The sequence below is a fragment of the Kitasatospora sp. NPDC089509 genome (assembly GCF_044749365.1).
In the GTDB taxonomy this organism is placed as follows: Bacteria; Actinomycetota; Actinomycetes; order Streptomycetales; family Streptomycetaceae; genus Kitasatospora.
Genome location: NZ_JBIVHS010000002.1, coordinates 390,187 through 444,519 on the forward strand (window position 1 = coordinate 390,187; position 54,333 = coordinate 444,519).

Consider the following 54,333-nt stretch of genomic DNA (forward strand, 5'->3'; position numbering starts at 1 on the left):
TCGCCGCCAGGCCCAGCCGCCCGGAGAGGTGGCCGACCAGGGCGGGGAACGCGGCGCTGACCACCCGGCCGAGGTTGTAGCAGAAGCCCTGCCCGCTGCCCCGGACCCGGGTCGGGTACAGCTCGGCGAACAGCGCGCCCAGCCCGCCGGGGATGCCGGCCGAGAAGAACCCGAGCGGCGCGCCCGCGACCAGGGTGCCCAGGTCGCCGAGCGGCAGCAGCAGGTAGGGCAGCAGGGTCACCAGGCAGCCCACCGCGAAGACCAGCACGTTGCGGCGGCGGCCGATCCGGTCGGAGAGCCGGCCCGAGGCGAGGTAGCCGAGGAACGAGCCGGCGATGAAGACCGTGAGGTGCCCGCCGCTGCTCATCACCGACAGGTGCCGGGTGGTGTGGAGGTAGGTCGGCAGGAAGGTGGTCAGGGCGTAGTAGCCGCCGTGGCTGCCGAGCCCCAGCAGGGCGCCGAGCACGGTGACCCGCAGCAGACCGGGGCGGAAGATCGCGGTCGGCGAGGCCGGCTCCCGGCGCCGCTGCTCGGCGGTGGGGTCGGGGATCCCGCGGCGCAGGGCGAGCACCAGCAGCGCGGGCAGCACGCCGAGCCAGAACATCGCCCGCCACGCCCAGGCTTCCGGCAGGACGGCGACCAGCACCGAGTAGGCGGCCAGGGTGAAGGCCCAGCCGACCGCCCACCCGCTCTGCACCGCCCCGAGTACCCGGCCCCGGTGCCGGGAGGTCACGTACTCGCTGATCAGTACCGTGCCCGCGGCCCACTCACCGCCGAAGCCGAGGCCCTGGAGGCAGCGCAGCGTGAGCAGGGACGGGAAGTCGTCGGCGAAGCCGACCAGCGCGGTCGCCACCGCGTACCAGGCGATGGTGAAGCGCAGCACGGTCACCCGGTCCCAGCGGTCGGAGGCCGCCCCGGCCAGCCAGCCGCCGAGCGCGGTGCTGATCAGGGTGGCCGAGGACGCCAACCCGCCCTGGCCGCCGGTGAGATGCCACAGTGAGGTGAGGGTCGGCAGCACCAGGCCGTAGATCTGGGCGTCGGCGCCCTCCAGCGCCCAGCCGCCGAAGGTGGTCCAGAACGCCCGCCGGCCGGCGGGGGAGGTCTCGCGGTACCACTCGCGCATGTCCGCTCCTCACCTGGCGCCGATGGGGCGGCGGACGGCGGGAGTTGGCAGATATGATCGTGAGCACGTCAGTATGTTGGCGAACATGTGGCCAATATGACACTTCGTCAGGTGTGGGTCCAGGCGGGCCTTAGCATCGCCAAGTGACCTGCGAAACGGCCGAGTCGGTGGACTTCCACGCCCATGTGTTCCACCGCGGCCTGCCGAGCGTCGACCGCCCCCGCTACCTCCCGGACCGCGACGCCCTCCCGGCGGCCTACCTGGCCCTGCTCGACCGGCACGGCATCGGCGGCGCGGTCCTCGTCCAGCCCAGCTTCCTGGGGGCGCGCAACGACTTCCTGCTCGACTGCCTGGCCCGGCACCCCACCCGGTTCCGCGCCGTCGTCGTACTGGACCAGGACCGGTTGCACCGCCCGGAGGCCCTCGCCCCGCTCGCCGTCGACGGCGTCGCGGGCGTCCGGCTCAACCTGATCGGCCGTCCGGTCCCCGACCTCACCGCCCCGCACTGGCGGCAGTTGGGCGCACTGTTGGCCGACCGCGGCCGACACCTGGAGGTGCACGCGGCGGACGGCCAGTGGACGATCCTCGCACCCGCCCTGCGCACCTGGCCGTCCGCCGTGGTGATCGACCACCTCGGCCTGCCCGGCGCGTCCGGGGCCTCCGAGGAGGCCGACCGCACGGTTCTGGACCTGACCGGGCGTGACCACGTGTGGCTCAAGGTCTCCGCGCCCTACCGCTGCGCCCCCGGCCGGGCCGGCCGGATGCTGCGCCGGGTCCTGGCGGAGGCCGGCCAGCGACGCCTGCTGTGGGGCAGCGACTGGCCCTGGACCCGGCACGAGGACGGCCGGACCTACGCCGACTGCCTCGCCTGGCCGGCCGCCCACCTGGACCCGCCGGCCCTGCGCGCCGCCACCGTCGACAACCCGGCCCGACTGCTGAACTGGTCGCCGTCGCCCGGACGTTGAGGAGCGGCCGGAAACCCGGGTGACGGCGGCGCCGGGGCAGGCGATCATGACCGGATGACCGCTACCGATCAGCCGTGGTGGAACCTCCACGAGGCCGTCGCCCTCTGGGGCGCGCGGCTGGCCCCGGCCGCCGCCGTGGTCGACGCCGCCGTCGAGGCGCTGGCCGCCGGCCGCGACGGCCCGGCGCTGGGCGAACTGGCCGCGCTGGAACGGGGCGAGGCCGATGACCGGCTGCCGGAGCTGCTGGACGCCGCCTGCGCCGAGCTCGGCCTGCCCCGGCCGGTACGGGACGATCGGGCGACGGAGGAGGCGGGCGTCCGGGCGCTGGCCCGGCGGGTGATGTCCGGGCAACTGGCCCCCCGCCGCTTCACCGCGCTGCTGCACGAGGCCTTCGGGCACCGGCTGGAGCTGGTCGAACCCTTCGACGGTCTCCACGACGACTACCAGAACGAGTTCGGCGAACTCACCGTGGCCCAGCTCGACGCCGAGGTGCTGGAGGAGGCCTGGCGGCTCGGCGCCGATCCGGCGCTCGCCGCCCGGCGCCGCCCGGTGACCACGGCCCGCGGACTGGTCCTGGGCTACCTCGCGGACCTCGACCGGATCCTCACCGATCTGGGCCGGCACCGGCCGCCGGCCGCCTCCCTGGTCGACTGGCTCTACCTCGCCCGGAGCCGCCGGATCCCGCAGACCGGCGTGGTCGGCGGCCGGCTGTACCAGGTGCACGGCGCGGGCTGCCGGTTCACCGGCCCGGACGGGGTCGAGGTCGACGTGGACACCGCCGGGCCGGACGGGGTGACCTTCGACGCCTGGCGGCTGCAGTGCCACGGCGCCGGCCTGCCGGAGCCGTTCGCCGCGTCGCAGGACGAGCTGCGGGCCGCCGCGTCGGCGCTGCCGCAGCTCGCCGAAGGGGCCTGGCCCGGCCGGTTCGTCCTGGCGACTACCGGTGGTACTGGGCGAGTTGGATGAGGTTGCCGCAGGTGTCGTCCAGTACCGCGACGGTGACCGGGCCCATGGCCGTCGGCTCCTGGGCGAAGCGGACGCCGAGCCGGTGCAGCCGGTCGTACTCGGCGTGCACGTCGTCCACCGCGAACTGGGCGGCCGGGATGCCGTCCTCGACCAGGGCCGTCTTGTACGGGCCGACGGCGCGGTGCTGGTCGGGCTCCAGCAACAGCTCGGTGCCGTCGGGCTGTTCGGGGGAGACCACGGTGAGCCAGCGGTACTCGCCGACCGGGACCTCCTCCTTCTTCACGAAGCCGAGCACCTCGGTGTAGAAGCGCAGCGCCTTGTCCTGGTCGTCGACGAACACGGTGGTCAGGTTGATCCTCATCGGGTGTCCTCCGGGGTGCCCTGGTGATCGCGGTTGCCGAGGCGATCGTAGATCGCCCGCAGCCAGGGCCGCCGGACGGCGGGGAGCCGGGCGAGGCGGTGGAGCAGCAGGTCGGGGGCGGGCTCGAACAGCCGGTACGGGTGCGGCGGCAGCGGGTCGTCGCGTTCCTCCCCGGCGGGCAGCCGGGTCGTCAGGCGGGGCGGCGGGAAGGCCAGGTACGCCCACACCCCGGCGTCCAGCGGCACGGTGACGGGCCCGGCGGGCGGCTGCCAGGCGGCGCCCGTCCACGGGTGGCGGGGGACCAGGGCGAGGTCCGTGGGCGGGACGGGGGCGAGGCCGGGCCCGGCCAGGCGCAGGGTCCGGGCCGGGGGACCGGCCGGGAGCAGCCGGTGCAGGGTGCGGCCGAAGGTCTCGGTGAGCAGGCCGGGGGCCACGGCCACCGGCTCCCCGCCGGAGGCCGCCAGCACCTCGGCCAGGGCCGTCCCGACCGCGGCGCGCCAGCGGTCGCTCCACCAGCCGCCCGGCTTGACCGGCGGCAGCGGCGGAACCGCCCAGCCGTCCCCGGCCGGCCGGGCCGGGCCCTCGACCGGGAGACGCCGTACGGCTCCTGGGTGGAGCCACACCTTCTGCCAGTGGTAGCAGTCGTCGATCCGGGAGCCCACCGTGCGCCCGCACCGTTCGCAGGCCAGGTTCGGGCCGCCGGCCGCGGCGCAGCAGCCCTCGCACTCCCCGGGCAGCAGCACGGTGCCGCGGGTGTCGCCCGGGGCCAGCAGCACCGCGCCGCCGGGGCCGCTCCACAGGCCGTCGACGGGTGCGTACACGCCCTGGGCGGCGGCCTCGGCGGCCGTGACCGCCGCCCAGGGCCGCCAGGGGCGCTCGGACGGCTCGGGGTCGACGGCGAAGGTCCCCGGTTCCAGCAGGGGCGGCAGGTAGCGGTCCCCGCCGTGCCGGTGGGCGTGCGGCGGCAGGGCCACCTCCGTCACCGGCGCCGTCAGCTCCGCGCCGCACCCGGCGCACGCGAACACCGCCACGCGTCCTCCCCCCTGCGACGACCTCGACCCGCTGGCGACCCCCGCCCGCGGACCACCGGAGTATTCCGGCCCGGGCACCGTCCGCCAAGCGGTTTTCGCCCGGTCGCGCGGCCGTCCCCGGCAGGCAGCGCGTCCGGCCGGGCGGCGACCTAACCTGGAAGGGCGCATCCGGTGCGCGGCCCGCGGAGGGCGGCGCACCGGCCCGAGTACGGAAGCGGGAGCGGTAGCCATGACGGTGATCTCGGCGGCTCTCTTCGGTACCGACTGGTGGCCCCGGCCGCCCGGCGGCGCCGAGCTGCTGCGCGAGTGCGCCGCGCGGGGCTGGACGGTCGTGCTGACCGGTCCCGGCCCGGCCGGGGCGCCCGCGCTGACCGTGACCGCCCCCGGCGACGACCCGGTACGGGCCGCGCTGGCGCTGGTGGACGGCGCGGCCTCGCACGCCGTGGCCGTCGCCGGAAGCGTGCGCGAGGTGCGGGCGGCGCGCCGGGCCGGGGTGCCCTGCGTCGCCCTGGAGGCCGGCGGGGACGCCGGTCCGGAGCTGCGGGCGGCCGGCGCGGCGGAGGTCCACCGCGACGCCGCCGCCCTGCTGCGTGTCCTGGACGACAGCCTGCTCGCCCGTCCCCGGGCCTTCGGGCGCGTGGCCGCCGCAACCGGCGGCCCCCGGAACGGTTAACGCCGGCCCGTACCGGGCAACCGCCCGGGTGCGAGCACGTCACCCGAAGTGTCGGAGGTGACCGAGATGGACGGACCCGCGTTGAGCGGACGGGAGCGGCGGCTCCTTGAGGAGATCGAGTCCGATCTGCGCCAGGACACGCGTCTCGACCGGAAGTTGAGCACGATGGGGGCGAACCCGCCGAACCGGTTCCGGGCCGCGCTGCGCGGCGTCGGGCGCCGGGTCTCGGCGGGGGTGCTGCTGACCGCGCTGGTGATGACGTCGCTGTGCGTGGCCATCGGCGTGCGCACCCCGACCACCGCCGTGCTGACCGCCCTCGGGGTGGTCTGGGCGGCCACGGTGGCGGCGTCGGTGGCGGCCGCGGTGCTGTTGCGGCGGCGGCGGGAGCGCGGCGCCGGCGGCATCGATCCGGAGCCGGGTGGGCCGGGCGGGCGGACCGGACGCCGTGAGCGCCGGGACCGTGGCGACGGCCGCGAGGACCGGGGCGAAGGCCGCGAACGTCGGCCCTGGGACCGCCCGGAGGCGTGAGGTGACCCGATGAGCACTGACCTGTGGGAGTACCGTCCGGGCTCCCATCCCGCCGCCGACCTCAGCCTGGTCGGGTACGAGGTGCACGGCACCGACGGCCCGCTCGGCCGGGTCGAACAGGATGCCGGCGACCACCTGCGGGTCGACGCCGCCCCCTGGGTGCCGGGCGCCCGGGTACTCGTCCCGGTCGGCGTGGTCGCCCGGATCGACCACCTGGACCGCAGCGTCCACCTGGACTGCCCGCGGGCCCGGCTGGGCACCGCCCCGCCGCCGGCCGAGAACCTCACCGTCCCCCGCCGGCACTGAGCCATGGGCTGGCCGTCCACCACCCTGACCGGCCGGACGATCGCCTTCCTGGTCGCCCCCTACGGCGCCGAGCAGCGCCAACTGGCGTCGGCCTGGCAGGCGGTGGCCGAGTCCGGCGGCACCCCGCGGCTGCTCTCCACCGCCCCGGGGCGGGTCCAGGCCGTCCGGCAGCACGCCCTCGGGGACACCTTCGCGGTGGACGGCCTGGTCGCCGAGGCGGATCCGGCCGGGTACGACGGGCTGGTGCTGCCCGGCGGCGTGGCCAATCCGGACCTGCTGCGGCTGGACGGGGCGGCCGTCGCCTTCGTCCGGGACTGCTGCGCCGCCGCCCGCCCGGTCGCGGCGATCTGCCACGCGCCCTGGACGCTGATCGAGGCCGGGGCCGTGCGCGGCCGCACCCTCACCTCCTGGCCGAGCCTGCGCACCGACCTGCTCAACGCGGGCGCCCGGTGGGTCGACGCGGAGGTGCACGTCTGCCGGGACGGGCCGGGCCCGCTGGTGACCGGTCGCGGGCCGGCCGACCTGCCGGTGTTCGAGGACACCCTGGTCACCGAGTTCGCCCACGCGGCGGCGAAGCGGCGGCGGTGACACGGCCGTTCGGGCCGGACGGATTCCGCGGACCCGGCAGGTCCCGCAGTCCCGGACCGGCGGCTCAGTCCCCGCGCAGGCGGACGAAGGTGGCCGTGGGCGGGCGGCCGGTGAGGGTCAGCTCGGCGCGCAGCGGGCCGGTGAGCGGGTGCACCTCGCCGTGGTCGGGGTCGACCGCGGGCGGGCCCAGCAGCGGTCCGGCGGCCCGGGCGACCTCGCGGGCCTGGACCGGGGTGAGCCGCGGCGTGGTGAGCAGCACCCGGCCGTCGTCCAGGCCGAGCACCAGGGCGTGCGGCCGGGCGGCCGGGCCGGTGAGCGCGCGGACGGTGGCGTCCACGGTGTCGCTGCGCCGGTACTTGACCCAGACCCGGCCCGCGCCCTGCGCCCGGTAGGGGGAGGCCGCGGCCTTGCAGACCAGTCCCTCCACGCCGGTGTCGGCCAGGCCCGTCATCCACTCCAGCGCCTCCGCCCGATCGGTGGTGGCCAGGACCGGCTGGATCGGCGGTGGGACGTCGGCCAGGGCGGCGAGCAGCAGGCGGCGCCGGTCGGTGAGCGGCAGTCGCCGGACGTCCCGGCCGGGCAGTGCGAGCAGGTCGAAGGCGATCAGCCCGAGTGCGACGTCCGGGGCGGCGGCCCGGGCCCGGCGGGTGTGCAGCAGTTCCTCGAAGGCGAACCGGCCGGACCGCCAGGCGACCAGCTCGGCGTCCAGCACCAGCCCCTCGGGCAGCCGGGCGACGGCGGCGGCGATCGGCGGGAACTCGGGCGCGAGGTCGCGGCCGCTGCGGGCCTGCAGGAACGCCGGGCGCTCGCCGCGGGCGAAGGCGAGGCAGCGGAAGCCGTCCAGCTTGAGCTCGTACTGCACACCGCCGCCGCCCAGCCCGTCGGCGGGCGGGACGGCGTGCACGGCGGCGGGGCGCATCACCTCGACGGGTGGCTGCAGCACCTGCGCCTGCTGGGTGCGGAGCGGCGGCGGCGCGGAGGGCAGAGCCGGCAGCGGCCGGGCCTCGGCCGGGTCCAGCAGCGGTGCGAACAGGTCGCCGTGCGCCGCCAGCCGGCCGGGCAACTCGGCGAGCGTGAAGACCAGTTCCGCCTCCCCGCGGGCCCGTTCCAGCTCCGCCCAGGACAGCGGGGTGGAGACCGTCGGCAGCGGGCGGGCGCGCAGCGTGTAGGGGGCGGCGGTGGTCTTCCTGGCGTTGTTCTGCGACCAGTCGACCAGCACCCGGCCCCGGCGCCGGGCCTTGGCCATGGTGTGCACCACCAGCTCAGGGTGTGCCGTCTCCAGGGCGGCGGCCAGCGCCTTGGCGTACCCGGAGACCTCGGCGCTGGGTGTGGGCTCGATCGGCACCAGCAGGTGCAGGCCCTTGGAACCGGAGGTCTTCACCCAGGCCGACAGTCCGTCCGCGGCCAGCCGCTCGCGCAGCAGCAGCGCCACCGCCCGGCAGGTCAGGACGGTGGCGCCGTCGCCCGGGTCGAGGTCCAGCACCAGCCGGTCGGCCAGGCCGGGCGCGGCGGCGTGCCACTGCGGGACGTGCAGTTCCAGGCAGCCCAGGTTGGCGAGCGCGAGCAGCGCCGCGCCGTCCTCCAGGACCACCTGGCGCAGCCGCTCGCCGCTGGTCGGCACGTCCACCGTGCGCACCCAGTCGGGGGTGCCGGGCGGCGGGTTCTTGGCGACGAACACCTCCGCCTCGACGCCGTCCGGGCAGCGCAGGAAGGACACCGGGCGGTCGCGCAGGTGGGGGAGCAGGGCGGTGTGCACGGCGGCGTAGTAGCGCAGCACCTCGCCCTTGGGGGTGCCGATGCTCGGGTAGTACACCTTGTCGAGGTGGGACAGGGCGAGGGTGCGTCCGTCCACCGTCAGCTGTGGCATCGGCGGCCTCCGAAGGCTCCCGGGGGTGGCCCCCGCAGCCAGTCTGCCCCGGGACGGCGCTCGCCGCCCCGGGGCCGGTGGCCGGCGCGGGGCCGGGCGTTACGGTGCGCGGCCGGGCGTCAGGGCGCCGGGGCGGGCCGGGGCGCGCCCGGGTAGGTGCCGAAGTACCAGTGGTTGCCCTCCGGGTCGGCGGCCGCGAAGTCCCGCGAGCCGTAGTCCGTCTCGGTCAGCCCGGTGGTGATCCGGGCCCCGGCGGCGACCGCCCGGGCGTGCACGCCGTCCGGGTCGGCGGTGACCACGTACGCGCTGAAGCTGCCCGGCTCGCCGCGCCACTGGCCCGGCGCGGTCTCGCGCACCGAGCCGAGCATCACGCCGCCGCCCTCCGGCCAGGCCAGCTCGGCGTGGGCGACGAAGTCGCCCTCCCCGTAGCTGACCACCTCCTGGAAGCCGAAGGCGTCCGACAGGAAGCGGATCAGGGCCCGGGCGTCGGTGGCGCGCAGGGTGGGCCAGACCTGCGGTGCGGGGGTCTCGGTGTCCATCACGATCACTCCTCGGTTCGGGTGCTCACGCCTCCCACTCTGCAGCGGCCGCGCCCGTCCCGCCTTGGACGTTTCGGAACGGCTTCCCCTCCTCCGGGCCCTCCGCCGCCAGCCAGGCGCTCGGTGCGGCGCCGGCCAGCGCGCGGAACTCCCGGGCCAGGTGCGCCTGGTCGAAGTAGCCGCAGCGGGCGGCCAGTTCCGCCAGCCGGGGCGGCGGCGACCCGGCCGCGAGCAGGTGCCGGGCCCGGTCGAAGCGGATCACCCGGGCGGCCGCCTTCGGGGTGAGCCCGGTCTCCCGGCGGAACCGCTCCTGGAGGTGCCGGGCGCTCCACCCGGTCTCCCGGGCCAGCTCCGCCACCGGCAGCGCGCCGCCGCTGCGGCGCAGCGCCCGCCAGGCCCAGCCCACCTCCGGCGGCACCCGCCCGGACGGCCGAGCGGCCCGCAGCAGCGCCGAGTCCAGCACCGCGAACCGCTCCGCCCAGCCGTCGGCCGCCCGGAGCCGCTCGTGCAGGAGCGGGCCGAGCCGCCCGAGCAGCTGCTCCGCCGGGAGGTCGATGCCGGCCAACTCCCCGGCGGGCAGCCCGAACAGCGCCCGGGCGGCGAGCGGGTGCACGGCGATCTGCACCCCGGACTGGGCGCCCTCGTGGGTGATCAGCGCGGGGGAGGTGTGCAGCCCGCCGAGCAGCGTGGGGTAACTGCCCGGCGGCTGCGCCGGATCGGGGTGGCCGACGATCACCAGCGGCTCGTCCAGGGTGAGGATGAAGGTCAGGTACGGGGACGGCAGGCCGCGGTGCACGGCGGGGGCCAGGCCGCGCTGCCGGTAGCCCGAGTACCAGGCCACGTACGGGCGCAGCGCCGCCGCGGGCCGGGCGTGGACGGCCTCGTCGACCGCCCCGGTGGCTTGCGTGCTCACGTGGTCCAGTATCGGGGCCCGGGGTCGCGGGCGGGAGCGCGGGTGCCTATGGTGAGGGCACGGTCACCCCGCGCAGCCGCGGTGCGCCGCGTGGGGGAGGACCGTCGGGGGGCAACACCGACGAAGGAGTCCCCGTGACCACTGCCCGAGACATCATGCACACCGGCGCCCAGTGCATCGGCGCCCACCAGACCCTGGACGAGGCCGCGCGGATGATGCGCGAGAAGGACGTGGGCGCGCTGCCGATCTGCGGCGACGACCAGAAGCTGCACGGCATCATCACCGACCGCGACATCGTGGTGCGCTGTCTCGCCGAGGGCAAGGACCCGGCCCGGATGACGGCCATCGAACTGGCCGGGCACCTGCACTGCGTGCGGGCCGAGGACAGCATGGAGGTGGTGCTCAAGAAGATGGAGCAGCACCAGATCCGGCGCATCCCGGTGATCGACGGCGAGCGCCTGGTCGGCATGATCAGCGAGGCCGACCTGGCGATGGGGCACCGCGAGGGCCACCGGCTGACGGACCAGCAGATCATCGAGTTCATGGACAGCGTCTACCTGAGCCGGTGACGCGCCCGCCGGGCCCGGCGGCCGGGCGTGGCGTCCGTCTCGGTGGGTGGAATCCCCTTCTCGCTCAGCGAGACGGGGGCACAATGGCGGACATGGGGAAACAGTACGAAAGCATCGACGGCCGGCTGCGGCAGTTCATCGAACGCCAGCCCGTCTACTTCGTCGCGACCGCACCGCTGGCCGCCGACGGACACGTCAACCTGTCGCCCAAGGGCCGTTCCGGCACCCTCGCCGTCCTCGACGAACTCACCCTCGCCTACCTGGACTTCGGCGGCTCACAGGCCGAAACCGTCGCCCACCTGCGGGAGAACGGCCGGATCACCCTGATGTGGTGCGCCTTCGACGGCCCGCCCACCGTGGTCCGGGTGCACGGCCGGGGCGAGCCGGTCTTCCGCGACGACCCGCGCTTCGCCGAGCTGCTCGCCCACTTCGAGCCCGGTGCGGACGGCGCCGGACTGCGGGCGATCGTGCTGGTCCGCGCGGAGCGGGTCAGCGACTCCTGCGGCTACGCGGTGCCGTTCATGGACTACCGCGCCGACCGGGACCTGCACGCCCAGTACTTCGACCGCAAGGGCGAGGAGGAGTTCAACGCCTACTGCGAGCGCAAGCCGTACGTGGGCACCAGCATCGACGGCCTGCCCGCCCTCCCGCTGCCGCTCCCGGACCGACCGGCCTGACCGGCCGACGGCCGTCCTCGGGGTGGATGCGGGGCCGGGGCACGGGGTGACCTAAAAGGCTGTCATCATCGGCGACATGACCGACCGTCAGAAGGAAACGGAGATCGCCGCCATGCCGCGCCACCCCGTCGTCGAGCAGATCGAGCGCGCCGCCGCCACGACCGGAGTCGTGATCGCGGGCATCGGGGCGGAGCAGTGGAAGCTGCCCACCCCCTGCGCGGAGTGGGACGTCACCGCCCTGGTGAACCACCTGGTGGGCGGGATCGGCCGTTACGTCGGCCAGTTGACCGGCACCGACCCCGGCAAGGCGCCCGGGGGCGACTGGTTGGGCGACGACCCGGTGGCCGCCTACCGGGCCGCGGCGGCGGCCGACCTGGCGGCCTGGCGCCGGCCGGGGGCGCTCGACCGCACCCTCACCGTCGCGATCGGTGAGCTGCCGGGGGAGTTCGCCGCCACCGTGCACCTGGCCGAGCTGGCGGTGCACGGCGCCGACCTGGCGGTGGCGACCGGACAGGAGAACCTGCTGGACCCCGAGCTGCTGGCGGGCCTGCTGGCCGCGATCCGGGAGCTGGGCGTCGAGCCGTACCGGGTCCCCGGCGTCTTCGGCCCGGAGGCCCTGGTCCCCGAGGACGCCCCGGTGCACCTGCGGCTGCTGGCCCATCTGGGCCGTACGGTCGCCGCCTGAGCAGTACCTGAGCAGTACCTGGGCAGTACCTGGGCAGTACCTGAGCCGCATCCGGGCGGTGTCGGGCGGCCGGTGACGCGACGAAGCCGCCGCACCCTCGGGGTGCGGCGGCTTCGTGCGTGCGTGCGGCGGGGCTTACTTGCCCAGGCCGGCCTTGACGGAGCAGATCGGCCAGGCGCCGGGGCCCTGCGCGGCGAGGACCTTCTCGCCGATCGCGATCTGCTGGGCCTTGGAGGCCTGGTGCGCCTGCGGGGCGAAGGCGGTGCCGCCGAAGGCGGCCCAGGTGCTGGAGGTGAACTGCAGGCCGCCGTAGAAGCCGTTGCCGGAGTTCACGGCCCAGTTGCCGGTGGCCTCGCACTGGGCGACCTTGTCCCAGACGGTGGCCGGGGCGGCCGAGGCGCTGGTGGCCGTCACGAGGCCGGCCACCGGGAGGGCGGTGACCGCCCCGGCCATCAGAGCCATCCGGACGCGGTTGCGGCGCTTCGGGGTGGCAGTGGTGGTGGCAGCGGCGGTCTCGTTACGGAAGGTCATGCGGTTCCTTTCGGAGGGGGTCTGCGAGCGTGCGGAACCAGGCCCTCGGAGGGCCGTCGGTTTCGTGGACGCGTGGCTCGCGTGGTCAGGCACCGTTCCGGTCCGGGGGCGGTGTGGCCCGGCCGGAGCGGAGTCGCTCGGTGCAACGGGTTCGAAGGTACGGGGGAGGTCGTGGCGGTTTCAAGGATTCCCAGGTCGGTGCACGTCAGAGGCCTGTTACCGCAGGTAGCGATCACGAAAATAAGGTGATTTCGCCTGATTTCCACCTCTTTCCAAGATCAAACCACCCTGGGAAGTGGCCCCCGTCACCCCGGAGGCGCTGTGAGGCCGGGCACACCGTCGACAGCGCGTGACGGTCCACCCGACCCCGGGTGCCGGAACGACGGCCCCGCGCACCCGCCCGGGTGGCCCGCGCCACAGCCGTCACCCGGAGTGCCCGCTGCCACCACCCCCGGTGGCGGGCATAGCCTTCGGCCCATGAGCAACGAGAGCGATGCGACGGACGCAGGGGCCGTCGACGACGCGGGCCGCCCGCAGGCCGGGTGGCACCAAGGGGACGGGGACCACGGGACGGCCGTCGCCCCGACCGGCTTCGAACTGGGGACGGACGGACCCAAGGTGGTCCTGGCGGGACTGGACGGCTCCGACTCCTCCTGGCGCGCCACCGCCTACGCCGCCGGCCTCGCCCGCCGACAGGGCGCCGTGCTGGCCGTGGCCTACGTCCAGCCGATACTCGGCGCCGCGACCGCGCTGGCCGGGGCCGCGGTGGAGGAGACCACCCAGGAGATCGCCGACGAGCTGCTGGCCGCGCTGCGCGAGGCCCAGGAGCGGGTGCGCGAGGTCTGGCGGGTGGAATGGCGCTTCCTCACCATGCGCGGCGACCCCTACACCGGCCTCGCCAAGCTCGCCGACGAGCTGCGGGCCGACGCCGTGGTGGTCGGTGTCTCCGAACAGGCCGGGCACAAGGTGATCGGATCGGTCGCGGTCCGGCTGGTCAAGGCGGGCCGCTGGCCGGTCACCGTGGTCCCGTAGGGCACGTCGGCCCGGCGGCGGTGAGGGGCCCGGGGCCCGCCCGCCGGGCGGCGCCGGAGCGGCGGGTAGGGTGCGTGACCATGACGGAACCGCCGGGCGCGCACCCCGCCGAGCCGCCCCACCCGACCGGCAACGACCTCCACCTCGACCTGCCCGCCACCGGCGGCCGCCGCGCCGCGCTGATGGCCGCCCTGCGCGAGGCGATCCGCAGCGGCCGGCTGGCCCCCGGCACCCGACTGCCGCCGTACCGGACCCTGGCCGCCGACCTCGGCCTGGCCCGCAACACGGCCGCCGAGGCCTACGCCGAACTCGTCGCCGAGGGCTGGCTCACCGCCCGCCAGGGCTCCGGCACCACCGTCGCCGAACGCGCCGCACCCGTCCCGCCCGCCCGGGCCCGCCGCCCCGCGCCCCGGCCTGGACCCGCGCACGACCTGCGCCAGGGCCAGCCCGACGCCTCCTCCTTCCCCCGCACCGCCTGGCTGGCCGCCGCCCGCCGGGCCCTGACCGCCGCCCCCAACGAGGCCTTCGGGCCCGGCGACCCCCAGGGCCGGCGCGAGTTGCGCACCGTCCTCGCCGACTACCTCGCCCGGGCCCGCGGGGTGCGCACCGACCCCGACCGGATCGTGATCTGCTCCGGCTTCGCCCACGGGCTGCGGCTGCTCTTCGACGGCGCCGCGCCCGTCCTGCCGCCCGCCGAGCGCGGGCCGCTGGCCGTGGAGGCCTACGGACTGGGCTTCCACCGCGGCCTGCTGGCCGCCGCCGGGGTCCGGACCGTCCCGCTGCCGATCGACGAACAGGGCGCCCGGGTCGAGGAGTTGGCGCGCCACCCGGAGCTGCGCACGGTCCTGCTCACGCCCGCCCACCAGTTCCCGACCGGCGGCCCGCTGCACGCCGGGCGCCGCGCCGCCGTGATCGACTGGGCGCGCGGGCACGGCGGACTCGTCCTGGAGGACGACTACGACGGGGAGTTCCGCTACGACCGCCAGCCGGTCGGCGCCGTCCAGGGGCTGGACCCCGACCGGGTCGTCTACCTCGGCAGCGCCAGCAAGAGCCTCAGTCCGGCGCTGCGCCTGGGCTGGCTGGTGCTGCCGGAGCACCTGGTCGACCGGGTGCTCGCGGCCAAGGGCGAACGCGAGGGCTGGGCCAGTGCCCTGGACCAGCTGACCCTGGCCGAGTTCGTCGACTCCGGTGGCTACGACCGGCACGTGCGCCGGATGCGCCGCCGCTACCGGGACCGCCGGGACCAGCTGGTGGCCGCGCTGGCCGAGCACGCCCCGCAGATCGGGGTGTCCGGCATCGCGGCCGGCCTGCACGCCGTGCTGCGGCTGGCCCCGGGCACCGAACGCTCCGTGCTCAAGGCCGCCGTCTACCGGGGGCTGGCCGTGGAGGGCCTCGCGGACTACCGCCATCCGGCGATCACCGCGGAGGCGATGCCCGCCGTCGACGGACTGGTGGTCGGCTACGCGACGCCGCCGGACCACGGCTACCCGGCGGCGATCCGGGCGCTGTGCGACATCCTGCCGCCGCCGGCCTGAGCGGGGTGCGGGTCCGGTCGCCCGGGCCGCGGGTCCGGCCGCGCGTGGGGGCGAAGGATAGGGCAGCGGAGGTTCCGCCGGACGCGGAACGCGGTCGATCGGTCACCGGCGTCCGCCCGCCGCTCGTGTGTCGGTACGGCTCGGGCCCGAGCCCGGTAGCCCCGGCGGCGCCGACCCCTAGGCTCCATGGTCATGCGCAGAACACATCTGAGCCGGGCCGCGCTCGCCGTGTGCCCGGCCCTCGCCGCCGGCCTGCTGCTGTCGGCGGCACCCGCCCGGGCCGACGGCCAGCTGCCCCTGACGGCGGTCTCCGACCGTCAGACGACCGGCCGGGGCGGTGAGTTCACGCTGACCCTGACGCTCACCAACCCGTACGACACCCCCATCCAGTTCGTCTACCAGAGCGTCCAGCCGAGCTACCGGACCAGCCAGCAGCAGGGGCTCAAGTTCAGCGCCACCGCCTGCGGCACCCAGACCAACGGCTGCAGCGACAACGTGCACGGCGGCATCGCCCGGTACGACGTCCCGCTCGCCCCCGGCGCCGGCAGCAGCTTCACGGTCACCTACACCGTGGCCCCCGACTCCGCCTGCGGCCCCGACGTCCGGATCGACCTGTACTCGTACCTGTACTACGAGTACAAGGGCGGCCTGGCCAGCAACTCCGGCATCCTCGGCATCGCCGGCCCCCAGGTGGCCTGCTGACCCGCCGACCCCGCCCGCGGCGCGGCCCCGGCCGCCTCCGCCCCCCATGCACCCGTCAGGTGCCGGCCACCCCCGTACCGGCACCTGACGGGCCTTTTCGCATGTCCGCGTCCCGGGACGGTCGGGGCGGCGGCCGCGCGGCTGGGACGGCTGGGGCGGCTGGACGGTGCGGCGGGTTGACGCGAGGGCGGGCCGGGGCGGTGGTTCCGCCGACGGGTCGGGGAGGCCGTCGGGGGCGGCTCGGCGGGCGCGAACGGATGTTCAGGTGCGATGGCGCGCGCGGGGGCGGATGGGCGGAGATTCACCCTATCGGGGGGTAGTCGGCCGCCGTACGGCCTCGGTCGGGTTCTGGTGATCTAGGGTTCCGGATGGGCCGCCGGGCGATGGCGGTCGGTTCTCGAAACTCGCCAACTTCCCCACCAGTTCGCGGATCTGATGATCCGTCGCGGCTCGCGCCCAGGGCGGAGCGGAACGGCCCTGTCCGCGCGATCCGACCACACGAATGGAGACCCTGCCGATGCCCGTGGACACGAGCCCGGAGACACAGCAGGACCGGCAGCAGAGCCTTGCGACGGCAGCTGCCCGCAATCTTGCCACCACCACCAAGTCCGCCCCGCAGATGCAGGAGATCACCTCCCGCTGGCTGCTCAAGGTGCTCCCGTGGGTCGAGGCCCACGGTGGCGCGTACCGGGTGAACCGCCGGCTCACCTACACCGTCGGCAACGGCGTGGTGGAGTTCATCAAGACCGGCTCCCAGGTCCGCGTCATCCCGCAGGAGCTGGGCGAACTCGCCCTGCTGCGCGGCTACGAGGACGAGGAGGTGCTCACCGCCCTCGCCGACCGCTGCCAGCAGCGCGACTTCGGCCCCGGCGAGGTGCTCACCACCACGGGCGAGGCGGCCGACCGGATCTTCCTGATCGCCCACGGCAAGATCAACAAGATCGGCACCGGCAAGTACGGCGACGAGACCGTGGTCGGCGTGGCCGGTGACGGCGACCGCTTCGGCGACGACGCGCTGCTGAACCCGGACGCCGTCTGGGAGTTCACCGCGAAGACCGCCACCTCCGGCGTCGCCCTCACCCTGAGCCGGGCCGACTTCGCCCGCATCCGGGAGAACGCCCCCAGCCTCCAGGCGCACCTGGAGGAGTTCCTGACCCTGCCGCTGCAGGCGCAGAACGAGCGCGGTGAGGCCGAGATCGCCATGTCGGCGGGCCACCACGGCGAGTACGAGCTGCCCGGCGCCTTCGTGGACTACGAGCTCAAGCCGCGTGAGTACGAGCTGAGCGTCGCGCAGACCGTGCTCAAGATCCACACCCGTGTCGCCGACCTGTACAACCAGCCGATGAACCAGACCGAGCACCAGCTCCGGTTGACCATCGAGGCCCTGCGCGAGCGCCAGGAGCACGAGATGATCAACAACCCGGAGTTCGGCCTGCTCCACAACGCCGACTTCGACCAGCGGATCCAGACCCACTCCGGCCCGCCCACCCCGGACGACCTGGACGAGCTGCTCAACCGCCGCCGTGACCCCGACTACCTGCTGGCCCACCCCAAGGCCATCGCCGCGATGGGCCGCGAGTTCAACGCCCGGGGCATCTACCCGCAGCACGTCGACCTCGGCGGCCAGCAGGTGCCGGCCTGGCGCGGCGTCCCGATCCTGCCGTGCAGCAAGATCCCGATCACCAAGGAGAACACCAGCTCGATCCTGGTGATCCGTACCGGTGAGGACAACCAGGGCGTGATCGGCCTGCACCAGACCGGGCTGCCGGACGAGTACCAGCCCTCGCTCTCGGTCCGCTTCATGGGGATCGACGAGAAGGCGATCATCTCCTACCTGGTCAGCGCCTACTACTCCTGCGCGATCCTGGTGCCGGACGCGGTCGGCGTGCTGGAGAACGTCGAGATCGCGCACCGCCGCCACTGAGCCCGCAGCGCGCGGGACTTGAGCCCGTGGCGTGCGGTACGTGAGCCCGCAGAACAACACGCGCAGGCCGTAACCGGGCGGCGCGAAGATCGTTTCACCTGATGACGGACGGCCCGCCCCCGCAGGTGGGCCGTCCGCCTGATCACGTCTGCACGCACACGGTCGTACCCGATCGGTCCTGATCCGGTCCCGACCGCTGTTGCCCCTTTCCATCGACGGATCAGCCCGAGTCCCGTCCGCTCTCCCCAGGCGACCCGAGAGGTGTGTGGAGCCCATGCCGCAGCGCCGGCAAATCCGACGGATACCGCGGCACGGCGGCGGGGGCGCGGCCCCCGGACGGCGGGTGCGGCTGATCGGCGCGGCGGTCGGTGTGGTGGCGATGTGCGCCCTGGTCGGTGGCGCCACCGCCTCCGGTGCCGAGCACCCCGGCGGACAGCCGCACGGCACGGCCGTCGACACCTGTGTGTGCACCGATGCCGACGTGTCGACCACGGTCGGCCCGGGCGGGAACGTGGACGTCGGGGTGGACGTGGACGTCCAGGTCGGCGTGACCGTCGCCCCCGACATCGGCCGCCACCACGGGCCCAGGCCCCCGCACGAGCACCACCACCCGTGCCACCACCGGGACGCGGCGGTGCCACTGCCGGCGGCGCCCTCGGGCTCGGCCACGGCCGGGCTCCGGCCGGAGGAGGGGTGGCCGGACGAGGAGCACGGCGGGCACCACCACCATCATCACCACCACCACCATCACCACCACCCGCACCCCTGCCCGAGCCCCACTCCCACGCCGACTCCCACACCCACCCCGACACCTACGCCCACGCCCACTCCGACGCCTACGCACAGCCCCACGCCGACGCCCACCCCGACGCCCACGCCGACGCCCACGCCCACCCCGACGCCAACGCCTACGCACAGTCCGAGTCCGAGCCCCACGCCCACCCCCACGCCATCCCCGACCGTGGCGCCCCCCAGCCCGACCCCGGCGCCCAGTCCACCCGCGTCACCCCCGGCGCCGCCGCAGGCACCTCCGCCGCCAGCCCCGGCCCCCGCGCCGGCCGCCCCGGCCCCGGCAGCGCCCGCCGCTCCGGCACCCGCCGCACCGGCGGCCCCGGTCGCGCAGGCCCCGCCGCCCGCCGTGGTGCCGGTCCCGGCGGTGCCCGACGCGCCCACGGCCCCCGCCGTGGTGGCGCCCAGTCCGGTGCTGCCGAGCCCGGCCCGGCCGAGCCCGCTCTGGCCGACCCCCGCGCCGCAGCCGGTGTTCAAGGTCCATGCCACCAAGCCGGTGCCCGTCGCGCAGCACCACCACGGCGGTTCGACGACCACCACGCTGCTGCTGATCATGGTCCCCGGCGTTCTGGCGGCGGCCGCGCTGCGCCCGGGTCGCGGCGGCGGACGAGGCCGCGGTCGTTCCGGGTCCTGACGGCCTCCGGGTCCCGACGGGCCCTGGGCCCCCGCGGGCCCGCACGTTCCGACGATTCCCGGGCTCGACGCTCCGGTCGAGCCACGGGCTTCCCCTGTCACGTCACAAGCCAAGCCAGAGAAGGGAGTTCCCATGTCCGAGTGGGTGATGCTGATCATCGCGCTGTTGGCCGCGTGCGCCGTCGTGCTGGCGGTGGTGGTGCTGAGGCGCCGGGCCGGCGTCGAGGAGAACGTCGACGAGACGCCCGACGTCATCGAGTACATCACGATGATGATCGGCGTGGTCTACGCGATCGTCCTCGGTCTCGCCATCGCGGGTGTCTGGGAGGCGCGCGGTGCCGCCCAGGACGACCTGTTCCGCGAGGCCCAGTCGCTGCGGGAGGTGAGCGACCGGGCCGTGGTCTACCCGGCCGAGTTCCGCGACCAGGTCCGGGCCGATGTCGACGCCTACGTCACCTACGTGGTGAACGTCGAGTGGGACTACATGGGCAAGCACGGTGAGATCACCGACAAGGGCACCGAGTTGCTGGACAAGATCCAGAACGAGGTGGTCAGTCGGCCGCCGGCCTCCGACCTGGAGTCCCAGGCCTACCAGCCGATGACCGACCGGATCAGCCAGGCCTCCGACGCCCGCAACCAGCGCGGCCAGAACGCCGGGCCGACCATGCCGGGCGTGGTGTGGTTCGGACTGATCGGCGGGGCGGTGGTGACCCTCGGCATGCTGTTCGCGCTGCAGATCCGGTGCACGCCGAGGGAGTTGATCCTGGCGGCCTGCTTCAGCCTGCTGATCGCCTTCCTGCTGTTCATGATCTGGGACTTCGACGATCCGTTCGCCCGGAGCGTCTCGGTCACCACCCAACCGTTCACCGATCTCTTCCCCTCGCTCAACCTCAAGAGCTGAGCGACCGTGGAACGGATGGCGCCGGTGGCCCCGAACGGGGCCACCGGCGCACGTATTTGACGATCCGTCAGTGCAGGCTGCCGTCCATCGAGTTGAGCATGGTGCCGGCGGCGTCGTCGTTCTCCAGGGAGAAGGCGAACAGGCCGCCCAGCCCCTTGTCCTTGGCGTAGGACCCGCGCGCCTGGACGGCCTGCGGGGTGTCGCCGGTCCAGAAGTCGGTGCCGTCGTAGACCCAGCTGCTCTGCGTCACCGGGTCCCAATGGGTCTGCGCGGCGGTCGGGTTGAGCTCCTTCCAGGCGGCCAGCCCGGCCTCCTGGCTGAGCGGCTTGGCGGCCGTGGGACCGGTCGCGCTCTGGTACAGGCCGTAGTTCGAGCCGGCCGGGACGCCCGTCCAGCCGCGCCAGTAGAACGGGATGCCGAGCACGATCTTGCTCGCCGGGAAGCCGCCGGGGATGCCGTACTCGGGCAGACCGGTGGTGTACGCGGCGAGCGTGGTGTCCACGTTGTACTTGCGGGTGCCGGGCGCGATCGGCGTGGTCGGGTCGGCCGGGCTGTCGTGCAGCGGGTCCTGGTGGTTGGTCGGGCCCTTGGCGTCCCAGGAGCCGTGCATGTCGTAGGACATCACGTCGGCGTAGTCCAGGTAGGCGCCGATCTTGTCGGTCTCCAGCTGGGCGATCTTGTCCTGGCCGCTGGGCAGCGCGGCGCTCAGCAGGTAGCGCTTGCCCTGGGCGGCGCCCAGCGCGTCCAGCTGGGTGCGGAACTCCTTGAGCAGCAGGGTGTAGTTCTGCTTGTCGGCGGGGGAGTAGTGGTTGCCGGTGTGGCCGCCCGCCGAGCCCGGGTACTCCCAGTCGATGTCGATGCCGTCGAAGATGCCCGCCGCCGAGGCCGGACCGCCGGAGGCGTCACCGGCCACGCCGGTCGGCAGGTTCCCCTTGAGGAACATGTCGACGCAGGAGGAGACGAAGGCCTTCCGGGAGGCGTCGGTGGCGGCCGCGTCCGAGAAGTACTTGGAGTACGTCCAGCCGCCGATCGAGATGGTGAAGCGCAGGTTCGGGTACTTGGCCTTGAGCTGGCGCAGCTGGTTGAAGTTGCCCTTGAGCGGCTGGTCCCAGCCGTCGGTGCTGCCGTCCACGCTGTTCGAGGAGGTGTAGCCGTCCTGGTAGTCGGCGTACGCGTCGCCCGCGCCGTCACCGGCGTTGGGGTCGGAGTCGTTGGCCGAGTCCGAGGCCTTCACCGTCTGGAAGCAGGTGAACCTGGAGGGGTCGATGTTGGCGAAGGCGTAGTGGACGACGTCCAGCTTGTTCGCGGCGCCGCTGGTGTCGACGTTCTTCGGGTAGTACGCGTTCTCGTAGATCCCCCACTGGTCGAAGTAGGCCGCGCGGACCGGCTGTCGGGCGGGCGCGGCGGCGGTGGTGGTGCTCACCGGGGCGGACTGGGCGGAGGCGTGGCCGCCGGAGTAGCCCTGGACGCTGAAGGTGTAGCCCTGGCCGGGCAGCAGCGAGCTGACCGCGACCGAGGTGCCCATCGAGGTGGCGACCAGCTGGCCGTTGGACCACACCTTGTAGGCGACCGGGCCGTCCCCGCTGTTCAGGGTGGAGGGCTGCCAGTTGAGCACGACGGCGCCGGAGGTGACCTTGCTGACCGTGACGCCGGTCGGGGTGGTGACCTGGCCGTCCCCGGCCGGGCCGCTCGCGGTGGCGGTCGGGCTGCCGGTCGGGCTGCCCGTCGGGCTGCCGGTGGGGGAACCCGTGGGGCTGCCGCTGGGACTGCCGCTGGGGGAACCGGTCGGGCTGCCGCTGGGGGAGCCGGTGGCGGTCGGGCTGCCCGAGGCCGTCGGGCTGGTGGAGGCGGTGGGGCTGCCCGAGGCCGTCGGGCTGCCCGAGGAGGTCGGTCCGCCCGGCCCGGTCAGGCTGAGGTCGTCCGCGTAGTAGGTGCCGGTGCCGTACCAGCCGTGGGTGAAGACGGTGACCGAGCTGGTGCCGGCGCCGGTGGTGAAGGTGCTGCTCAGCTGGTTCCAGCCGGTCCCGCCGGGCGTCCAGCTGGAGGCGTTGACACCGGTCCCGGTGGCGCCCAGGTAGACGTAGCTGCCCTGCACCCAACCGGACAGGGTGTAGGTGGTGTTCGGCTGGACGGCGACGGTCTGCTGGCACTGCGCGGTGTCGGAGCCCGAGGCGGCGCCGCTGAGCGCGTAACTCCCGCCGTGCACCGGGGTGGTGACGACCGAGCCGTTGCTGCAGCTCCAGCCGGCCAGGGTGCCGGTCTCGAAGTCGCCGTTGGCCAGCAGGTTGACGGGGGAGGCGGAGGCGGAGCCGAAGGTGAGGGCGAGGGCGGCGCCGCTGGTGGTCAGCGTGGCGGCCAGGGCCAGTGCGGTGGCCCGTCTGCGCCGGGTGGCCCGGCGGGCGGCGGGCCCCTCGGCGGGCTCGGGCCGTGCGGGCAGGACGCGGTCGTGCATGCGGGGTGTCCTCCGGATGTGTGGGGGTTCCGGCGGTGCGTGGCCCGGACGGGCCGTGGGGAGCCGGCCCGGGCGCGGTGGGGGCGCGCGGGCGGGTCGAACGGTGCTGACGGGTGTTGACGGGTGTGGACGGGAGCCGTGCGTGGACACGACCGGCCGGGTGCTCCGTGCGCGTCACGACTGAACAGATTGGACTGGACCAATATTCGCCGTCAAGGGTGCCGGTCCGCGCTGTCCACCTCCTGGACCACCCCGGGCCGGGAACGGCGGTGGACCGGTAGGTTGACCAGGACGGAACAGGCCCGCCGAACGGAGGAGCGCATGGACAGTCAGGGCTGGGACGACCGCTACGCCGCGAGCGATTTGGTGTGGGGTGCCGCGCCCAACCGCTGGGTCGTCGACGAACTGACCGGGCACGCCCCCGGCCACGCCCTCGACCTCGCCGCCGGCGAGGGCCGCAACGCCATCTGGCTGGCCGCCCGGGGCTGGGAGGTCACCGGTCTCGACTTCTCCGCCGTCGCCCTGGAACGCGCCGAACGGCTCACCGCCGAACTGCCCGACGAGGTCGCCGACCGCCTCACCTGGCGGCACGGCGACGCCCGCGCCTTCGACCTCCCCGCCGCCGGCTACGACCTCGTCCTGGTTGCCTACCTCCAACTCCCGGCCCAGGACCGCCGGGCGGCCCTGCGCCGCGCCGCCGAGGCCCTCGCCCCCGGCGGCACCCTGCTGGTGATCGGGCACGATCTCAGCAACCTGACCGACGGTGTCGGCGGCCCGCAGGACCCGGCCGTGCTGTTCACCCCCGAGGACGTCCTCGCCGACCTCGCCGACCACCACCTGCGCACCGTGCGGGCCGAACGCGTCCACCGGACGGTCGGCGACGAACCCGGGCACCGCAACGCCCTGACCGGCGTCGCGATCGACGCCCTGGTCAGGCTGGAGCGGGGCGCCGAGTGACCGTCCGACCCACCCGACGCCTGCTGCTCACCGGGATGCTGGCCGCCCCGTTGGCGCTGACGGGCTGTTCCTCGGGCAAGAAGAAGAACAAGACCGACGCCCCGGCGGCCCGGGCGAGCGACCCGGGTGGCGCGGCCTTCGTGATGATCGTCCGGCACGGCGAGAAGCCCACCGGCGATCAGCCCGGACTGGACGAGAACGGCAAGCACGACGGCAAGTCCCTCACCCAGCGCGGCTGGGACCGGGCCAAGGCCCTGCCCACCCTGTTCAGCCCGCCCGCGGCCGGACTGCGCACCCCCGCCCGGATCTACGCCGCCACCGACCAGGGCCCGATGGCCGGGGCGCACCGGATGCGGCAGACCGTCACCCCGCTGGGCGCGGCGCTCGGGCTGACCGTGGACACCACGTACGCCGAGTCCCAGGAGTCCGAACTGGCCGGCGCCGCACTCACCGGGGCGCAGCCGGTGCTGATCTGCTGGGAGCACTCCCGGATCCCGCGGATCGTCGAGGCGCTCGGCGCCGCCGGGAGCGGGGCGCCGAGCAGTTGGCCGGACCGTTTCGACCTGGTCTGGGTGTTCTCCCGCCCGGCCGGCGGGGCGTGGGCCTTCCAGGAGGTGCGCCAGCACCTGCTGGAAGGCGACGCCTGATCCGGACCGGCCGGCCCTAGCCGACGGTGACCGTCACCACGGAGTACTGGACGACGGTCAGCGGCACGCTGACCGTCCCGCCGGTGACGGTGTACGGGACGGGCCGCGGGGCCGGGTCGGTGCCGTCCGGGCTGGCGACGGTCACGGCGCTGACGGCCGCCCCGGCCGGGAGGGCGTAGGAGAGCGTGCAGTCGGCGGGGGTGGTGCGGAAGTCGGTCGGGGTGTCGTCGAAGTTGGTGAAGTTCACCAGGTGGACGACGGTGTCGCCGCCGAGTTGCCGGGCGTCCAGGAAGATCCGGCGGTCCCCGGCCAGGGTGACCGTCGGCGGCGCCGACTGCCGTACCGGGGCGAGCAGTTGGTCGGCCGAGGCCTGGTCGGTGCTGCTCAGGTAGCTGAGCCCCGGCAGTGCCCGGACGTACCAGCAGGTGCCGTTGCCGTAGGTGTTCCGGCTGCTGGTCGGCAGCGGGTCGGCCAGGCGCAGGCCGAGGACGTCGGCGAGGGCGAACTCGCTGCGCCGGCCGCCCAGTTCGTCCAGGGCGGTGGGGGCCGGGCCGGTGATGACGATCGTCCCGCCGCCCGCGACGAAGCCGCGCAGCACGGCGGCCTCGGCGTCCGAGACCGCCTGGAGGTTGGGCAGCAGCAGGACCGCGAAGCGGGCCAGGTCGGCGGCGCTCAGTCCGGGGCTGGGCACGGTGTCGAAGGGCACGTGGGCGTACACCAGCGCCTTGACGGTGCCGCGGAACTCGCCGAGCCAGGGCAGCGCGGTGCAGCTCATCTGCGGGTCGTCGCCGCCCCACCAGTCGGCGATCCCGGCCGGGGCCGTGGCGTTGGCGTACATCCCGTTGCCCTCGCCGGGGGAGACGTAGTCCCGGGACGGCGAGGAGTGGTAGACGCCGACCCGGGCGGCGGGGGCCGGGTCGTAGAGCTTCTGCTGGTTGACCTGGACGAAGCGGTACATCCGGGCGCGCATCGCCCCGTCCACGGTGTCGTTCTTGAACGGGGTCTTCACCTCGTACGGGTTGCAGCCGGTGGCGATCAGCTGGGACAGCACCAGCGAGGCGTCGTCGGCCTGCCAGCCGTAGGAGAACGCCCAGGCGGGCTTGGCGCCGCTGGCGGCGCGGGCGTACTTGTACATCGAGATCAGGCAGGTCCAGTCGGTGGCGGTGGCGTGCCGCATGCCGTCGTAGTTGCCGAGGATGTCCACCTCCCAGACCTGGGAGACCGCGCCCTCGGCCGTCCGCAGGTAGCCGCCGTCCAGGCCGATGCCGGTGGCGTAGCGGTAGTCCATCGAGACCGTCTCGACGAAGGTGACCAGGTCGGGGTTGACGGAGCGTCCGGCGGCGGCGATGTCGAGCTGGAAGCCGAGCAGGTTGTGGTGGCGCCACTCGACGTAGCGGCGGAAGACCGGGTCGGTCCAGTCGGCGGCGGTCGGCAGCGCCAGGCCGGTGTCGGCCCTGAACGCGGCCGCGCCCCAGCTGGAGGCGTCGCACCAGGTGAGCACGCCGTCGAAGTAGATCGGCACGTCCGGCCAGATGCCGTCCACCCCGGTCGCGGCCACGCCCTTGATCCGCCGCAGGTAGTAGTCCCGCCAGGGCGAGTTGGGGCTGAGCCAGACGCTCTCGTCGCCCGGGTCGACCCAGACCACCACGCTGCCGTAGAACACGTTGGGCTTGCCGGTGAGGTCGCGCTGGACCCAGCTGCCGCCCTGGTCGTTCTTGTAGAAGGAGCGGCCCTTCTCCCCGCCGGGGGAGATCAGTTCGAGCGAGGGGTAGTACATGACGACCTTGAGGCCGGCCGCGTGGGCGAGGCCGGTGAAGGTCTTCACGTCGGCCATGTGGGCGGCGAACTCGGCGTCGGTGAGCCAGTTGGAGAGCAGGGTGTCGAGTTCGATGACGCTGACGTTCTGCGCCTTGAGGGTGTCGATGTAGCCCTGCATGTCGGCGGGTTCGTTGAAGGTGCCGTCGGCGATCCGGGCGTAGCGGGCCCAGTCGGGCCAGGTCTGCGCGGTGGCGGGGTGGGCGGTGCGGGCGGTGCGGGCGGCCCGGGTGCCGGTGGCCGTGGGGGCCGGCCCGGGTGCGGGCGTTCCGGCGGCCCAGGCCCGGCCGCCGGGGAGCAGTCGGCCGGCGGCGAGCGCGCCGCCCGCGCCGAGGCCGGCCCGGAGCAGCCGGCGACGGCCCGGGCGGGCGGCGGCGGTGGCGGGCGGTGTTCCGTCGTGCTGTTCGGGCATGGTGGTCCCCCAGCGTGGGTCGGAGCGGCTCCGAGGCGACCCTAGACGGTGCGTCGTCGACCCGTTCGGTCCCCGACCACGGCTACGTCAGACATCCGACCGGTGGATCCCTCAGTGCGCGGAGCACCGCCGGACAGCCCCTAGTCGACGTCCCGGCGCCGGAACCCGGCCAGGGCCAGGGCGATCAGCGCGGCCGCGACCAGGGTGAGCACCGCGAGCGGCGTCCAGTCCATCGGGGCCGCCGGCAGTCGGGGCACCTGGCCGAAGGGGGAGAGCCGGTCCAGGCCGGAGGGGAGCTTCAGCAGCGGCCCCAGGTACCCGAGCACGAACGCGTACGCGGGGACCAGCCAGGCCAGCGGCAGCGCCCGGGGCAGCCAGCCGTAGACGGCCGCGGCGAAACCGACCGTCACCCAGAGCGCAGGCGCGAAGGCCAGCGCCGCCCCGGTCAGCCGCAGGAACACGCCCGCGTCACCGGTGGACAGCGCCCCGGCCAGGCCGAAGCCCACGCCGGCCGCCAGCATCACGGCGGTGGAGCCCAGCAGGGCCGCCGCCAGGTGCCCGCCCAGCCAGCCGGACCGGGACACCCCGGTGGCCAGCACCGGCGCGGCCCGTCCGGCGCTCTCCTCGGCCTGCGGGCGCAGCGTCGCCAGCACCGCGTAGACGCCGCCGACCACCGCCACGACCAGCATGGTCAGCGCGGCGAAGGAGTCGGCGAGGGTGTGGCCGCCGAGCCGGGCGAGCGCCTCCTTGATCTGGTCGACGTCCTTGAGCATCGAGTCGGCGTCGCCCAGCAGCGAGCCGTACATCGCGCCGAGCAGCAGCAGGGCGACCGCGAAGCCGCCGAGCAGGCCGCGGTGCAGCCGCAGCGCCAGGCCGAGCGGGCTGCCCAGGGCCGGACCGCCGGTGGCCGGACCGGGGCGGGCGGCGCGCAGCCCGGCGCCGAAGTCGCGACGGGTGCTCAGCGCGAACCCGGCCGTGGCGGTCCCGGCGGCCAGCGCCAGGGTGGGCAGCAGCGGCCACCACCGGTCGTCGACGAAGGGGTAGCTGCGCTGCAGCCAGCCGATCGGCGAGACCCAGGAGAGCCCGGACCCGGCCGCGTCCCCGGTGGCGCGCAGCGCGTAGGCGGCGCCGAGCACGGCACCGGCCAGCCCGGAGGCCGTCCGGGTGTGCGCGGTGATCTGGACGGTGACGGCGGCCACCGCGCCGAACAGCAGCCCGCCGACGGCCGTCGCGGCGCCGTAGAGCAGTGCGCCGCCGGCGCCCAGGCCGGGGATGCGCAGGGCGGGCAGGCCGATGGTGAGCAGCAGGCCGAGCGCGAGGTCGGCGACCGCGGCGGCGCCCAGCGCGGCGGCGAGCTGGGCATGCCGACCGACGGCGGCCGAGCGGACCAGTTCGGCCCGGCCGCTCTCCTCCTCGGCGCGGGTGTGCCGGGTGACGGTCAGCACGCTCATCAGCCCGGCCAGCACGACCAGCAGGCCGAGCAGCCGGTGGCCGAGCATCGCGCCCCAGGTGTAGTCGGCCAGGTAGTGCGCCGGGCCGGTCATGGCGAGCACGGCCGGACTGCCCGAGCCGCGCGCGATCGAGGCGCGGTCGGCGGCGGTCGGGTAGACGGTGTGGACGCTGTTGGCGGTGGCCAGGGTGAGCAGCGCGAGGCCGTACACCCAGACCGCCAGCCGGACCCGGTCGCGGCGCAGTGCGAAGCGCAGCAGGGCGGCGGTGCCGGCCAGGGCGGCCCGCCCGCCGGTGCGGCCCGGCGCCGCGGGCCGGGCGGTGGATGCGGTGGTGGTGGTCATTTGACGGCCTCGGGATCCACGTGGTGCCTGTTGGCGGCCAGCTCGTCGCCGTAGTGGCGCAGCATCAGCTCCTCCAGCGTGGGCGGGTGGCTGACCAGGGTGCGCAGTCCGGCCTCGCTCAGCTTCCGCACCACGGCGTCGAGTCGGGCGCCGTCCACGGCGAAGCGGACCCGCCGGCCGTCGGTCCGCAGGCCGTGCACGCCGGTGAGCGCGTCCAGCCCGTCGACCGGGCGGTCGGTCTCCGCCTCGACGGTGGTGCGGGTGAGGTGGCGCAGCTCGCCGAGGGTGCCGCTCTGCACCACCCGGCCCTGCCGGATGATGCTGACCCGGTCGCCCAGTTTCTCCACCTCGTCCAGGATGTGGCTGGAGAGCAGGACGGTCCGGCCCTGTTCCTTGACCTGCCGGACCACGTCCTGGAACACCACCTCCATCAGCGGGTCCAGGCCCGAGGTCGGCTCGTCCAGCAGCAGGAGCTCGGCGTCGGAGGCGAGGGCGGCGACGATGGCGACCTTCTGCCGGTTGCCCTTGGAGTAGCTGCGGCCCTTCTTGGTCGGGTCGAGGTCGAAGCGCTCGATCAGCTCGTCGCGGCGGCGCCGGTCGAGCCGGCCGCGCAGCCGGGAGAGCAGGTCGATGGCCTGGCCGCCGGTGAGGTTGGGCCACAGTTCGACGTCCCCGGGGACGTAGGCGAGCCGGCGGTGCAGCTCGACGGCGTCCCGCCACGGGTCCTTGCCGAGCATCCGGGCGCTGCCGCCGTCCGCGCGCAGCAGACCGAGGAGGACCCTGAGGGTGGTGGACTTCCCGGCTCCGTTGGGGCCGAGGAAGCCGTGCACCTCGCCGGTCTCGACGGTGAGGTCGAGGCCGTCCAACGCGGTGGTCCGGCCGAAGGTCTTGCGCAGACCGGACAGGATGATGGCCTTGGTCATGCTTCTGAAGCTACCGTAGTTTCAGAAAAACGTGAAGATTGGGAAGGCGTTAAAGTTCGAGCGAGGGATGATCACCGGAAAGGGGCGAGGTCAGTGGTGAAGCAGACGCCGGAGAAGGCGCCGCGGAAGGCGGCGAAGGGGGCGCCGGGGAAGCCCGCCGGGAAGTCCGCCGACCGGGCTGCTGACGGGGCTGCCGACCAGGCCGCCGACGGGTCTGCCGACCAGGCCGCCGACGGGTCTGCCGACCGGGCGTCGGAGAAGGTGGCGTGGCACGGGCGCGAGCAGGCCATGTCGGACTTCGTCGAGCGGTTCGCGGCCGAGCTGGTGGTCGCGGGCATGGGCCGGATGCCGGCCCGGATCTTCTCCTGCCTGATGGCCGAGGAGAGCGGGGTGCTGACCTCCGCCGAGCTCTCGGAACGGCTGCAGATCAGCCCGGCCGCCGTCTCCGGCGCGATGCGCTACCTGATCCAGGTCGGACTGGTCGCCAAGGAGCGCGAGCCCGGCTCGCGGCGGGACCGCTACCGGGTGCTCAACGACGTCTGGTTCGAGTCGCTGACCAGGCGCGACGAGATACTGCTGCGCTGGATCCGGGTGCTGAAGGAGGGCGAGACGGCCGTCGGCGTCGGCACGGTGGCGGCCGAACGGCTGGCGGAGAGCGCGGCCTTCTTCGAGTTCATGATCGGCGAACTGCACGGGATGCTCGGCCGCTGGCGCGCGCACCGGGCGACGACGACGGGATAGCGGGGGTGTCGCCCCGATGGAACGCGAACGGCGGTGGGACGGACCCTCGGTCCGTCCCACCGCCGTTCGCGGTGCCGTCCGGTGTCGGCTACTTCTTGACGGTCGCCGAGGGGGAGGGCGACAGCGAGGCGCTGGGCGTGCCGGCCGTGGCCGTCGGGTCGGCGGAGGGCGAGGGCGACCCGCTCGGGGTGGGCGTGGGGCAGGCGGGGTCCGTCGGGGTGGCGGACGGGCTGCCGCCGGGCGCGCCGGTCGGGGTGCCGGACGCCGTGGCCGTCGGGCTGGCGGAGGGCGAGGGCGAGGCGGTGCCGCCGGGCGTCGCGGTCGCCGTCGGGCTCGGGCAGGAGGTCGGGGTGCCGGACGGGGTGTCGGTGGGGGTGGCCGTCGGGGACGGGCTGCCCGTGGGCGTCGGGGTGGTGGACGGCTTGGCCGTCGGGCTCGCGGAGGGCGAGGGCGAACCGGAGGACGTCGGCGTCGGGGTGGGCGTCGGCGTGTCGGTCGGCTGCGCGGTCGGGGTCGGGGTCACCGCAGGCTCGGTCGGCTGGACGCTCGGCGTCGGACCGGTGCCCGTGCCGCCGTTGCCGCTCGGGGTGCCACCCGTGCCGCCCGTGCCGCCCGTCGGGTTGGACGGCCGGAGGAAGGGCGAGGGCGAGGAGCCCGGCAGGGTCGGGACGCCGGGGCGGTCCGCGACGGTGGACACCTGGCCGCTGCCGTAGTGCGCCATCCAGTTGCGGACCGTGCGCAGGTACTCGGTGGAGTGGTTGTAGCTGAGGACGGCCTGGTCCAACTGGGACGGGACGGAGAGGTCCCGGCCGTCCGCGCACAGGTAGCGCCCGGCGGTCTCGGCCGCGTCGAAGATGTTGTTCGGGTCGGCGGAGCCCTTGCCGGTGGCGTCCACGCCCCAGGCGGCCCAGGTGGACGGGATGAACTGCATCGGGCCGACCGCGCGGTCCCAGCGGGAGTCGCCGTCGTAGCGGCCGCCGTCGGTGTCGGGGATCGCGGCGAAGCCCTGGCTGCCGTCCAGCACCGGGCCGAGGATCGGGGTGAGGGTCTTTCCGGAGGCGTCCACCTGGCCGCCGTTGGCCTGGCCGGACTCCACCTGGCCGATCGCCGCCAGCAGTTGCCAGGGCAGGTGGCAGCCCGGCGAGCGCTGGGCGAGCCTGGTCTCGGCCTGGCGGTAGGCGGCGAAGACGGTGGTGGGCAGCGAGGCGCCGGTGGCAGCGAAGGGGCCCGCCGGGGGCAGACCGGTCTGGGCGCCGGGCGGTTGGGGCAGTGGGACGGTGCCGCCGCCGTCGGCCGGGGTGCCGGGGATGCCGGTCGAGGCGCCGCCGAGCGGTGCGGAGGAGGAACCGGCGGCCTGCGCGGCGGCGTCCTGGGCCGGTCCGGCGTCGGCGGCCGCGACCTGGGCGAGCCCGAGGCCCGGCACCTGGGAGCCGGTCAGCGCGGCCAGCGCGGCGAGCGCTGCCGCCGTCCCCGTGACCCGCTTGCCTATTCGGACCTTCCGTCCGCCGTTGGCACTGCCGAACTTCGCCGCCATCTGCTGCCCCTCCCCGTCGCCGTCCGGACCATCCCCGAACGGTTGAGCCTTCGTCATCGTGCCCGCCCGCTCGCGAGCCCTCTCGGACCCCGGGGGGCGGCCGCCACCGTCACGATTAGTATCACGACGATCTGACAGGGACAGGGTGGACGGGAGGCGGCCCGGAGCCCCCCGAGGGGTGAACGCGGCACCTCAGCGGGGGTGTCGACGGCCGGGGCGGCGTCCGGACCGTCACCCCGGGGCCCGCTCAGGATTCCTGAGAATCCCCATCCCCCCTACTGCGTCCGGGAGTTGGCCGGGAGCCCAACACCGGGCGTCGGGGCGCCCCGGCGGCCGGACGGGCGGTTCGAAGCGCAGGGGTGGTGCGTGGGCGGTGCTTCGGGCTCCCCGGCGGCGCCTCCGTCCCACGCTGCTGACCTGCCCGGATGTCCGCCGCCGGAGCGGGCCTTCCCTAGCAGGACGGGCGGTGCGGCGCCAGGGGGCGTCGCCAACTCGGCCCTGGACGGATGACGTTCAGGTGAAAGTGAGCATGCCAGGAAAGCCGGTCCGGCATGCTGTGCCGCGTGACCATGTGGATGGAGGCCCCAACCGTGAGCGCCAACCTGCCGGAGACCGTCGCCGAGGGGGCGGTGGTCCTGCCGGCTCCCCCTCGGGTGGTGGACGACCTGGCCCGTGACCTGACCCAGGCCGCCGCCGCCGTCCGGGCGGTGTCGCGCAGCGGCCGCACCACCGGCGGGGACGTCGCGGTCGCCGCCTACACCGCCGTGGTGTGCACCGGGCGTTCGGCCGCCCGCGCGCTGGAGGAGGCGGCCGCCTGGTGCCGGCAGGCTCCGGAGGCCGAGGTGCACTCGCTCGCCTGGGCGCGGGTGCCGGGGCACCGGGACGACCTCTTCGAGTACCGCGTCACCATGGCCGTCAGCTTCCCCGACGACGAGACCGGGGAGCACCTCGGAGACACCCATCACTCCTGCCACTGAGGCCGTATCATCGCCCGCATGGGTGATCGGGACACGAACCAGACGGTCGGCGGGACTTCGGACGGCGCTTCCGACGACGTGGGTGCTCCCGACGGGGTGACGGCCGGCGCCGGTTCGGCCTCCGGCGAGGCCGACGACAGCCCCCGCGAACTGTCGCGGGCCGCCGCCGTCGGCGCCACCGTGCTGGCGATCGTCTGCGGTTCCGTGGTGGTGCTGGCGGTGTTCCACTGGCTCGGCTGGGGCGTGCCGGGCGTCGGCTGGCTGGTCGCCAAGGCCGGGATCAAGCTGGCCGTGGGCGGATTCGCCGGTCTGGCCGTCGCCGCCGCCTGGCTGCGCACCAAGTTCGCCGCGAAGCCCCGGGATTGACCGGTCGGTGGCTCAACCGGCCTGGGGTGTCGGGCAGATGAGGTCGTGCCCGGGCACCCGGCCGTCCAGCAGATAGCGTTCGACGGTGCCCGTGACGCAGGGGTCGGAGCCCGGGTACTGGCCGTGGTTGCCGTTTCCGGTGACCGTCACCAGCCTGGATCCGCGCAACGCCCGGTGGGCGCCGAGGGCCGCCTCGTAGTACGTGGCAGGGTCGTGCAGCGAGTTGAGCATCAGCACCGGCGGCAGGTGGGCGCCGGTGACCTTCACCTCGGGCGCCGGGGCCGTCGGCCAGGCCGCGCAGACCGAGCTGAACGCGAGCGTGCGGGCGCCGATCAGCGGGTAGCGCGCGGTGTTCTCCGCTCCGCGCCGGATCCAGGTGTCCATGGACCTGGTCCACGGGGTGTCGCCGCACGTCACCGCGAAGTACTCGGCGAGGAAGTCCGGGGTGAGGTACTGGCCGAACACCTGGCGGGCCGTCTGCCTGGCCGTCGGGTCGGCTCCCTGCCAGCCGTCCAGGGTGGTCAGCGCGCCGGCCAGGACCGGGAAGGCCTTCTCGCTGTAGATCGCGTTGATCGTGCCGTTGTCCAGCTGGTTCGGGCCGAGCGTCAGCGACCCGTCGGTGATGGGGTGGTCGTGCAGCGCGGTGCGCCGCTGCTCCCAGCGCGCCTCGACCTGCTCGGGGGTCGAGCCCCAGTGGTAGGTGGAGTCCCGGGCGGCCATCCAGGGCAGGAAGTCCTGCTCGAAGCGGCGCTGGAAGCTCATCGGCTGGCCCAGCTCGTACTGCTCCCAGGTGCCCTCGAAGCCGATGTTGCTGTCCAGCACCATCCGCTCGACCCGGTGCGGGAAGAGCGTGCCGTAGTAGGCGCCGATCATGGTGGCGTAGGAGGCGCCGTAGTAGCTGATCCGCTTCTCGCCGAGCAGCGAGCGGTAGAGGTCCATGTCGTGGACGGTCTGCTCGGTGGTCAGGTAGGGCAGCAGGTCTCCGCTGTGCTCCACGCAACCGGCTACCAACTTGCGGGAGTTGGCGATGGTGTGGTCGATCGCCGCGGGCGACCGGTCGCGGTAGTCGCCGGCCAGGAACTCCTGGAACTCCGCCGGGCTCTGGCACTGGACCCGGGTGCTGCGGCCGACGCCGCGCTGGTCGAAGCTGGCGATGTCGTAGGCGGCGGCCACCGCGGGGGCGCCCTGGACGAGGTCCAGCGGGCGCAGCAGCCCCTGGGCGCCCGGGCCGCCGGCCGTCTCCATCAGGGTGCCCCTGCGGTGCGCCGGGTCGGTGGCGCGGTGCCGGGAGACGGCGATGGAGAGGTCTGCCCCGGCGTCGGGGTGGTGCCAGTCGCGCGGGACCGTCATGGTGGCGCAGTCGAGCGCCGGCCGGTCCGTGCAGGGCTGCCAGTCGAGCGCCTGGCGGGCGTAGCGGGCGGGCACGCGTTCGGCGTCGCCGGGGTTGCGGCCGGAGTCGGCGTTCGCCGTGGCGGGCAGGGCGAGGCCGGCGAGGACCGCGGTGGCGAGGACGGCGGCCGCGCGACGGGCGCGGGATGCGGTGGTGTTCACGGGAACGATCCTGGCCGACCCGGCACCTGACGCGCGATGACGCTGGACACCGTCTTCGAGGTGGTGCTGGCTACACCCCGGGTTGGGGGGCAGCCGGCACCACGGGTGCCGTCAGTAGGCGGCGGTGAAGCGGGCGCGCCGGTGGACGGGCCGCTCGGCCTCGTCGAGCAGGGCGACGGCGAGGTCCTCCATCGAGATCGCCGAGTTGCCGTCGGCGTCGACCAGCAGTTCGTCGAGGCCGAGCCGGAAGCGGCCGGTGCGCACCCCGGGTTCGAGCAGGGCGGCCGGGCTGAGGTACGTCCAGTCGACCTGCTCGTCCGCGCGGTAGAGGTCCAGCTGTTCGCCGCAGGCCAGGGCGATCGGCCGGATCGCGTCCGGGAAGCCGGGCGACTCCACCAGGACCGTGCCGTCGGTGCCCGGGACGGTCAGGCTGCCCGCGCCGCCGACCGCCAGCAGGCGCACGCCGCTGCCGGCCAGGCCGGCCAGCAGGCCCCGGGTGGTGGCGGCCAGTTCGTGCTCGCTGCCGGGCACCGGGCGGGTGGCGGTGATCGCCAGGTCCTGCCCGGCGGTGATCCGGGCGACGTCCTCCGGGTTGCCGGCGTCGCCGACGGCGAGGGTGACGGTGGACGGCAGGTCGTGCGGCTTGGCGGGGTCGCGGACGACGGCGGTGACCCGGTGGCCGCGGGCGAGCGCCTCGGCGACGACCCTTCGGCCGACGTTGCCGGTGGCGCCGAAGACGGTGATGCGCATGAACGTTTCTCCTTGAATTTCTTGATCTTCCGAACGGAACTGCGGTGGGGGCGGTCCGGGGTCAGGCGGTCTCGCGCACCTGGCCCGGGGTGGCGGGGGAGGCCTCGGGAGCGGGCGCCGCCGGGGCCGGCCCGGGTCGTCGGATCTGGGCGACGACCAGCGAGCCGAGCACCACCACCGCGCCGAGCGCCTGCAGCGGGCTGAGGTCCTGTCCGAGCGCCAGCCAGCCGACCAGGGTGGCGACCACCGGGCTGAGCAGGGAGAGGAAGGACAGCGAGGTCGGCGGCAGGGCGCGCAGCCCGCGGAACCAGATCGCGTAGGTGAGGGCCGCGCCGATCAGGCAGAGGTAGGCGTAGCCGAGGACGTTGTCGACGGTGTAGTGGGTGGGCGGCGCGCCCTCGCTCAGCAGGGTGACCGGCACCAGCAGCAGTCCGCCGGCGGTGAGCTGCCAGCCGGTGGTGGCGAGCAGTGGCGCGGGGGAGGCCCAGCGCTTGGAGAGCACCACGCCGAAGGCCATCACCACGGCCCCGCCGAGCGCCGCGGCCACCCCGATCGCGTCCAGCCGGGCGTCGGCGCGCAGCACCAGCAGGCTGACGCCCGCGACGCCGGCGATGCCGGACAGCACGGTGCGCAGGGTGAGCCGGTCGCCGAGCAGTGCGGCCGAGAGGCCGGCGGTGACCAGTGGCTGGACGGCGCCGACGGTGGCGGCGATCCCGCCGGGCAGGCGGTAGGCGGCGATGAACAGCAGGGCCTGGAAGGCGCCGATGTTGAGCGCGCCGAGGACGAGCGCGCGCCACCACCAACTGCCCTTGGGCAGGGTGCGGGTGAGGGCGATCAGCAGCAGTCCGGCGGGCAGGCAGCGGATGACGGCGGCGAGGAGCGGACGGTGGGGCGGGAGCAGTTCGGTGGTGACGGCGTAGGTCGTCCCCCAGACGGCGGGGGCGACGGCCGTCAGCAGCACGACGGCGAGACGATTGCTTAGCACTAAGACAATGTATCTCAGCGCTAAGGCAATCTTCAGCGGATTCCAGCGGTGACGTGGCTCACAGTTACCTCACCGCTAAGGAATTCAGCGGGTGTCGCCTACTCTGAACCCGTGGCAGATCATCTCGACCGCGTCGTCGCGCAATGGGGCGCCGAGCGCCCCGACCTGGACGTCTCCCCGATGGAGGTGTTCGGGCGGCTCAAGCGCCTGTACCGCCTGGTGGACGCCGAACTCAACCGCACCTTCGCCGAGCACGGCCTGGACGCCCCCTCCTTCGACGTCCTGGCCACCCTCAAACGCAGCGGCCCGCCCTACCGCCTCACCCCCACCGGCCTGATGCAGTCCGCCATGGTCACCTCCGGCGCGATCACCCAGCGCCTGGACCGCCTGGAGGCCCGCGGCCTGGTCACCCGCACCCGCAGCGACCAGGATCGCCGCAGCCGCGACGTCGAGCTCACCCCCGAGGGCCACGCCCTGATCGACCGCGCCCTGCCCGACCACGTCGCCGGCGAGCACCGCATGCTGGCCGGGCTCGACGAGCCTCGGAAGGCTGCCCTCGTCGACGGCCTGCGCGCCCTGCTCGCCGACCTCGGCGACGACACCACCGGCTGAATAACCGTTCGACGGCCATGGCCGCCCTCCCCTTGGATGGCGGCCATGGACGACCCGATCTGGAACGAGCTCCCCGCCGAAGCCCGGCGCCTGGTGGACGAACACCTCGCCGCCAGGCGGCACGTGCACGCGATCAAGGTGATCCGCGACGCCTCCCCGGAGGCGCCGCCCGGCATCCGCGCCTGCACGGACGTGATCGCGGACCGGATGACGGAACTCGGGCTGTTGCCGAAGCGTCCGACCCGGCCGGACCCTGTCGCGCCTTCTGATACGAACTAGCTTTCGCGTCAAGGGAGTTGACGTGAGATGGCCGATTTCGACGTCACGCTCGGAGGGTTCGTTCCGGGAGCATTGCACCGAAGGCGAGGCATGTCCGAAAGGAGATCGTTCCGATGCGTATGCGCAACCCGGTGCTGGTGCTCGCTTCCGCCGCCCTGATGGCCGTGGTCGGCACCGCCACCGCCGCGACCGCCGCGACCGCCGCCACCGCCGCGACCGCCGCCACGAACGGCCAGGCGGACGTGAACCTGTGGTCCCCGAAGGGGTACCGGGCCGGGGTCGAGAAGAGCTGGAAGAGTGACGGGATGGGCGGCTACAACGGCCAGTTCCGGTGGCTGACGCGTTCCGGTGCCGTCCGGGTCCAGGCGCGGATCGTCTGGGAGCACCACCCGGTGCAACTGAAGAACGTCACGTTCGAGGTGAAGCACCCCTACTGGGGGGCCAAGGGCGTCTACCTGCGCGCCTGCGACTCCAGCGGCTGCGGCGGCTGGTGGTAGGCGACGGCCCCGCCCGGGTCAGGGGTTGACCGCCACCGCCTTGAAGAAGGTGTAGTGGAACGTCCCGCCCGGCCCGGCCGAGCGGCGCAGTTCGGCGACGCCGCGGTCGAACTCGGCCGCGGTGGTCAGCCCGGCGGCCAGGGCGTCCGCCCGGACGGCCTCGACCATCGCGACGAAGGTCCGCCGGGTGAAGCCCTCCACCAGGGCCGGGCGGCCGCCGTCGGCGTAGACCGTGCGGGGGCGGACCGTCACCTCCGTGAAGCCGGCGGCTGTCAGCAGCGGGTGGAGCCGGCGGCCCACCAGGGCGTCGCCGCCCGCGTCGGCCTGGAGCCGGACCAGGTGGTCCACCGTGCGGCGGGCCGCCGGGGTCTCCGGGTGGAAGAGGGCGGAGCCGTGGTCGCCCTCGATCACGGTGATCGTGCCGCCCGGCCGCAGCACCCGGCGCAGGGCGGCCAACCCGGCCGCCGGGTCGGGCAGGTGCTCCAGCACGAAGCACAGGAAGACGTGGTCGAACGCGCCGTCCGGGAACGGCAGTCGGTGCAGGTCACCGTGGTGCCAGGCGACCCGGGCGGCCGGGGCCAGGGCGGCGATCCGGGCCCGGGCCTGGGCCAGCGACTCCGCCGAGACGTCCGCCGCGGTCAGCAGCACGCCCGGGTTGGCGGCCAGCAGGTGGGCGGTCTGCGCGCCCACCCCGCAGCCGGCCTCCAGGACCCGGCTGCCGGGCGGGTAGGCGGTGCCCGTGTGGAGCAGCTCGGCGAGGGTGTCGGCCTGGTCGCCGAGGCGGCGGGCCTCGGCGTCCGAGTAGCCGTGGACGTAGGGGGCGCTGGGGCCGGTCGTGGTGGTCATGGCCCAACCCTCGCGCCAGTATGGACCGGTGAACAGGTCCAAAGACGCGGCGGCCGAGGGGTCCAAAGAGACCGGTGCCGACTTCCTCCAGCTCGACGCCGCCGAGGCCCCGCCCGGCGGCCTCACCGACTGGCTGACCGGCCGGCTGCGCGAGGCCGTCGCGGACGGGCGCCTGCCGGCCGGTAGTCGACTGCCCGCCAGCCGGGTGCTGGCGGCCGAACTCGGCGTCTCCCGGGGCGTGGTGACCGATGCCTACGGCCGGCTCGCCGAAGCGGGACAGCTCGCCGGGCGGGGCCGGGGCGGCACGGTCGTGGTCGCCCTCGCGGCCGCCGCGGCGCCCGTCCCGGCGACGCCCGCCGTGTCGGCGCCCGCCTTGTCGACGGCCGTCCCGCCGGTGGCCGTCCCCCCGGCCTGCCCGGCGCCCGTGCTGTTCCGGGCCGACCCCGACCCCGAGGTCTTCGACCACCTGCGCGGCACCCCCGCCCGGATCGACCTCACCCCCGGCGTGCCCGACCTCGCCGCCTTCCCCCGCGCCGCCTGGCTGCGCGCCGAGCGGGCCGTCCTGGACGGTCTCGCCGCCGCCGACCTCGGCTACGGCGACGTCCGCGGCGCCCCCGCCCTGCGGCAGGCCGTCGCCCACTGGCTCGCCCGCAACCGGGGCGTCCGCGCCGATCCGGACGAGGTGCTGGTGGTGGCCGGGACGGCCCAGGCGCTCGCCCTGCTCGGCCGCGCCCTCGGGCGGGTGGGGATCACCGAGGTCGCGGTCGAGGACCCGGGCTCGCTCGGCGCCCGCCAGCACCTCGCCCACTGGCTCGCCGCCACCCCGCCCGTCCCGGTCGACGGCGAGGGCATCCGGGTCGACGCGCTGCGCGCCACCGGCGCCCCCGCCGTGCTGCTCACCCCCGCCCATCAGTACCCGACCGGGGTCGTCCTCGGCGGCGAGCGGCGGCGCGAGCTGCTGCGCTGGGCGGCGGACGGCGGCCTGGTCGTCGAGGACGACTACGACGCCGAACACCGCTACGACCGTGCGCCCGTCCCCGCCCTGCGGGCCGAACTGCCGGACCGGGTCTGCTACGCGGGCAGCATCTCCAAGCTGCTCGCCCCCGCGCTGCGCACCGGCTGGCTGCTGGTGCCCGCGCCGCTGCGCGCGGCCGTGCTGGACGCCAAGCGCTTCGCCGACCTCGGCAACCCGGTGCTGCCCCAGCTGGTGCTGGCCCGGCTGATGGAATCCGGTGAACTCGACCGTCACCTACGGCTGTTGCGCCGCAGCCACCGGCGTCGCCGGGACGCCATGATCGCCGCCATCCGCACCCACCTGCCCACCGCCACCGTGCACGGCGCGGCCGCGGGGCTGCACCTGATGCTCACCCTTCCCCAGGAACTCGACTGCAGTGACACCCAGTTGGCCACGGCTGCGCTCGCCCGCGGGGTCAAGGTCCAGCCGCTGTCCTGGCACGCCCGCCTGCCCTACCCGCCGGGACTGGTGCTCGGCTATGCGGCGGTCCCGCCGGGCGCGATCACCGAAGGCGTCGCGGTGCTGGGGGAGTTGGTCCGGCGGGCGGGGGTCAGTCCTCCTCGTCGGAGCGGCGCCCCGGCTGGGGGACGACGAAGAACTCGGTGACCAGGCCGACCGGTCGGCCGTCCGCGTCGTAGCCCGCCCAGGTCGGGTAGCGGCCGTCGCCCCAGCCGGTGGCGAAGGCCACCAGGCCCGCGCCGGAGTCGGGATCGAGGAGCAGCACCGGGCCGAGGCCGGCCGGATCCCCGTCGAGGGCGTCCTGCAGCAGGTCCTCGTCCTCCTCCAGCAGGGCGGACAGCGCTTCGGCGGCCGCGGCGTCGAAGAAGCAGCCGGTGCCGGTGTCGACGCCGTAGCCGAAGAAGTCGGTGTCCCCGAGCGCGGCCACGGCGTCCGGGTCGCCGTCTGCCGACAGCGCCCACCGGGCGGCGGGCTCGGTGCGGAAGCGCAGCCGGGCCGCCGCCACCCGGCGGTCCGGGCGGGCGTCCGGGGCGCCGGGCCGGGTGAGCTCCACGACCGAGAGCGTCACCGGGTAGCGCCCGGGCGGCGCGGTCTCGTCGAAGGGTGTCTCCGAGTCCTCCAGTGAGACGAGCGGGTCGCAGGCGGAGACCGTGCCGCTGGGCAGCGGCAGTTCGGCCGTCGGCAGTGCGACCACGGTGGCGAGCCGGTCGCCGGACGGGTAGGTGCTGCCGAGGGTGAACAGGCGGTCGACGTCCGGAGCGGGCAGGGGCATCGGGGATCGGGCCTCTCGTACGGGTGAACGAAGTGCCCGGAGGTTATCGGCCGGCTCCGACACCCGGCCGTCGGCCCCTCCAGGCTCCTGGGCGTCCGCTGCGGGCCTGGCCCGCCGACCGGCGCGGACGGGTTGATCGAGGGTGCGAGCCCCGGCCCGGGTCAGCCGAACGGAGCAGTCGCGCGGGATTTCCGCGGGGCTGCCGGATGCCGCCATCCTGGGTACGCTGACGGACCGTAGCCGTTGCTCACCCTGGAGGACCGATGGCTCCGATACGGCGTGTCGCCCAGCTGGGCTCGGTGCTGCTGGTGCTGGCGGGCGTGCTGGGACCGGTCCCCGCCGGGTCGGTGCCGCGTGGCATGGAACCGCCCGGCGGGCCCACCGGTGGGAGGACCGCAGCGATGGCGGCGAAGACAGCGAAGGCGGCGACGGCGACGGCGACGGCGACGCCGGCGACGGGGGCGAAGCGGACGGCCGACGGGCCGGAGGACTCGCGGCAGCTCGCCGGGCGCCGCATCGTGCTCTCCTACCCGGGGCCGACCCCGGCGCCCGGGGTGCTGCAGGCGATCCGGGAGGGCCGGGCCGCCGGGGTGATCCTGTTCGGCGAGAACGTCACCAGTCCGGAGCAACTCGCCGCTGCGGTAGCCCAGTTGAAGCAGGCGGCGGCCGAGGCGCCGGATCCGCGCCCGCTGCTGCTGATGACCGACCAGGAGGGCGGCAAGGTCCGCCGGCTGCCCGGCGCGCCCGAGCTCTCCGCCCGCGGCACCGGGGCGGCGCCCAGCCCGCTCGCCGCCGCCCTGGACTCCGGTACCGCCGCCGCCGGGACGCTCGCCGGCGCGGGGCTGAACGTCAATCTCGCCCCGGTGCTCGACGTCTACGACACCCCGGGCAACTTCATCGACCGCTTCGAGCGCTCGTACGGCCAGGATCCCACCCGGGTCGGCGAGTTGGGCAGTGCCTTCCTCGCCGCGCAGCAGAGCCAGGGGGTGGCGGCCACCGCCAAGCACTTCCCCGGCCTCGGGTCCGCCGCGCGCGACGAGAACACCGACGCCCGTCCCGTCACCCTCCGCGTGCCGCTGGGCGAGCTGCGGACCCGGGGCGAGGCCCCCTACCGGGCCGCCATCGCCGCGGGCGTACGCCTGGTGATGGCCTCCTGGGCGGTCTACCCGGCCCTGGACCCGGACCGCCCGGCCGGGTTCTCGCCCACCGTGATCCAGGGCGAACTGCGCGAGCGCCTCGGCTTCGACGGCGTCACCGTCACCGACGCCCTGGAGGCCGAGGCCCTCACTCCGTACGGTCCGACCGGTGTCCGGGCCGTCGCCGCCGCGGCGGCCGGGATGGACCTCATCCTCTGCTCGGCCCGCGATCCCCGGCAGGGCGAGGACGCCACCGCCGCGCTGGCGGCCGCGCTCGACTCCGGAGGGCTCGACCGCTCCGCCTTCGCGGAGTCCGTCGACCGGGTGGACGCGCTGCGGGAGAGCCTGGGCTGACCGGTCGGCCGGCCGTCCGCGCGCCGCGGGCGGCCGCGGGCGGGCCGGGGGGCGGTGGTTCACCCATGGTTCAGCGGGGTGACGCCTCGGCGGGTGCGGCGGTTCGCCCCTTCGGGCGGGAACGCGCCATCGTAGGTCTGCTTTCAGTCGAGGCGATACATCGAAGGGAATAGTCGGCTCTGGCGATGGAATCGCATGGCAGAGTATTCGTCATGGCACGTATGAAATGTCATATGTGCCATGACACACTAATCGATTCCTGTCCCACGAGTTCATTCCTCACACCCTCCGAAGGAGGAGCCATGAACCGCATCACCCGGATCGCGGCGGGCGCGGCCGGTGCCGTCGCCCTGCTCTCCGCCCCCGTCCCGGCGCTCGCCGCCGGGCAGGAGTCCGGCACGGTGACCACCTGCGGGTGGTCCGGCCTCCAGGCCGGGCTGTCCACCCGGGTCTGCGCCGACGTCACCGGCGACGGCGTCGTGCTGTACGGCCAGATCGGCCTGGCCGGCCCGCCGTCGCCGGGGACGCCGTGGCCGCCGGCGCCCCAGGAGCTGATCACCCGGCTGTCGGCCGACGTGGTCGGCGTCGGCCCGCTCGGCGCGGTGTCCGGACGGACGGTCTTCAAGGTCAGCACCGTCCGGGTGGAGGGGATCAGCACCACGGCGCCGTGCGGGTCGGTCGTGCACGCCTCCTTCGCGGTGGAGGGAAGCTTGCGGGGACCGGCCCCGGTCACCCTGGATGTGCCTGTAAGCTGCTGACGGCTCGTCATCCAGACTGCCGAGCCCGGGAGTTGGCAGCGTCCCGGGCTCGGCCCTCGGCTGTCCCGATCCGGTCGTCGATTCGGCCTCCGGGGTGAGCGCCGATCCGATCGCCGATGTGGGTGTGGTCACCTTTCGCTGTGACGACTTGAAGAAATCTTCATCTGTCGCGATGATGCCTACCGGCCGCGGCGTGGACCCCCGCCCGGCCGGACGACCACCGAGCCGGATCCGAGGGAGGCGACGGACGATGCCGGTCCCGCTCTACCAGGCGAAGGCGGAGTTCTTCCGCACCCTCGGCCACCCGGTCCGGATCCGGGTCCTGGAACTGCTCCAGGACGGCCCCCGGCCGGTGCGCGAGCTGCTGGCGGAGATCGAGGTCGAACCGTCCAACCTCTCCCAGCAGCTCGCGGTGCTGCGCCGCACCCAGCTGGTCACGGCCACCCGCGAGGGCAACACCGTGGTGTACGCGCTCAGCACCCCGGACGTCGCCGACCTGCTGCGCGCGGCGCGTCGGATCCTGACCGAGCTGATCACCGACCAGGGCACGCTGCTCACCGAGCTGCGTGCCGCCGGCGGCCGGTCGCCCCGCTGAGGCTGCGGCCCGCAGCTCGCAGCCCGCAGCGTCAGATCCGAGGAGAGCACCAGCATGAGCGACCGCGCCGACAGTGCCGCCCGCGCCGAGAGCGCCGACCGCGCCGACCGTCCGGTGCAGGGCGACGGTACGAGCGAGGAGAAGAGCCGCCGCAAGGCGATGCTGATCCGGGCCGGCATCTACATCTTCGCCACGCACCTGTTCGCGGGCTTCGTCCTGCTGCTGTTCGCGCTCGGCGACCGCAAGTAGCCCGGGGACGGGCGGCGCGTCCTACCGCCGGCCGCCCGGCACCTGGTAGCGGTTGCTGGTGCTGGTCCAGGCCTGGACGCCGATGACCAGTTCCCGGGTGCCGTCCAGGTACCAGCGTCCCGCCGGGTGCCGACGGCCCAGGTCGCGGCGCAGTTCCTCGTTCTCCTGGCGCAGGTGGGCGACCCGGGCGCGGACCGCGCTGACGGCCCGGCTGCGGGTGCAGCCGCGGGCCCGTTGCAGGGTGAGGACGGTGTTGAAGGCGGCCGCGCTCTGCCGTTCCTCCCGCTCCAGCGAGTAGAGGTCGTTGATCAGCGTGGCGGCGTCGGCGGTGTTGGCGCGCAGGCGGTGCAGTGCGGGCTCCGCGTGCAGGGCGGCGGGGGCGTCGGCGCCGTGGACCCGTTCCAGTATGTTCATGAACGGGTAGAGACAACTGCCGTGGCGGCGCAGCCGCATGGTCTCCGCGAGGCCCAGGCCCAGGGCGGGGACGGTGCCGCGGGCGCGGTGCTCGGCCTCGGCGGGGAAGGTGGCCAGGCAGGCCCGCCACTCGTGGGCGGCCCGGGCGCGCCAGGCGGGGGAGGCGGATTCGCTCTGGCGGTCCCAGAGTTCCCGCCAGGGGGTGAGGAGCCGGCCGTCCGGGGCGGTCGGGCGGGGCCCGTCCGTGAGGGTGGAGATCAGCGGGTCGACCAGCGCGTGCGCCTCCGTGGGCCGGCGTCCGGGCGGGCCGTCGAAGTGGTCGTCCAGGACGGTGAACCAGCCCAGCATGTCCACCAGCAGGTCCAGTTCGGCACCCCGGACGCGCGGGAAGGCGTGGCCGATCAGCTCGTGCAGGGCGTAGGCCCGGTAGCCGGGCAGCTCGGTGGGGGCGAGCAGGCCGTGGTGGACGGCCCAGTCGGCGTGCCGGTCGGCGGCGGCGCGCAGTTCGGCGGGCGGGCGCGGCTGCGGGGGTGCTACCGCGGTGCCGGTGGCGGTGCCGGGGCGGGCGGTGGCGGGGGTGTCGGCGGTACCGGTGAACGGGCAGCCGGTCGGGCGCGCCCGGTCCGTCGGGAGCGTCCCGGCCGGCGCGGCCGCCCGTTCCGCCGTGCCCGTCCGCACCGCCGCGGTGGCGACGGCCTCGGTGCGGGGCGCCAGCCGTACCCGCAGTCCGTGGGCCTGGACCGTCGTCCACACCACCTCCCGGGCCCGGGCCCCCGGCACCGCCACCGGCCGCCAGCGGCGCAGGATCGCGGCCGCCGCGACGGTGAGTTCGGCCCAGGCGAAGGCCTCGCCGATGCACTTGTGCTTGCCCGCCCCGAACGGCAGGAAGGACGGCCGGCCGAGCCCGCCGCCGTCCTGCCAGCGCTCGGGCCGGAAGCTCAGCGGCTCCTGGTAGCGCACCGGGTCGCGGTGCAGCGCGGTGAGGCTGTACAGCAGCTCGGTGCCGGCCGGGATCCGGTACGGGCCGAGGTCCACCGGCACCTGGGCGGTGCGCATCAGGAAGGCGTTGGGCGCGTGCAGCCGCACCACCTCCTGGGTGACGCTGCGGGTGTAGCCGAGCCGGCCGAGCGCCTCCGGGGTGGGGACGGTGCCGGCGGGCAGGTGCTCGTCCAGTTCGGCGAGCACCCGGGCCTCCACCTCGGGGTGGCGCAGGAGTTCGTCCAGCAGCCAGGTGAGGGTGGTGGAGACGGTCTCGGTGCCCGCGCCGAACATGGTGATCGCCTCGGAGCGGACGTCGGCCTCGGTGAGCGGACGGCCGGTGGCCGGGTCGGTGGCGGCGCGCAGCAGGTCGGGCAGGGTGCCGCCGGGCCGGTCCGTCAGGGCCGTCCGGTCCGTCCCGGGGCGGCCGTTGACGGCCTGGTCGACCACCCGGTTGAGCACCCGGACGGCGGCGTCGAAGCGCCGGTTGACGGGCAGCGGCAGCCGGGCCAGGGCCGGGTGGGGGTAGAGGGACTGGACGATCTGCCCCTTCACCAGGTCCGGCAGGGCCCGGTGGAAGGCGAGGGTGGCGTCCTCGCTGAGGCGGGCGCCGAACAGCGAGCGGGTGACGATCTCCAGGGCCAGGTGGTTCATCTCCTTGGCCACGTCGAGGACTTGGCCGGGCCGCCAGCGGCCGGCCCGCTCCTCGGTGACCTGGTGCATCACCGCCAGGTACCCGGCCATCCGGTCCGGTCCGAAGGCGGGCTGGATGATCCGGCGGCGGTCGCGGTGCGCCTGGCCCTCGGACATCAACAGGCCGTCGCCGAAGGCGGTCTTCAGGGTGTCCTGGACGGCGCCGCGCGGGCAGTCGCGGGCGAGGGCGACGAGCAGGGTGTGGACGAGCCGGGCGTCGGTCACCACGCAGACGGTGCGCGGCCCGAGCCGGATCCGCACCACGCCGCCGTGCCGGGCCAGTGAGCCGAGGAAACCGAGCGGGTCGCGCAGCAGGGCGCCGGCGTGGCCGAGGCCGGGTACCGCGCCGGGGGCGAGCGGGGGGACGGCCGCGCGGGGGGTGGGTGCGGGGGGTGGCGCGGTTCTCGGGGGGACGATCCGTTTCCGTGTCTCTGCCAGCAGGGTGTGGGTGGACAGGGGCATGACACTTCCTCTCACCAGAGGGGCCGGTGCGGGCGGTACCGGGGGAAGGCACCGGCGGGCCGGCCGGGAGGCGGGGGCCGGCGAGCGCGGACCCCGCGTGCGCCAGGGGCAGAGGGCGCACGCCATGGGAAACGCGCCGGTCCGGCGGGCGTTGCGCCGAACGCGCCCGGATCACTCCAACGGCCGATCACCGCGGAGCCCGCCGGACCGCTCCGCGGCACCGGCCCGCAGGAGCGCTCTGACCTGCGCGGACGGCCCAGCGCCGGCCCTCCGGGCGAGGCCCTGGCGGCAGGGTCTTTGGACCCTCGCCGCACGGCCGGGCGAGGGCCAGCATGGTGCCCGGAGAAGGAGGAACCTGATGACCCGTCTGCGCCACCGGCCCGCCCTCGACGTCCGGGTGGAGATCCGCGGCGAGCTGCCGCGCGAGGACGCCGAGTACGCCCGGGCCCGGGCGCAGGACACCGCCGCGGAACTGCTCCCGGACGCCCACGGCCTGCGGCTGCGGCTCACCCGCGTGCGCGACCGCGCCGTCACCCGGCCCGCGCTGGCCCAGGCGGACGTACGGCTGGACGACCTGGGCCCGGTCCGGGTGCAGCTGGCCACCGGCACCGCCCGGGAGGCCGTCGACCTGGTGCTCGGCACGCTCGCGGGCCGGGCGGTACGACTGCGCGAGCAGGGCGACATCGGGCTCGCCGCCGTCCACGAGAGCGCCTACCGCCCGCAGTACGCCGACCGACCGCTGGCCCTGCGCCGGATCGCCCGGCACAAGGCGGTGGTGCTCGCCCGCCGCACGCCCGGGCAGGCGGCCCGCGAACTGCTGGCGCTGGACCGGAGCTTCCACCTGTTCCTGGACGCCGGGACCGGACGCGACGGCCTGGTGCACCGCTGCTCGCTGACCGGCGCGGTGGGGCTGTGGTCCGCCGACGGTGCCGCGGTGCCCGCGCTCGACCTCGCCGAGGCGGCCCGCCGGCTCTGGCTCACCGGGCGCCCGTTCGTCTGTCACACCGACCCCGGGGATGGCCGGGTCCGGGTGCTCTACCGCCGCTACGACGGCCACTACGGCCTGATAACGCCGGTAGCGGACGGCGGTTGCGGGGCAGGAATCCCCTCGGCACGGGACTGATCCGCGAGGGGCGGCGGGCCCCGCCGTACGGGCTCCACTGTTCGGGCTCCACCAACTCCAGACTCCACCAACTCCACGACAGGGGAACGGGACCATGGACTGCGACGACGAGGTCATGCTGACCGTCCGGATCACCGCCACCGAGCGGGCGCTGCTGCGGGACCTCGCGCGCGGGCACGGCGGGGACGTCTCCGGGGTCGCGGTCGACGGGCTGCTGGAGGTCATCCCGGCGCTGCACGACGACGCTTCGGTGCTGCCGCTGCTGCGGGTGTTGGCCCGACCCGCGCCCTGCGCCGTCACCCTCTGGCTGCCCGCCCCGGTCGCGGACCTGCTGCCGCTGCTGGGCGCGCGGCTGATGCGCACCGGCGGTCCGTCGACGGGCCCGGCCAGTGCCGCGCTCTCCGCCGCGCTGCGGCTGTGGCTCAGCGGGGAGCGTACGGTGCTCGCCGCCGGGCTGGCCCGGCTGCACGGCGGTCGGAGCGGGCTCGCGGTCGCCGCGTGAGGCTCTGCGGGTGAACATGACGAATCGTCAAGTCTACTGCTGGGTAGGCCAGTTCGGATCGTACGCCACCCTCGGCGGGAGGCTTTTCACGGCCCGGCGGGGGGTCTAGCATTCGTCACGGCCGTGGGAGCCGCAGTTCCCGGGCTCCGGCCGGGTGGCCGCCACCACCTCATGCCGGGGAGCGTGCATCCCCCCGAGTGCGCTCCCCGGCACCTTCCTGTCCGTGTCCGTGTCCGCGCGCTTCGTGCCTCGTGTCTCGCGCCTCGAACGGGTTCGGGAATTTCGCAAGAGGTTTCTGTTATTCCCCGCCGCCCCACCTGCTCTCCCTTGTGTCGGAAGGTCCGAGCCCCGTACCACCGGGCCCGGACCGTCGCACGAGGAGAGGAACGCGATGGGACACCGGAGCAGTGAGCTCCGTCGGCGCAGGCGCCGCAGGCTCACCCGCAGGAGTGCCCTGGTCGCCGTGGCGGTGGCGGCCGGGCTGGTCGCGGGCACGCTGGGCCTGCGCACCGCGCTGGAGCCGGGGACGGCGCACCGCACCGTCACGGCGGCGGACGCGCCGGTCGACGCGGTCGCGGACGACGGCGGGTCGGGGGAGACCGGCACCGCCGAGGGCGCGACCAGGGCGCCCGCCCCGAAGCGGGACGAGAAGGTCGCCCCGCCCAAGGAGATGCCCAAGGACCAGCCCGAACGCGGTCTGGTCTACGCCGGGTTGAAACTGCCGACCGGCGACCGCTGCGGCAACATGCTGGAGGTCGCCGGCAGTGGCCAGTGCAGCCACGGTCCGGACGCGCCGCCCAAGGACGTGGACATCCACAAGGACGTCGCGCCGGTGGCCGCCCCGGCCGCCCAGGTGCCCGCGATCACCCCGCCGGCCGGCGCCCAACCACCGGCCACGGCCGACCTGTTGAAGGGCGGCGTGCCCGTCCTGGACGCCGCCCGGCAGGCGCTGCTCGGCGATGCCGGCACCGCCGGTGCCCCGCAGGACGCCGCCGCCCCGGCCGCCGGCGGGGGCCTGGTCTGCGAGGGCGACGGCAGCAGCGGCAACCGCGTCCAGGTGGTGTACGTGCACACCCCGGGCAACGACCGGTTCGCCCAGTACCTGCCCTCGTTCAAGAAGTGGGCCGCCGACGTCGACGTCATCTACAACGCCAGCGCCGCCGAGACCGGCGGGGTGCGGCACGTCCGCTTCGTCACCGAACCCGACTGCACCGCCTCGGTGTTGAACGTGCAGATCTCCGACGCCGAGATCCAGGACTTCGACGCGAGCAACCGCGCGCTGGCGGCGCAGGGGTTCGACCGCAAGGACCGCAAGTACATGATGTTCACCGACGCCAAGGTGTACTGCGGCATCGGCACCTTCGCCGGCGACGAGCGGTCCGGCCAGGACAACCTGAGCAACTTCGGTCCCTCGTACGGCCGGACCGACTCCGGCTGCTGGGGCGGCCACACCGCCGCGCACGAACTCGGCCACAACCTGGGGGCGGTGAACAACAGCGCGCCCAACTCCAGCAAGGGCGGGCACTGCACGGACACCTGGGACCTGATGTGCTACTCGGACGCCCCCTACTATCCCGCGATGCGGGTGGTCTGCCCGGATCGCGCCCATGACGACCGCCTGGACTGCAGCCACGACGACTACTACAACACGGCTCCCAAGCCCGGCAGTTACCTGGCCACGCACTGGAACGTCGCGAACAACCGCTTCCTCATCGCGGGCGGCGGCAGTGGGACCGGCGGCGGCACCGGTCCGAGCCCCACGCCCACCCCGACCCCGAGCACCGGTCCGACGGCTACGGGCACGCCCACCCGCACGCCCTCGCCGTCCCCGACGCCCACCGGTGGCCCCACCGCCACGCCGTCCCGGTCCCCGTCGCCGACCGCGACCCCGACCACGGGCGACACCGGCCCGGCCGTGACGGTCGGTCAGATCACCCAGAACTCGGTGGTGCTGAGCTGGCCGCCCGTCCCGGCAGCCACCGGCTACGACGTCCTGCTGAACGGCCGGACCATCGGCACCGTCCGCTCGGCCGTGGTCGGCGTCGTCCGGCTGGACCCCGGCACCGGCTACACCGTGGCCGTCGCCGTCCACGACGCCGCCGGAACGGTCGGCAAGCCCGGCCGGGCGGTGAGCTTCCACACCCTCGCCGACGCGGGCCGCCCGCAGTCCGGCACCCGCTACACGATGGTCAACGGCCTCACCGGCCAGGCCGCCGACCTGTGGGGCAGCTCGATGAACGACGGCACGGTGGCGGTCGGCTACCAGCGCACCGGCTACGCCAACCAGAAGTGGCTCTTCGAGGACGCCGGCAACGGCGCCGTGCGGATCAAGTCCGTGCGCTCCGGCAAGTGCCTCCAGCTCGGCGGCACTCCGGTCGCCGGACAGTACGCGGCCCAGCAGCCGTGCTCCGACGCCGCCACCCAGAAGTGGCAACTCGCCGCCGAGGACGGCGGGTTCACCATTACGGCGGACGGTTCCGGCCTGGTGCTCGGGCTCAGTGACCGTTGGTACTACGGTGGTTGGCTGCTGGAACTCCAGCAGCCGAACGGCCGGCCGTACCAGAGCTGGTCGTTGCTGAAGACCTCGTAGACCCGAAGTCCTTCACCGCGCAAGCCCGTTCCACCCGCACGACGGGTGCGGCCGCCACCACCCGACGGCGGCCGCACCCCGCGCCGTAGCCCCCTCACCCTCACCCCCCACCGCCCGAGGACCGCCCCTCATGCGAATCCGCATCCGCCCGCTGCTCTCCTCCCTCGCCCTCGCCGCCCTGACCGTCCTGCCCGCCGCCGTGCCCGCCGCCGCCCACGGCGACACCGTCCACCTGGATGTCGCCGACCAGCAGAACGGCCGGGTCAGCACCGTCGCGACCTGGGAGAACGACCACGACCCGGTCACCGAGGACTTCGCCGGCACGCTCTCCGCGACCGCCGCCGACGGCCGCACCGTCGGCCCCTGGCGGCTGGTCGCGGTGCCGGGCCGGCCGGGGACGTACACCACCCGGGAGCTGCTGCCCGCCGGGCACTGGAAGATCGCCGTCGACTGCGCCTTCCCCTCGCTGGGCCACGGCGAGCGCGAACTCGACGTCGAGGCGGCGGCGATCAGCGACCCGTCGCCCTTGGACGCGGTGGCGGCCTCCACCACCAACACCCCCGCCCCGCCCGCGGTGCCGGGCCCGTCCGTGGTCGCCGCCGCGGCCACCTCCGCCGCGCCCGTCCACGAGACCACCGACGACGTCACCACCTGGGCCGCCATCGCCACCGCCACCGCCGCCGTCCTGCTGGTCGCCACCGGCTTCTGGCTCCGTGGCCGCGCCCGCCGCTGACGGCCCGTCCCGATGCCCGATCGCCGCCCGATCGCCGTCCGCCCGCCGCACCGGCGAACACCCGTGCGGTGCGGCGGTGCCGGCCGGTCCGTGATCCAGGCCGCACGGCAAGTCGGGAACCGGAGGCGCACGAAGTACGTCAGACCGGTCACCGGGCGTCACGGGACGTCCGGCCGATCGCAAGGGAGCAACCGCATGAGGAAGGTCCTGATCACCGGCGGCGCCGGCTTCATCGGCAGCACGGTGGCCTCGGCCCTGCTCGACCGGGGCATCACCCCGGTCGTCCTGGACGATCTGTCCAAGGGCCGTGCCGAGTTCGTGGCGAACCGCGTCTTCTACGGCGGCGACATCGCCGACGCCGCGCTGCTGGAGCGGATCTTCACCGAGCACCCGGACATCGACGCCACCGTGCACTGCGCGGCCAGGATCGTCGTCCCGGAGTCGGTGGCCAAGCCGCTGTTCTACTACCGGGAGAACGTCGCGAAGACCGTCGAGCTGCTGGACGCCCTGCAGCGCCACGGTTGCACCCGGGTGGTGTTCAGCAGCTCCGCCTCGATCTACGCGCCCACCCCGGACGGCCGGGTCGACGAGGCCTCCGCGGTCGAGGCCAACAGCCCGTACGCGCGCACCAAGCTGATGATGGAGCAGGTGCTCCAGGACTGGACCCGGGGCGAGGGCGCCGAGCAGCAGCGGGTCATCTCCCTGCGGTACTTCAATCCGATCGGCGCGGACTCCCGGATGCGCACCGGGCTGCAGAACCTCAACCCCAGCCACGCCCTCGGCAAGCTGATCGAGGCGCACACCTACGGCACCCCGTTCACCGTCACCGGCGTCGACTGGGAGACCAGGGACGGCTCCGGCATCCGCGACTACATCCACGTCCAGGACCTCGCCGAGGCGCACGTCGCGGCGCTGCTCCGGTTCGACGAGGTGATCGCCCCCGACGCCGCCGACCGCTACCGGCCGATCAACGTCGGCACGGGCGAGGGCACCACCGTCCGCGAACTGGTCGCCGCCTTCGAACAGGCCGTCGGCGCCAAGCTGGACGTCCGCGAGGCCGGGCCGCGCCCGGGCGACGTGATCGGCTGCTACGCCGCCGTGGACACCGCCCGCGACCTGCTCGACTGGACGCCGCAGCGCACCCTCGCCGAGGGCGTCGCGGACGCGCTCGCCTGGCGCACCAAGTGGGCCGCCCAACTGGCCGCGAACTAGGCCCTGTCCTACCTCTTACTTCACGGCCTCGCCGGACTTCGCCCAGTTGTCGTGCAGCCGGTCCAGGTAGGACTGTGCCTGCGGGCCGATCTTGACGCCCCGGGCGAAGGCGAGCATGTTGCCCGCCCCGGCGTTGTAGCCGAGGGCGAGCAGTTCGTCCTTGTTCAACGGGGCGCCGATCCGGCCGGGGAGCTGGTCGGCGAGGTCGTGGAGGTGCCAGGCGGCGGCCTGGACGGCCAGGTTGCGGTCGTCCGGCAGCTCCTCCCAGTGGCGGGAGGCGAACGGGCGGCCCGGCTTGGTGTCGTCGAAGGCGGCGCGGTGCATGTTGGCGATGCCGAAGGAGGCGTCCGGCTTGCCGCGCTGCCAGGCCCGTTCGAAGTCCGGGTCGTGCGGCTTGTACGACTCGTTGTAGAGGATCGCCATCAGCAGCTGGGGGTTGACCCCGGCCTCGGCGGCGTACTGGCGCACCGGTGCCGCGTAGTCGGCCGGGTCGTAGCGGCCGGAGGGCTTGGCGGGGGCCGCTGACGGGGCCGTACCCGGGGCGGCGTCGGACGACGGGGAGGCGCCGGCGGAGGGTGACGCGGAGGACGCCGCCGATCCGGCCCCGGGCTCGTGGCCCCCGCTGCGGACGATGCCCCAGCCGGCTGCGGCCAGGACGCCGATCACGATCCAGCGCCCCCAGCGCGGTCCCTTCTGCTCCTCGCCCACCGCTGCCGGTCCCTCCCCGTTCGCCCGTCATCCAGTTCGATCGCCGTACGGTCGACCGTGCCTCCCGGGGGGCACGTCCGGTCCTATTCGGCGGACTTGTGGTCCCCGTCGAGGTTGCGCAGGAAGTCCTTCGCCTTCTCGACGCCGGTGTCGATCTGCCCGCTGTACTTGCCGTCCGTGCGGTCGTCGATCGCGTCGCCGACCTTCTCCAGGCCCTGCCCGAGCACGCCGCTGTGCTCACGGGCGAGGTCGGTGGCCTTGTCCGCGAGGTTCTTAAGACTTTCAAACATGGTGACGCTCTACTCCTCTGATGCGTTCCTGTTGGTGTGCCGACGTGGCGGGGATCATGGTCATCTTAACGACGGCCCGCCGGTCGGTCCGCCGTCGCGGATCGGCGGCGGGTGACTTTGCTGAAATGGGTTTGTATGCTCCACACCAGCCTCTACGGGCCTGTAGACGGCGGGTACCGCCACAGGACGGATGGCGTCCCGGCACGAGCGGTGGCGCGGTCGCGCCGCCACAGCCGCAACGATCGAGGGAAGTGCGCATGGCCGGCCAGCGGGCGAGAACGCCGTACCAGGACGCGGGACCTCGCACCGAGGACCCTGCCGTGCCCGCCCAGCGCTCCCGCGCGGCCGGTGGCGACCCGGACCGGTCGCGGGACGCCCGCGCCCAGCGTGCCGGGGCCTCGCGCCGCAGGCAGCAGGCCCGTCGGCGCGGCGGACTGGTGGCCCTGTTCGCGGCGGTCGGGCTGCCGCTGCTCGGCGGGATGGCGGACGAGCTGGGCGGTCCCGGGGTCGGCATCCTGTTCGCGGTCGGCGCGGTGCTCGGCACCGGCATCGCGGCCGCGCTGTGTAGCCGGACCGGGCGCTGGTGGGTGGTGACCGGCGCCCCGCTGGTGGTGCTGCTCAGCGCCTCGGGCGTGGAGTTCGCCGCCAACCCGGAGAAGTACCAGGGCAAGGGCCTGGGCACCGGCGCGGTGCGCTGGGTGGTCGGCGCGTTCCCGGTGATGGCGGAGGCGGTGGCCGTCGCGCTGCTGGTGATCGTGGTGCGCGTGGTGCTCGACCGTCGCAGGCCCGCGAGGGCGGCCGGTGGCCCGAACGGAAGGGGCCGCCGTGGTTGAGCGCCCCGACCGCCCCCGACGACCCGGCCCGTCCAAGCGGCCCCGTGGCCGGAGCCCGCGCCGCGGTTCGGTCCCGCTGACCGTGGCCGGCCGCACCCTGGCCTGCACCGTCTCGGTCGCCGTGCTCGGCGCCAGCGGCTTCACCTGGTACGAGTACCGCAGCCTGGACGACGGCATGATCAAGTCCGGCGCGCTGAGCGAGGCGAAGAAGAACGCCCCGGCGCACCTGGACAAGTCCGTCAACCTGCTGCTGATCGGCCTGGACAGCCGCAAGGACATGGACGGCAACGACCTGCCCAAGCAGTTCGTCGAGGACGAACTGCACGCCGGTTCCAGCGAGATCGGCGGCTACAACACCAACGCCCTGATCGTGCTGCACATCCCGGCCAACGGCGGCAAGGTCACCGCGCTCTCCGTCCCGCGCGACGACTACGTCCAGACCGTCGGCGCCGACGGCAAGATGCACAAGATCAAGGAGGCCT

55 protein-coding genes and 1 pseudogene (2 of these 56 cut by a window edge) are annotated in these 54,333 nt (G+C 74.7%); 35 read left to right on the forward strand and 21 right to left on the reverse strand.

Features of this window, described 5'->3' with window-relative positions; translation table 11 throughout:
* Positions 1–1,123 carry the 5' portion of an MFS transporter gene (locus ACIP4P_RS05235; protein ID WP_400914948.1) on the reverse strand. It extends 119 nt beyond the left edge of the window, so 1,123 of the gene's 1,242 nt are visible here — the first part of the coding sequence; it begins with the start codon at positions 1,121–1,123; the stop codon falls past the left edge of the window.
* 143 nt (positions 1,124–1,266) lie between these two features.
* On the opposite strand from ACIP4P_RS05235, the gene ACIP4P_RS05240 reads away from it, so the two are divergent.
* Both ACIP4P_RS05240 and ACIP4P_RS05245 read left to right on the forward strand, forming a co-directional pair.
* Positions 1,267–2,088, forward strand: a complete 822-nt coding sequence (locus tag ACIP4P_RS05240; RefSeq protein ID WP_400914950.1) for an amidohydrolase family protein — start codon at positions 1,267–1,269, stop codon at positions 2,086–2,088.
* A gap of 54 nt (positions 2,089–2,142) precedes the next feature.
* Positions 2,143–3,054, forward strand: coding sequence for a DUF6896 domain-containing protein (locus ACIP4P_RS05245; RefSeq protein WP_400914952.1), 912 nt, complete (start codon positions 2,143–2,145; stop codon positions 3,052–3,054).
* Here the strand turns inward: ACIP4P_RS05245 and ACIP4P_RS05250 are convergent.
* A complete protein-coding gene (locus tag ACIP4P_RS05250; RefSeq protein ID WP_400914953.1) occupies positions 3,026–3,415 on the reverse strand; it encodes a VOC family protein in 390 nt (129 codons plus the stop codon). The two genes, ACIP4P_RS05245 and ACIP4P_RS05250, sit on opposite strands and share 29 nt — an antisense overlap.
* Positions 3,412–4,446 (reverse strand): hypothetical protein, encoded by a 1,035-nt coding sequence (locus ACIP4P_RS05255; RefSeq protein ID WP_400914955.1) that lies wholly within the window; start codon positions 4,444–4,446, stop codon positions 3,412–3,414. The genes ACIP4P_RS05250 and ACIP4P_RS05255 overlap by 4 nt, the downstream gene beginning before the upstream one ends.
* A 229-nt stretch (positions 4,447–4,675) precedes the next feature.
* On the opposite strand from ACIP4P_RS05255, the gene ACIP4P_RS05260 reads away from it, so the two are divergent.
* From ACIP4P_RS05260 to ACIP4P_RS05275, 4 genes are all read left to right on the forward strand, one after another.
* Positions 4,676–5,119: an HAD family hydrolase gene (locus ACIP4P_RS05260; RefSeq protein ID WP_400914957.1), complete on the forward strand. Its 444-nt coding sequence runs from the start codon at positions 4,676–4,678 to the stop codon at positions 5,117–5,119.
* A 66-nt stretch (positions 5,120–5,185) separates the two neighbouring features.
* Positions 5,186–5,647, forward strand: coding sequence for a hypothetical protein (locus ACIP4P_RS05265; protein WP_400914958.1), 462 nt, complete (start codon positions 5,186–5,188; stop codon positions 5,645–5,647).
* A gap of 9 nt (positions 5,648–5,656) precedes the next feature.
* Entirely contained in the window at positions 5,657–5,953 is a 297-nt protein-coding gene (locus ACIP4P_RS05270) for a PRC-barrel domain containing protein (protein WP_400914959.1), read from the forward strand.
* 3 nt (positions 5,954–5,956) lie between these two features.
* A complete protein-coding gene (locus ACIP4P_RS05275; protein ID WP_400914961.1) occupies positions 5,957–6,541 on the forward strand; it encodes a DJ-1/PfpI family protein in 585 nt (194 codons plus the stop codon).
* Between the two features lie 64 nt (positions 6,542–6,605).
* On the opposite strand, the gene ACIP4P_RS05280 is transcribed toward ACIP4P_RS05275, so the two are convergent.
* The 4 genes and pseudogenes from ACIP4P_RS05280 to ACIP4P_RS05295 form a co-directional block, all read right to left on the reverse strand.
* Positions 6,606–7,460, reverse strand: a complete 855-nt coding sequence (locus ACIP4P_RS05280; protein ID WP_400915349.1) for a DNA ligase — start codon at positions 7,458–7,460, stop codon at positions 6,606–6,608.
* A gap of 69 nt (positions 7,461–7,529) precedes the next feature.
* Positions 7,530–8,408 (reverse strand): annotated as a pseudogene (gene ligD, locus ACIP4P_RS05285) (non-homologous end-joining DNA ligase); the annotation flags it as partial.
* Positions 8,409–8,527: 119 nt separating this feature from the next.
* Entirely contained in the window at positions 8,528–8,947 is a 420-nt protein-coding gene (locus tag ACIP4P_RS05290; protein WP_400914963.1) for a VOC family protein, read from the reverse strand.
* Between the two features lie 25 nt (positions 8,948–8,972).
* Positions 8,973–9,860, reverse strand: coding sequence for a helix-turn-helix domain-containing protein (locus ACIP4P_RS05295; RefSeq protein WP_400914965.1), 888 nt, complete (start codon positions 9,858–9,860; stop codon positions 8,973–8,975).
* A gap of 134 nt (positions 9,861–9,994) precedes the next feature.
* Here ACIP4P_RS05295 and ACIP4P_RS05300 point away from each other — a divergent pair, with 134 nt between their 5' ends.
* The 3 genes from ACIP4P_RS05300 to ACIP4P_RS05310 all read left to right on the forward strand — a co-directional run bounded on the left by ACIP4P_RS05300 (position 9,995) and on the right by ACIP4P_RS05310 (position 11,791).
* Positions 9,995–10,429, forward strand: a complete 435-nt coding sequence (locus ACIP4P_RS05300; RefSeq protein WP_350514214.1) for a CBS domain-containing protein — start codon at positions 9,995–9,997, stop codon at positions 10,427–10,429.
* Between the two features lie 92 nt (positions 10,430–10,521).
* A complete protein-coding gene (locus ACIP4P_RS05305; protein ID WP_400914967.1) occupies positions 10,522–11,106 on the forward strand; it encodes a pyridoxamine 5'-phosphate oxidase family protein in 585 nt (194 codons plus the stop codon).
* A 76-nt stretch (positions 11,107–11,182) separates the two neighbouring features.
* Positions 11,183–11,791 carry a TIGR03086 family metal-binding protein gene (locus ACIP4P_RS05310; protein WP_400914970.1) on the forward strand — a complete coding sequence of 203 codons (609 nt, stop codon included), beginning with the start codon at positions 11,183–11,185 and terminating at the stop codon, positions 11,789–11,791.
* A gap of 135 nt (positions 11,792–11,926) precedes the next feature.
* Here the strand turns inward: ACIP4P_RS05310 and ACIP4P_RS05315 are convergent, their stop codons facing one another.
* Positions 11,927–12,322 (reverse strand): transglycosylase family protein, encoded by a 396-nt coding sequence (locus ACIP4P_RS05315; RefSeq protein WP_400914971.1) that lies wholly within the window; start codon positions 12,320–12,322, stop codon positions 11,927–11,929.
* Positions 12,323–12,799: 477 nt separating this feature from the next.
* On the opposite strand from ACIP4P_RS05315, the gene ACIP4P_RS05320 reads away from it, so the two are divergent.
* The 6 genes from ACIP4P_RS05320 (at position 12,800) to ACIP4P_RS05345 (ending at position 19,838) form a co-directional block, all read left to right on the forward strand.
* A complete protein-coding gene (locus tag ACIP4P_RS05320; protein WP_350514218.1) occupies positions 12,800–13,354 on the forward strand; it encodes a universal stress protein in 555 nt (184 codons plus the stop codon).
* Positions 13,355–13,434: 80 nt separating this feature from the next.
* On the forward strand, positions 13,435–14,889 hold the full coding sequence (locus ACIP4P_RS05325) for a PLP-dependent aminotransferase family protein (RefSeq protein ID WP_400914972.1): 1,455 nt from the start codon (positions 13,435–13,437) through the stop codon (positions 14,887–14,889).
* Positions 14,890–15,081: 192 nt separating this feature from the next.
* Positions 15,082–15,591 (forward strand): hypothetical protein, encoded by a 510-nt coding sequence (locus ACIP4P_RS05330; RefSeq protein ID WP_400914974.1) that lies wholly within the window; start codon positions 15,082–15,084, stop codon positions 15,589–15,591.
* Positions 15,592–16,108: 517 nt separating this feature from the next.
* Positions 16,109–17,515, forward strand: a complete 1,407-nt coding sequence (locus ACIP4P_RS05335) for a family 2B encapsulin nanocompartment shell protein (RefSeq protein WP_400914976.1) — start codon at positions 16,109–16,111, stop codon at positions 17,513–17,515.
* Positions 17,516–18,671: 1,156 nt separating this feature from the next.
* Positions 18,672–18,938, forward strand: a complete 267-nt coding sequence (locus ACIP4P_RS05340; RefSeq protein ID WP_400914978.1) for a hypothetical protein — start codon at positions 18,672–18,674, stop codon at positions 18,936–18,938.
* Between the two features lie 132 nt (positions 18,939–19,070).
* Positions 19,071–19,838, forward strand: a complete 768-nt coding sequence (locus tag ACIP4P_RS05345) for a hypothetical protein (RefSeq protein ID WP_400914980.1) — start codon at positions 19,071–19,073, stop codon at positions 19,836–19,838.
* 67 nt (positions 19,839–19,905) lie between these two features.
* Here the strand turns inward: ACIP4P_RS05345 and ACIP4P_RS05350 are convergent, their stop codons facing one another.
* On the reverse strand, positions 19,906–22,290 hold the full coding sequence (locus tag ACIP4P_RS05350) for a glycosyl hydrolase family 18 protein (protein WP_400914982.1): 2,385 nt from the start codon (positions 22,288–22,290) through the stop codon (positions 19,906–19,908).
* Positions 22,291–22,611: 321 nt separating this feature from the next.
* On the opposite strand from ACIP4P_RS05350, the gene ACIP4P_RS05355 reads away from it, so the two are divergent.
* Together ACIP4P_RS05355 and ACIP4P_RS05360 are read left to right on the forward strand one after the other, a co-directional pair.
* A complete protein-coding gene (locus ACIP4P_RS05355; RefSeq protein WP_400914984.1) occupies positions 22,612–23,247 on the forward strand; it encodes a class I SAM-dependent methyltransferase in 636 nt (211 codons plus the stop codon).
* On the forward strand, positions 23,244–23,894 hold the full coding sequence (locus tag ACIP4P_RS05360; protein ID WP_350514226.1) for a hypothetical protein: 651 nt from the start codon (positions 23,244–23,246) through the stop codon (positions 23,892–23,894). Before ACIP4P_RS05355 ends, ACIP4P_RS05360 begins: the two co-directional genes overlap by 4 nt.
* A gap of 16 nt (positions 23,895–23,910) precedes the next feature.
* On the opposite strand, the gene ACIP4P_RS05365 is transcribed toward ACIP4P_RS05360, so the two are convergent.
* The 3 genes from ACIP4P_RS05365 to ACIP4P_RS05375 all read right to left on the reverse strand — a co-directional run bounded on the left by ACIP4P_RS05365 (position 23,911) and on the right by ACIP4P_RS05375 (position 28,837).
* Entirely contained in the window at positions 23,911–26,121 is a 2,211-nt protein-coding gene (locus tag ACIP4P_RS05365) for a hypothetical protein (RefSeq protein WP_400914986.1), read from the reverse strand.
* A gap of 140 nt (positions 26,122–26,261) precedes the next feature.
* Positions 26,262–27,914, reverse strand: a complete 1,653-nt coding sequence (locus ACIP4P_RS05370; RefSeq protein WP_400914988.1) for an ABC transporter permease — start codon at positions 27,912–27,914, stop codon at positions 26,262–26,264.
* Positions 27,911–28,837, reverse strand: a complete 927-nt coding sequence (locus ACIP4P_RS05375) for an ABC transporter ATP-binding protein (protein ID WP_400914990.1) — start codon at positions 28,835–28,837, stop codon at positions 27,911–27,913. The genes ACIP4P_RS05370 and ACIP4P_RS05375 overlap by 4 nt, the downstream gene beginning before the upstream one ends.
* A 93-nt stretch (positions 28,838–28,930) precedes the next feature.
* Between ACIP4P_RS05375 and ACIP4P_RS05380 the strand changes: the two genes are divergently transcribed.
* Entirely contained in the window at positions 28,931–29,578 is a 648-nt protein-coding gene (locus ACIP4P_RS05380) for a GbsR/MarR family transcriptional regulator (protein WP_400914992.1), read from the forward strand.
* Between the two features lie 88 nt (positions 29,579–29,666).
* Here ACIP4P_RS05380 and ACIP4P_RS05385 read toward each other — a convergent pair whose 3' ends face one another.
* Complete coding sequence (locus ACIP4P_RS05385) at positions 29,667–31,112, reverse strand: lytic murein transglycosylase (RefSeq protein ID WP_400914994.1); 1,446 nt, start codon at positions 31,110–31,112, stop codon at positions 29,667–29,669.
* A gap of 590 nt (positions 31,113–31,702) precedes the next feature.
* Here ACIP4P_RS05385 and ACIP4P_RS05390 point away from each other — a divergent pair.
* Both ACIP4P_RS05390 and ACIP4P_RS05395 read left to right on the forward strand, forming a co-directional pair.
* Entirely contained in the window at positions 31,703–32,089 is a 387-nt protein-coding gene (locus tag ACIP4P_RS05390) for a hypothetical protein (RefSeq protein WP_400914997.1), read from the forward strand.
* A gap of 18 nt (positions 32,090–32,107) precedes the next feature.
* Positions 32,108–32,455: a hypothetical protein gene (locus tag ACIP4P_RS05395; protein WP_400914999.1), complete on the forward strand. Its 348-nt coding sequence runs from the start codon at positions 32,108–32,110 to the stop codon at positions 32,453–32,455.
* Between the two features lie 12 nt (positions 32,456–32,467).
* Here ACIP4P_RS05395 and ACIP4P_RS05400 read toward each other — a convergent pair whose 3' ends face one another.
* The 3 genes from ACIP4P_RS05400 to ACIP4P_RS05410 all read right to left on the reverse strand — a co-directional run bounded on the left by ACIP4P_RS05400 (position 32,468) and on the right by ACIP4P_RS05410 (position 35,741).
* Positions 32,468–34,006 carry an alpha/beta hydrolase gene (locus ACIP4P_RS05400; protein WP_400915001.1) on the reverse strand — a complete coding sequence of 513 codons (1,539 nt, stop codon included), beginning with the start codon at positions 34,004–34,006 and terminating at the stop codon, positions 32,468–32,470.
* A 111-nt stretch (positions 34,007–34,117) separates the two neighbouring features.
* Positions 34,118–34,756, reverse strand: coding sequence for an NAD(P)-dependent oxidoreductase (locus ACIP4P_RS05405; protein WP_400915004.1), 639 nt, complete (start codon positions 34,754–34,756; stop codon positions 34,118–34,120).
* 61 nt (positions 34,757–34,817) lie between these two features.
* Complete coding sequence (locus tag ACIP4P_RS05410; protein ID WP_400915006.1) at positions 34,818–35,741, reverse strand: EamA family transporter; 924 nt, start codon at positions 35,739–35,741, stop codon at positions 34,818–34,820.
* A 111-nt stretch (positions 35,742–35,852) separates the two neighbouring features.
* Between ACIP4P_RS05410 and ACIP4P_RS05415 the strand changes: the two genes are divergently transcribed.
* The 3 genes from ACIP4P_RS05415 (at position 35,853) to ACIP4P_RS05425 (ending at position 37,129) form a co-directional block, all read left to right on the forward strand.
* The gene (locus tag ACIP4P_RS05415; RefSeq protein WP_400915009.1) at positions 35,853–36,353 is read left to right on the forward strand and encodes a MarR family winged helix-turn-helix transcriptional regulator; all 501 of its coding nucleotides are present in this window, start codon (positions 35,853–35,855) and stop codon (positions 36,351–36,353) included.
* A 45-nt stretch (positions 36,354–36,398) separates the two neighbouring features.
* Entirely contained in the window at positions 36,399–36,632 is a 234-nt protein-coding gene (locus ACIP4P_RS05420; RefSeq protein ID WP_400915012.1) for a hypothetical protein, read from the forward strand.
* A gap of 113 nt (positions 36,633–36,745) precedes the next feature.
* Positions 36,746–37,129, forward strand: coding sequence for a hypothetical protein (locus ACIP4P_RS05425; protein WP_400915015.1), 384 nt, complete (start codon positions 36,746–36,748; stop codon positions 37,127–37,129).
* Between the two features lie 18 nt (positions 37,130–37,147).
* On the opposite strand, the gene ACIP4P_RS05430 is transcribed toward ACIP4P_RS05425, so the two are convergent.
* On the reverse strand, positions 37,148–37,975 hold the full coding sequence (locus tag ACIP4P_RS05430; protein ID WP_400915017.1) for a methyltransferase domain-containing protein: 828 nt from the start codon (positions 37,973–37,975) through the stop codon (positions 37,148–37,150).
* A gap of 28 nt (positions 37,976–38,003) precedes the next feature.
* Between ACIP4P_RS05430 and ACIP4P_RS05435 the strand changes: the two genes are divergently transcribed.
* Positions 38,004–39,596: a PLP-dependent aminotransferase family protein gene (locus ACIP4P_RS05435; RefSeq protein ID WP_400915019.1), complete on the forward strand. Its 1,593-nt coding sequence runs from the start codon at positions 38,004–38,006 to the stop codon at positions 39,594–39,596.
* Here the strand turns inward: ACIP4P_RS05435 and ACIP4P_RS05440 are convergent.
* Entirely contained in the window at positions 39,541–40,221 is a 681-nt protein-coding gene (locus ACIP4P_RS05440) for a DUF4241 domain-containing protein (protein ID WP_400915021.1), read from the reverse strand. The genes ACIP4P_RS05435 and ACIP4P_RS05440 overlap by 56 nt on opposite strands.
* 263 nt (positions 40,222–40,484) lie before the next feature.
* On the opposite strand from ACIP4P_RS05440, the gene ACIP4P_RS05445 reads away from it, so the two are divergent.
* From ACIP4P_RS05445 to ACIP4P_RS05460, 4 genes are all read left to right on the forward strand, one after another.
* Positions 40,485–41,711: a glycoside hydrolase family 3 N-terminal domain-containing protein gene (locus tag ACIP4P_RS05445; protein WP_400915023.1), complete on the forward strand. Its 1,227-nt coding sequence runs from the start codon at positions 40,485–40,487 to the stop codon at positions 41,709–41,711.
* 302 nt (positions 41,712–42,013) lie between these two features.
* Positions 42,014–42,469, forward strand: coding sequence for a hypothetical protein (locus tag ACIP4P_RS05450; protein WP_400915024.1), 456 nt, complete (start codon positions 42,014–42,016; stop codon positions 42,467–42,469).
* Between the two features lie 250 nt (positions 42,470–42,719).
* Positions 42,720–43,064 carry an ArsR/SmtB family transcription factor gene (locus ACIP4P_RS05455; RefSeq protein ID WP_400915026.1) on the forward strand — a complete coding sequence of 115 codons (345 nt, stop codon included), beginning with the start codon at positions 42,720–42,722 and terminating at the stop codon, positions 43,062–43,064.
* Positions 43,065–43,118: 54 nt separating this feature from the next.
* On the forward strand, positions 43,119–43,313 hold the full coding sequence (locus ACIP4P_RS05460) for a DUF6126 family protein (protein ID WP_400915028.1): 195 nt from the start codon (positions 43,119–43,121) through the stop codon (positions 43,311–43,313).
* A gap of 21 nt (positions 43,314–43,334) precedes the next feature.
* On the opposite strand, the gene ACIP4P_RS05465 is transcribed toward ACIP4P_RS05460, so the two are convergent.
* Positions 43,335–45,860, reverse strand: coding sequence for a cytochrome P450 (locus ACIP4P_RS05465; protein WP_400915030.1), 2,526 nt, complete (start codon positions 45,858–45,860; stop codon positions 43,335–43,337).
* 358 nt (positions 45,861–46,218) lie between these two features.
* Between ACIP4P_RS05465 and ACIP4P_RS05470 the strand changes: the two genes are divergently transcribed.
* The 5 genes from ACIP4P_RS05470 to galE all read left to right on the forward strand — a co-directional run bounded on the left by ACIP4P_RS05470 (position 46,219) and on the right by galE (position 52,020).
* Entirely contained in the window at positions 46,219–46,983 is a 765-nt protein-coding gene (locus ACIP4P_RS05470; RefSeq protein WP_400915032.1) for a sigma 54 modulation/S30EA ribosomal C-terminal domain-containing protein, read from the forward strand.
* Between the two features lie 94 nt (positions 46,984–47,077).
* Complete coding sequence (locus ACIP4P_RS05475) at positions 47,078–47,485, forward strand: hypothetical protein (RefSeq protein WP_400915035.1); 408 nt, start codon at positions 47,078–47,080, stop codon at positions 47,483–47,485.
* A gap of 391 nt (positions 47,486–47,876) precedes the next feature.
* Entirely contained in the window at positions 47,877–50,075 is a 2,199-nt protein-coding gene (locus ACIP4P_RS05480) for an RICIN domain-containing protein (RefSeq protein WP_400915038.1), read from the forward strand.
* 130 nt (positions 50,076–50,205) lie between these two features.
* Positions 50,206–50,808, forward strand: a complete 603-nt coding sequence (locus ACIP4P_RS05485; protein WP_400915041.1) for a hypothetical protein — start codon at positions 50,206–50,208, stop codon at positions 50,806–50,808.
* 195 nt (positions 50,809–51,003) lie between these two features.
* Positions 51,004–52,020: a UDP-glucose 4-epimerase GalE gene (gene galE, locus ACIP4P_RS05490; protein WP_400915043.1), complete on the forward strand. Its 1,017-nt coding sequence runs from the start codon at positions 51,004–51,006 to the stop codon at positions 52,018–52,020.
* Between the two features lie 15 nt (positions 52,021–52,035).
* On the opposite strand, the gene ACIP4P_RS05495 is transcribed toward galE, so the two are convergent.
* Both ACIP4P_RS05495 and ACIP4P_RS05500 read right to left on the reverse strand, forming a co-directional pair.
* Positions 52,036–52,728 (reverse strand): transglycosylase SLT domain-containing protein, encoded by a 693-nt coding sequence (locus ACIP4P_RS05495; RefSeq protein ID WP_400915046.1) that lies wholly within the window; start codon positions 52,726–52,728, stop codon positions 52,036–52,038.
* Positions 52,729–52,811: 83 nt separating this feature from the next.
* The gene (locus ACIP4P_RS05500) at positions 52,812–53,018 is read right to left on the reverse strand and encodes an antitoxin (RefSeq protein ID WP_400915049.1); all 207 of its coding nucleotides are present in this window, start codon (positions 53,016–53,018) and stop codon (positions 52,812–52,814) included.
* A gap of 320 nt (positions 53,019–53,338) precedes the next feature.
* On the opposite strand from ACIP4P_RS05500, the gene ACIP4P_RS05505 reads away from it, so the two are divergent.
* Both ACIP4P_RS05505 and ACIP4P_RS05510 read left to right on the forward strand, forming a co-directional pair.
* Entirely contained in the window at positions 53,339–53,851 is a 513-nt protein-coding gene (locus ACIP4P_RS05505) for a DUF6542 domain-containing protein (RefSeq protein WP_400915051.1), read from the forward strand.
* On the forward strand, positions 53,844–54,333 hold the start of the coding sequence (locus ACIP4P_RS05510) for an LCP family protein (RefSeq protein ID WP_400915052.1). It continues 1,136 nt past the right edge of the window; the window shows 490 of its 1,626 coding nt (coding positions 1–490); the start codon lies at positions 53,844–53,846; the stop codon falls past the right edge of the window. The genes ACIP4P_RS05505 and ACIP4P_RS05510 overlap by 8 nt, the downstream gene beginning before the upstream one ends.

Bases quoted from the DNA above. Each gene is read 5' to 3' on its own strand.
- ACIP4P_RS05245 (WP_400914952.1), top strand. From the start codon at position 2,143: ATGACCGCTACCGATCAGCCGTGGTGGAACCTCCACGAGGCCGTCGCC.
- ACIP4P_RS05250 (WP_400914953.1), bottom strand. From the start codon at position 3,415: ATGAGGATCAACCTGACCACCGTGTTCGTCGACGACCAGGACAAGGCG.
- ACIP4P_RS05260 (WP_400914957.1), top strand. From the start codon at position 4,676: ATGACGGTGATCTCGGCGGCTCTCTTCGGTACCGACTGGTGGCCCCGG.
- ACIP4P_RS05265 (WP_400914958.1), top strand. From the start codon at position 5,186: ATGGACGGACCCGCGTTGAGCGGACGGGAGCGGCGGCTCCTTGAGGAG.
- ACIP4P_RS05270 (WP_400914959.1), top strand. From the start codon at position 5,657: ATGAGCACTGACCTGTGGGAGTACCGTCCGGGCTCCCATCCCGCCGCC.
- ACIP4P_RS05275 (WP_400914961.1), top strand. From the start codon at position 5,957: ATGGGCTGGCCGTCCACCACCCTGACCGGCCGGACGATCGCCTTCCTG.
- ACIP4P_RS05280 (WP_400915349.1), bottom strand. From the start codon at position 7,460: ATGCGCCCCGCCGCCGTGCACGCCGTCCCGCCCGCCGACGGGCTGGGC.
- ACIP4P_RS05290 (WP_400914963.1), bottom strand. From the start codon at position 8,947: ATGGACACCGAGACCCCCGCACCGCAGGTCTGGCCCACCCTGCGCGCC.
- ACIP4P_RS05305 (WP_400914967.1), top strand. From the start codon at position 10,522: ATGGGGAAACAGTACGAAAGCATCGACGGCCGGCTGCGGCAGTTCATC.
- ACIP4P_RS05310 (WP_400914970.1), top strand. From the start codon at position 11,183: ATGACCGACCGTCAGAAGGAAACGGAGATCGCCGCCATGCCGCGCCAC.
- ACIP4P_RS05315 (WP_400914971.1), bottom strand. From the start codon at position 12,322: ATGACCTTCCGTAACGAGACCGCCGCTGCCACCACCACTGCCACCCCG.
- ACIP4P_RS05320 (WP_350514218.1), top strand. From the start codon at position 12,800: ATGAGCAACGAGAGCGATGCGACGGACGCAGGGGCCGTCGACGACGCG.
- ACIP4P_RS05325 (WP_400914972.1), top strand. From the start codon at position 13,435: ATGACGGAACCGCCGGGCGCGCACCCCGCCGAGCCGCCCCACCCGACC.
- ACIP4P_RS05330 (WP_400914974.1), top strand. From the start codon at position 15,082: ATGCGCAGAACACATCTGAGCCGGGCCGCGCTCGCCGTGTGCCCGGCC.
- ACIP4P_RS05335 (WP_400914976.1), top strand. From the start codon at position 16,109: ATGCCCGTGGACACGAGCCCGGAGACACAGCAGGACCGGCAGCAGAGC.
- ACIP4P_RS05345 (WP_400914980.1), top strand. From the start codon at position 19,071: ATGTCCGAGTGGGTGATGCTGATCATCGCGCTGTTGGCCGCGTGCGCC.
- ACIP4P_RS05350 (WP_400914982.1), bottom strand. From the start codon at position 22,290: ATGCACGACCGCGTCCTGCCCGCACGGCCCGAGCCCGCCGAGGGGCCC.
- ACIP4P_RS05355 (WP_400914984.1), top strand. From the start codon at position 22,612: ATGGACAGTCAGGGCTGGGACGACCGCTACGCCGCGAGCGATTTGGTG.
- ACIP4P_RS05365 (WP_400914986.1), bottom strand. From the start codon at position 26,121: ATGCCCGAACAGCACGACGGAACACCGCCCGCCACCGCCGCCGCCCGC.
- ACIP4P_RS05370 (WP_400914988.1), bottom strand. From the start codon at position 27,914: ATGACCACCACCACCGCATCCACCGCCCGGCCCGCGGCGCCGGGCCGC.
- ACIP4P_RS05375 (WP_400914990.1), bottom strand. From the start codon at position 28,837: ATGACCAAGGCCATCATCCTGTCCGGTCTGCGCAAGACCTTCGGCCGG.
- ACIP4P_RS05385 (WP_400914994.1), bottom strand. From the start codon at position 31,112: ATGGCGGCGAAGTTCGGCAGTGCCAACGGCGGACGGAAGGTCCGAATA.
- ACIP4P_RS05395 (WP_400914999.1), top strand. From the start codon at position 32,108: ATGGGTGATCGGGACACGAACCAGACGGTCGGCGGGACTTCGGACGGC.
- ACIP4P_RS05405 (WP_400915004.1), bottom strand. From the start codon at position 34,756: ATGCGCATCACCGTCTTCGGCGCCACCGGCAACGTCGGCCGAAGGGTC.
- ACIP4P_RS05420 (WP_400915012.1), top strand. From the start codon at position 36,399: ATGGACGACCCGATCTGGAACGAGCTCCCCGCCGAAGCCCGGCGCCTG.
- ACIP4P_RS05425 (WP_400915015.1), top strand. From the start codon at position 36,746: ATGCGTATGCGCAACCCGGTGCTGGTGCTCGCTTCCGCCGCCCTGATG.
- ACIP4P_RS05430 (WP_400915017.1), bottom strand. From the start codon at position 37,975: ATGACCACCACGACCGGCCCCAGCGCCCCCTACGTCCACGGCTACTCG.
- ACIP4P_RS05440 (WP_400915021.1), bottom strand. From the start codon at position 40,221: ATGCCCCTGCCCGCTCCGGACGTCGACCGCCTGTTCACCCTCGGCAGC.
- ACIP4P_RS05445 (WP_400915023.1), top strand. From the start codon at position 40,485: ATGGCTCCGATACGGCGTGTCGCCCAGCTGGGCTCGGTGCTGCTGGTG.
- ACIP4P_RS05450 (WP_400915024.1), top strand. From the start codon at position 42,014: ATGAACCGCATCACCCGGATCGCGGCGGGCGCGGCCGGTGCCGTCGCC.
- ACIP4P_RS05455 (WP_400915026.1), top strand. From the start codon at position 42,720: ATGCCGGTCCCGCTCTACCAGGCGAAGGCGGAGTTCTTCCGCACCCTC.
- ACIP4P_RS05460 (WP_400915028.1), top strand. From the start codon at position 43,119: ATGAGCGACCGCGCCGACAGTGCCGCCCGCGCCGAGAGCGCCGACCGC.
- ACIP4P_RS05465 (WP_400915030.1), bottom strand. From the start codon at position 45,860: ATGCCCCTGTCCACCCACACCCTGCTGGCAGAGACACGGAAACGGATC.
- ACIP4P_RS05470 (WP_400915032.1), top strand. From the start codon at position 46,219: ATGACCCGTCTGCGCCACCGGCCCGCCCTCGACGTCCGGGTGGAGATC.
- ACIP4P_RS05475 (WP_400915035.1), top strand. From the start codon at position 47,078: ATGGACTGCGACGACGAGGTCATGCTGACCGTCCGGATCACCGCCACC.
- ACIP4P_RS05480 (WP_400915038.1), top strand. From the start codon at position 47,877: ATGGGACACCGGAGCAGTGAGCTCCGTCGGCGCAGGCGCCGCAGGCTC.
- ACIP4P_RS05485 (WP_400915041.1), top strand. From the start codon at position 50,206: ATGCGAATCCGCATCCGCCCGCTGCTCTCCTCCCTCGCCCTCGCCGCC.
- galE (WP_400915043.1), top strand. From the start codon at position 51,004: ATGAGGAAGGTCCTGATCACCGGCGGCGCCGGCTTCATCGGCAGCACG.
- ACIP4P_RS05500 (WP_400915049.1), bottom strand. From the start codon at position 53,018: ATGTTTGAAAGTCTTAAGAACCTCGCGGACAAGGCCACCGACCTCGCC.